This is a genomic window from Streptomyces sp. NEAU-174, from assembly GCF_052665095.1.
The window spans coordinates 739,134-796,804 of record NZ_JBQTCE010000002.1 but is presented as its reverse complement, the minus strand read 5'-3'; the positions used below and the strand labels follow the sequence as shown (position 1 = coordinate 796,804).

Here is a 57,671-nt window from a genome sequence, read left to right as displayed (position 1 = left end):
CGGCAAGGTCTTGACCAGAGGCGAAGTGGCTCCTACATTCCTCACACCCTCGAGGTAGATCGATTAACCACTCGTTAACCGCCTGGTTGGAGACCCCCGCAGTGCACTCACCGCTGACTCGGCGCGGCTTCCTCGCCGCCGGTTCCGGCCTCGCCGCCGCGACCGTCCTGCCCGGCCTTTCCGCCTGCTCCGCGCTCACCGGCGCGGACTCCGATCCCGATACGCTCGTCGTGCACAGCCAGCTGGGCACCACCGCCCCGGGATCCCCCACCTACCTCGCGGCCCTCGACCGGTTCCGCACGGAGCATCCGGGACTCAAGGTCAAGAACCTCATCAACGGCGACGACCTCGCGCAGGTCTACGAGACCTCGCGGCTGGCCCGCAAGGAGCCGGACGTCGTCATGGTCAACCTCTACGACAAGACGCTGGCGTGGACGGACGTCGGCGCCACGGTCGACGTCAAGGGCTATCTGGACGACTGGGGGCTGCGGGAGCGCGTGCTCCCGCAGGCGCTCGCCGAGTGGACCGACGCCAAGGGCAGGGTGCGCGCCTTCCCCTACTTCGCCACCAACTGGCCGATCGCCTACAACCGGGCCCTGCTGGACCGCGCGGGCGTGGACGCGATACCCACCACGGGCGACGAACTGATCGCCGCGGCCCGCAAGCTGCGCGCCAAGGGGATCGCGCCCGTGACCGTCGGTGGCAACGACTGGACCGGGCAGAAGCTGCTCGCCCAGATCATCCAGACCTTCCTCACCGAGGACGAGGCCCGGCACGCCTACACCACGGGGGACTTCGGCAGCAGAGGCGCCCGGGAGGGCATCGAGTACTTCGTGACCCTGCGCGACGCGGGCGTCTTCGCCGACAAGGCCCAGGGCCTCACCTCGGACTCGATGACCACGCAGTTCAACACGCAGGCCGCGGCGATCGAGTCGGCGATGTCCTCGGCGCTGGCCAAGGTGCCGCCGAAGGTGGCGCGGCACACCGAGGTCGGCGGATGGCCGCTGGCCGACGGCGCCGTGCACGAGAAGCCCACCATCCTGCGCACCTACACCCTGATCGGGTTCTGGATCAGCCCGAACGGCACCAAGAAGATCGACGCCGTCGAGAAGTTCCTGCGCTTCATGTACCGGCCCGACACCGTCGCCCGGTTCATCAAGGAGAGCGGCCGCGACATGGCGCTGCGCTCCGACACCGTAAGCACCGACTTCCCGCTGGTCGCCGCCGCGCAGCGGCTGGGCTCGACGGTGAGCCAGGCGCTGCTGCCCGATGTGTACGTCCCGCCCGCCGCGGCCCAGCCGCTGATCACCGCGACCAGCACCTCCTTCACCCGCGGCACCAGCGCCGCGAAGGTCCGCGCCGCGCTCGAGACCGCGTACCGCTCCGCGTGAACCGCCCGCCCGTTCGCTCATATCCCGAGCCCGACTCCACGGGAGCCACCTCATGACGACGCTGACGTCGCCCCCGGGCGGGGCCGCGATCCGCCACCCCGCACCGCCCGCCACCACAGGCCGTACCGGCACACCCAGACAGGGCGGCACGATCCTGGCCGTCCCGGCGCTGGTCTGGTACGCGGTCTTCATGATCGGCCCGGTGGTCGCCATCTTCGTGATCGCCGCCCTGCACTGGCCGGGCATGCTCCAGCCGGTGTCGTTCGCCGGGCTCGGCAACGTCCGCACGGTCCTGGACGACCCCGTCTTCTGGGACGCGGTGCGCAACACCGCCGTCCAGCTGGCGGTGGCACTGCCGATCATGATCGTGTGCGCCTACATGCTGGGCTACTACGTGGCGCAGAAGCCGCCCGGACACCGGGTGATCCGGTATCTGCTGTTCATCCCCGGCCTGATCTCCACCCCCGCCAAGGCCATGGTGTTCTACGCGGCGCTGTCCCCGGACGGACTGGCCAACGGCGCGCTCGAGTCGGTGGGGCTCGGTTCGCTCACCGACGCCTGGCTCGCCTCGCCGTCCACGGCCCTGGCCTGTCTGATCGCCCTGGACGTGTGGAGCGGGATCGGCTTCACCGCCGTCCTGTTCGCCGCCCGGCTCGACGGTGTCCCCGACGACCTCGGCGAGGCGGCCCAGCTGGACGGGGCCGGGCACTGGCGGACCATGTGGCGCATCCACTTCCCCGTGATCCGCGACTATGTCGGCGTCGTCACCATGCTCCAGTTCCTGTGGACCCTCTTCGGCTCCGCGCAGCATGTGCTGCTGCTCACCCAGGGCGGTCCCGGCAGCTCGTCCACGACGCTGTCGTTCCTCGTCTACCAGAAGGCGTTCATCGCCGCCGACCTCGGCTACAGCCAGACCGTCGGCGTCATCCTCTTCCTGGCCGGGCTCGTCGGGCTGCTCGCCATCCGCCGCGCGTTCCGCCAGAACTACTGACCTTGAGGCGGCTCATCATGAAACTCGGCAAGCGCTGGCTGCCCGCACACATCCTGGTGTGGACCTACGCGGTACTGCTGATCGTGCCGCTCTACTACTTCCTCGCCTCCGCGTTCAAGAGCAACGAGGAGATCTTCGCTCATCCCTTCGCACTGCCCGAGTCGCTCGGCTTCGGCAACTTCCGCACTGCCTACGACAGCGCCGACCTGGGCACGGCCGTCGTCAACTCCGCACTGGTGACGGTCCTCGCCCTGGCGCTGACCCTGCTGCTGGCGCTGCCCGCGGCGTTCGCGCTCGCCCGCTCCACGGGACGGCTGGCCTCGGCGATGGAGAAGGTCTTCTCGCTGGGCTTCCTGATCCCCACGTTCGCGGCGCTCTTCCCCACCTTCCTGCTCGCCGCCGCCACCGGGCTGTTCCACACCCGGCTGTTCATGGTCTTCTTCCTGCCCGCGACGGCGATGCCGCTGTCGGTGGTGATCCTGGTGCAGTTCATGCGGACCATCCCCAGGGAGATGGAGGAGGCCGCCCGGATGGACGGGGCGTCCACGTACACGGTGCTGCGCCACATCTACATACCGATGTGCCTGCCCGGCATCGCCACCGTGCTGCTGCTGAACTTCCTCACCTTCTGGAACGAGTACCTGTACTCGCTGGTCATCATCGGGCCCGACCCCGAGCAGCGCACCGTGCAGGTGGCCCTGCCCACCCTGAAGGCCATCACCGGCACCGACTACGGTGTCCTCACCGCCGGTACCGTCCTGACCCTGATCCCCGTATGGGTCGTCTACACGGTGCTCCAGAAGCGCATGCAGCAGGCACTCATCAACGGGGCGGTCAAGGCGTGAGCACGACCGCCGCGAAACCGGGACGGCGCCCCACCATCAAACAGGTGGCGGCCGCCGCCGGGGTGTCCACCGCCGCCGTGTCCCAGGCGTTCAACGACAAGGGCCGGCTGTCGGAGGCCACCCGGCAGCGCATCCTGGACACCGCGACGGAGCTCGGCTGGTCGCCCAGCGCGTCCGCCGCCGCCCTGCGCAGCGCACGCACCCGCACCCTCGCCCTCGTGGTCCGGCGCCCCACCGACGTACTCGGCGCGGACCCGCACTTCAGCGAGCTGATCACCGGTATCGAGGGCGAACTGGCGCCCCGCGGCTACGGTCTGCTGCTGCACCTGGTGGCCGGGGCCCAGGAGGAGAACGCCCTCTACAAGCGGCTCGCGGCCGAGGGCCGCGTCGACGGCGCCGTCCTGACCGACGCCCGCGCCGACGACCCGCGCCCCGCCCTGCTGGCCCGCCTCGGCCTGCCCGCCGTGCTGCTCGGTCCCCCCGACCGCGCCGCCGCCGTGCCACGCGTCGGCCTCGGCCACCAGGACGCCGCCGTCGAGGAGGTCGTCCGCCACCTGCTCGGGCTCGGACACCGGCGGATCGCCTATGTGGCGGGCCCCGCCGATCTGAAGCACACCCGGCTGCGCGGCGGTGTCTTCGAAACCGCCCTCCGGCAGGCGGGGCTGCGGCCCTACGCGGTCCTGCACACCGACTTCACCGAAGTGTCCGCCGTCGGCGCCACCCAGGCCCTGCTGGACGCCGCCGACCGCGCCACCGCGATCGTCTACGCCAACGACTCGATGGCGATGTGCGGCATCGGCGCCGCCCAGCGCGCCGGGCTGCGCGTCCCCGACGATCTGTCGGTCGTCGGCTACGACAACCTGCCGCTCGGCCGCTGGCTGCACCCCCGGCTGACCACGGTCGACCAGCAGGTGCAGCGGGTCGGCGCGGCCGCCGCCCGGCTGCTCCTCGCGCGCTGCGGCGAGAACGTCGAGGAGACGGCGCTCGACGACCGGCCGCGGCTGGTCGTCCGCGAGTCCACCGGACCCGCCCCCGGCTGACACCCCGACCCGACCCCGACCCCGACCCCGGCCCCGCGCCGGGCCACCCCCCACCCCGTACCACCGACATCCGAGAAGGACCATGCGACGCCACAGCGCCCAGCTCACCCACCACCCCGCCGTCCTGCCCTGGCTCGGCGCCAACTTCTGGTCCCGCACCGGCGGGCCCCTGATGTGGCGCGACTACGACCCGACGACGGTCCGCGCGGAACTGCGGGTGCTGCGCGAGCACGGCCTGACGATGACCCGGTCGTTCTTCTACTGGCCCGACTTCCACCCTGAGCCCCACCGCGTGGACGAGACGCTGTGCGAGCGCTTCCGCGACTTCCTCGACGCCCACATTGAGACGGGCATGGGCACGGTGCCCACCTTCATCGTCGGCCACATGTCGGGCGAGAACTGGGACCCCGCCTGGCGCGGTGGCCGCGACCTCTACGAGGACGTGTGGATGGTCGGCCGCCAGGCGTGGTTCGTGTCCCAGATGACCCGCCGCTTCAAGGACCACCCGGCGGTCACCGGCTGGCTCATCACCAATGAGATGCCCGGCTACGGCCGCGTCTACCAGGTGGATCCGCCCTCCTCCGAGGTGGTGACCGCCTGGGCGCAGGCCATGTGCAACGCCGTACGGGCGGCCGGCGGCACCCAGCCCGTCTCCCTCGGCGACGGCGCGTGGGGCATCGAGGTCACCGGCCGCGACAACGGCTTCTCGCTGCGCGACACCGCCGAGTACGTGGACTTCGTGGGCCCGCACGTCTACCGCTCGGACACCGACCGGCCCCGTCAGCACCTGCGCGCCGCCTTCGAGTGCGAACTGGCGTCGGTCACCGGACAGCCCGTCGTCCTGGAGGAGTTCGGGCTCTCCACGGACACCGTGTCCGACCGGAACGCGGCGGTCTACTACCGGCAGACCCTCCACAACTCGCTGCTCGGCGGCGCCACGGGCTGGATCGCCTGGAACAACACCGACTACGACGACCTGTGGGACCGCTCGCCGTACGACCACCACCCCTTCGAGATGCACTTCGGCATCACCGACCACACCGGCGCCCCCAAGGCCCCGCTGCTCGAACTCGCCGCGTTCGCCGAGGTGTTGCGGGCAGTGGACTTCGCACACTGCCGACGCGCCGACGCGGACGCGGCCCTGGTCGTGCCCGCCTTCCTGGAGCGCGGCTACCCCTACAGCAGGCCCGCCGACCGGCCGCTGATCTTCACATCGCTGCACCAGAGCTATGTGGCCACGCGCGCCGCGGACCTGCCGGTGGGCTTGACCCGGGAGGCCGACGGGCTGCCCGGCGACGCGGCCCTGTATCTGCTCCCCGCCACCCGCCAGCTCACCACGCGCACCCGGCGTGAGCTCGAACGCCGCGCCCACGCGGGCGCCACCGTCTACCTCTCGTTCTGCTCCGGCGAGCACCCGGGGACCCGCGGCCCGTGGTTCGACGACCTGGACGGGCTGTTCGGCGTCGAACTACAGCTCTCCTACGGCGTGGCCGAGCCCATCGAGGACGACGTCCTGGAGATGACGTTCACCGAGGACTTCGGCGGGCTGACGGCCGGGACCTCGCTGCGCTTCCCCGTGGCGGGCAACGAGGACAGCCGGGCGTATCTGCCGGTGGTGCCGCGTGACGCCCGGGTGGTGGCCGTCGATGCTCACGGGCGGCCCGCCCTCCTGATGCGCGACACCGGGCGCGGCCGCACCGTTCTGGCCACCTACCCCCTGGAGCACATGGCCGCCCGCACCGCCCGCGCCAACCCCGAGGAGACCCACCGGCTGTACGCGGCGCTCGCCGACGTGGCCGGGGTCCACCGCCCGGTGACGGTCGACAGCCCCCACGTCGGCGCGGACCTCCTCGTCCACGACGACGGGCGCCGCTTCGTATGGCTGGTCAGCCAGAGCCCCGAGGAGGTCACCGTCCGCCCCGACACCGGGGGAACGCTGCACGACCTGGTGTCCGGCGCGGCGACGGCGGACGTGACACTCGGCCCGTACGGTGTGCGCGTCCTGGAGCTGACATGACCGGCCGGCTCTACCGCGACCCGACCGCGCCCGTGGCGGAGCGGGTCCGCGATCTGCTGGGGCGCATGACGCTCACCGAGAAGGTCGGCCAGGTCAACCAGCGGATGTACGGCTGGCATGCCTACGAGCGCACCGACAGCGGCCACCGGCTCACCGACGCCTTCCGCGCCGAGGTCGCCGCGTACGACGGGATGGGCGCCCTGTACGGGCTCCAGCGGGCCGACGCCTGGTCCGGCGTCGGCTTCGCGGACGGCATCACGGCGGCGGACGGGGCGCGGGTCGCCGACGCCGTACAGCGGCACGTCGTGGAGAACACCCGTCTCGGCATACCCGTGCTGCTCGTCGAGGAGGTTCCGCACGGCCACCAGGCCCTGGACGGCACCGTGCTGCCGGTCAACCTCGCCGTGGGCGCCACCTGGGACCCCGGGCTCTACGAGGCCGCGGCGGCCGCCGTCGGCGCGCAGATGCGGGCACGCGGTGGCCACGTGGCGCTGGTCTCCGCCCTCGACCTGGTGCGCGACCCGCGCTGGGGCCGTGCGGAGGAGTGCTTCGGCGAGGACCCGTATCTGGCGGCCCGGCTCACCGAGGCGCTGGTGCGGGGGATGCGCACGGCGGACGTGGCCGTGGTGCTCAAGCACTTCGCCGGACAGGGGGCCACGGTCGGCGGACGCAACAGCGCGGCCACCGAACTGGGCGCCCGTGAGCTGCACGAGATCCATCTGGCGGCGGCCCGGGCCGGGATACGCGCCGGTGCGGCCGGGGTGATGGCGGCCTACAACGAATTCGACGGCCTGCCCTGCGTCGCCAGTCGGCCGCTGCTGACCGAACTCCTCAGGGACTGGCTGGAGTTGGACGGCATCGTGACGGCGGACGGTGGCGCCATCGACCGTCTGGTCCGGCTCACGGGCGACCCGGTGGCCGCGGGCGCCCTGGCCCTGAACGCCGGATGCGACCTCGGCCTCTGGGACGCCTGCTTCCCGCGGCTGGCCGAGGCGGTGGCCCAGGGGCTCGTCGCGGAGCGGACCCTGGACACCGCCGTGGCCCGGGTGCTGGCGCTGAAGTTCCGCCTGGGCCTCTTCGAGCGGCCCTACGCCCCTGCCGTGGACCGGCCCTCCGACCCCCATGAGCTGAGCGAGCGCATCGCCCGCGCGTCCATCACCCTGCTCGCCCACGACGGGGGAGTCCTGCCGCTGGCACCCTCAGCCCGCCGGATCGCCGTCCTCGGCCCGAACGCCGACTCCATCGCCCAGCAGATCGGCGACTACACCGCGCCACAGCGCCCCGGTTCCGACCACGTCACGGTCCTGGACGGCATCCGGTCGGCCGCCCCGCCGGACACCGAGGTCACTTACGCGCCCGGGTGCGAGCTGGTCGGCGGCGACCTCTCCGGGGTCCCCGAGGCGGTCGCGCTGGCTGCGGCGGCGGACATCGCGGTGCTCGTGCTGGGCGGATCCAGCGCCCGGTCCGGTGACACCACCTTCGACAGCAACGGCGCGGCCGTGGTGAGCTCCGCCAACCCCGCCGGTATGACCTGCGGCGAGGGTGTCGACCTGGCCGAACTGGGCCTGCCCGATGGGCAGTTGGCGCTGCTGGACGCGGTGGCCGCCACGGGTGTGCCGGTCGTCGTGGTCCTCGTCCAGGGCCGTCCGCACGCCCTGCCCGACCTCTCGGAGAAGGCCGCGGCGGTGCTGAGCGCCTGGTACCCGGGCCCGTGGGGCGGGCGGGCCGTCGCCGACGTACTGTTCGGCGCGGCCGGGCCCGAGGGGCGGCTGCCGGTGTCCATCCCCAGGTCGGCCGCGCAGCTGCCGGTGTTCTACAACGCCAAGGACCACCGGTACCGCGGCTATGTGGACCAGCCCGCCACCGCCCGCTACGCCTTCGGCCACGGCCTTTCGTACACCACGGTCGCGTACGCGCCACCACGGCTCTCCCGCGCCCGGGTGACCGCGGACGACCCGACGCTCAGCTGCCGGGTCACCGTGCGCAACACCGGTGAGCGGCCGGCGCGCGAGACGGTCCAGCTCTATGTGCGCCGGCTGTCGGGCGGCTCCTCGTGGCCCCGCGTACGCGAGCTCCGTGGCTTCGCCCGCCTCGACCTGCGGCCGGGGGAGGAGGCCGACGCCGTGTTCGCGATCGACGCCGACACCCTCGCCTCCGTCACCCGGGACCTGGGCCTCGCCGTGGAACCCGGTGAACTCCTGCTGGAGACCGGGCCCTCGTCCGGGGAAACGCAGGGGGCGCGGCTGGTGATCGAGCCACCGAGCTGATCGCACGCTGTCTGGACGGTGATGTGATGGGCCGTCAGTATGGTGCCCGGGCGCGCCGGGTCCGGCGGAGCCGCGTTCGGGCACCATCGCTACCCACGGGAGGCCTCATGCCGACCAGGAGAACACTCAGGTACCTGACGGGAATCGCCTCGATCCTCGCCCTGCTGGCCACGGCGCCGGGACCGGTCGCCACCGCCCAACCGCCCGCCGCGCAGGCGGCCCCCGCCACCTCCGCCACGGCCACCTCCGCCACGGCCACCTCCGCCCCCGCGGCCGACGCCTGGCAGCCGCCGCTGTCGACCCGCGGCCGGTACATCGTGGACGCCAAGGGTGACCGCTTCCGGCTCAAGTCGGCCAACTGGGACGGCGCGCAGGGCTCGTGGACGGGGAGCGGCAGTATTGACGACCCCGCCAACCACCACTCCGGGCAGAACTCCTCCGGTATCCCCCTCGGTCTGGACCGGGTGCCCCTGCCGACACTGCTCGCCGACTTCCACCGGCTGGGCATCAACAGCATCCGGCTGCCGTTCTCCAACGAGATGATCCACACCACGGCGGCCGTCCCGGACAGCGCCGTAGCCGCCAACACCCAACTGCGCGGAAGGACACCCCTCCAGATCTTCGACGCCGTGGTGTCCGCCCTCAGCCGGGACGGCTTCGCCGTCATCCTCAACAACCACACCAACACCACCCGCTGGTGCTGCGGCATCGACGGCAACGAGCGGTGGAACAGCGGCCAGTCCACGCAAGCATGGATCGACGACTGGGTCTTCATGGCCCGCCGTTACGCCGACGAACCACGTGTGGTGGGCGCCGACCTCTACAACGAGGTGCGCCGCGACGTCCTGGACGACCCCAACTGGGGCCTCGGCGACGCGCACGACTGGTACACCGCCGCGCAGCGCGCCGCCGACCGCATCCTCACCGAGGCCGACCCCGACCTCCTCATCGTGATCGAGGGCATCAACTGGACCGGGATTCCGGTGGACGGGCTGCCCCACGAGCGCCCCACCCTGGCCCCCGCGCGCACCCTCTCGCACACCCTCACCGGCGCCCACAAGCTGGTGTACTCGGCCCACTTCTACGGATACACCGGCCCGCGCCACAGCGGTGCCACCGGCGTCGGCGAGACACACGACCCCCGGTACCAGGACCTCAGCCGCGATGAGCTGTATCGAACCCTCACCGACCAGGCGTTCTTCATCGCCGAGGACAGCGGGAAGCACTACACGGCACCCGTGTGGATCAGCGAGTTCGGCATCGGATCGGCCGAGACGGGCACCGCGCCGCGCGCCTGGTTCACCCATATCACCGACTACTTCGCCGACCGTGACGCCGACTTCGCCTACTGGCCGCTCGTGGGCTGGGAAGGCCACGACGACTGGTCGCTGCTGCGCTACGACGCCACGGGCCGCAGATACGGAATCCTCGACCAGGGCGACTGGCGCGGCACGGCGTGGCGGCGGCTGATGACCGCGCCCGAACGCACCGGCCCCGTCGACCGCGTCCCGGCCTGGCGCATGCTCGTCACCGACCACGGCGACCATGTGCAGTCCCTGATCGAACGGGGCCGGGGCGACTGGGATCCGGGCGCCTACAAGGCGGCCTGCCCCGATGGGCTGCGGCTGATCGGCCTCAGCCACACCTCCGGGCGCGGGCTGTGCACCGACACCGGCGCCGACGACCCGCGCGCCCCCGGCACCGCCCATACGGTCGTCACGGACGAACGGTACGTGCCCGCCGGTGGCGACTGGGCCTCCGGCTACACCAAGTTCCAGTGCCCCTCGGACCAGTTCCTCATCGGCTACAGCCGCCGTGGCGGCCGGGTGTCCGCCGCGCTGTGCGCCCCGGCCCGGACCCCGTTGGGCACCACGGGACGTACGGTCTGGTTCGACCGCTCCGACAACCGGCCCGTCGACGCCGCGGGGGGCGACTTCGCCCACGGCGCCTACAAGGGCCAGTGCGCGGACGGCGAGTACGCCGCCGGTATCGCCTTCACCACGCGGGTGGGCGGCTCCGGCAGCCCGGACGCGCTGCTGTGCCGCCGCCTGTCCTGAGCTTGAGCTGTCGTCCGCACCCTTGCTGAAATCTGACGGTGCGTCATATCGTAAAGCGGTGCGCGCAGCCGTTGTCGCACGACACACGCTCAACGGATCAGGAGTTACGGGGTGGAGCCGCACACCACACCCGGGGCCGCGCCGAAAGTACGTGCCCGCGCGGTGACCCGCACCTTCGGGCACGGAACCCGGCAGGTGCACGCCCTCGGACCACTCGACATGGACATCCGGCACGGGGAGTTCTGCTGCATCGTCGGCCCGTCCGGATGCGGCAAGTCCACGTTCCTGCGCATCGTCGCCGGACTCGTCCGCCCCAGCGGTGGCGAGGTCGAGATTCGCGCGCGCCGCCGGCACCCGGCCGCGATGATCCCGCAGGACTACGGCATCTACGACTGGAAGACCGTGCTGGCCAACGTCCGCTTCGGCCTCGATGTGCGGCGGGTGCCGCGCAGGGCGGCCGACGCACGGGCCCGGGACTGGCTGGCCCGGCTCGGTCTCTCCGACTTCGCCGACGCCTACCCGGCCACCCTGTCGGGCGGGATGCGGCAGCGGGTGGCGATCGCCCGCGCGCTCGCGGTGGAGCCGGAGGTGCTGCTCCTGGACGAACCGTTCGCCGCGCTCGACGCCCAGTTGCGCACCATCCTCCAGGACGAGTTGCTCGCGGTGTGCCAGGCCACCCGCACGACCGCAGTGTTCGTCACCCACAGCCTGGAGGAGGCGATCGTGCTCGGGGACCGGGTGGTGGTGATGTCGGCCAGACCTGGCAGGGTGATCGCCGAACGGCACCCGCCGTTCGAACGCCCGCGCACCGGGGCGATGCGCCACGCTCCGCAGTTCGCCGCGTTGCGGTCCGAGCTGTGGGAACTCCTGCGCGACGAGGTACAGCGGGGCGGGGCCGGTGCCACCGCTCCGGCGGACCCGGTGGGGAAGCCCTCATGAAGGGCGAGAACACGGCGGCCTCGGTCCCGGCCGCGCGGCCCGGTGAACACCCCGGTGAACGCCCCGGTGAAGGCGAACGGGGCGGCGGGTCCGCCGAGACGACGCTGCTGGTGCGGCGCCCCGGCCCTGGGGAGCGCGATCCGGTCCGCGCCCACCGGCGCCGCCGTGCCATCGAACTCTCCCTCGCCCTCGCCGTGCCCGCCGCGCTGATCCTGCTGTGGCAGCTCGCCGCGGATCAGCGCTGGATCGACTCGCGTATCTACCCCGCGCCGTCCACGATCGCGGCGGACGGCTGGCAGCGCGCCGCCGACGGCAAACTGTGGCCGGACGTATGGGCCACGCTGAAGCGGGTGATCGCCGGTTACGCGCTCGGCACCGCCGCGGGCTATCTCTTCGGGCTGCTGATGGGCGCGCTGCGGATGGTCCGCGCGGCGCTGGAACCGTTGCTCGACGCCCTGTACGTCGTGCCCAAGCTCGCGCTGCTCCCCGTGTTCCTCAATATGTTCGGCCTCGGCGAGGGTCCCCAGATCGCGCTCGTCGCGACCACCGTCTTCTTCTTCGTGTGGATCTCCACGATGGCCGCCGTGATGGGCGTCGCCGAGGGCCACCGGGAGGCCGGGCAGGTATTCGGCGCCGGTCCCTGGCAGATGTTCCGCCATGTCCTGCTGCCCGCCTCACTGCCGCAGGTTCTCGTCGGCATGCGGGTCGCGGCCGGGGTGGCGGTCCTGGTCATCGTGGCCTCCGAGCAGATCGCCGCGAACGACGGCCTCGGCCACTTGATCTTCGACTCGCGGACGCTGTTCCAGAACGACGTGATGTTCGTCGGCATCGTCTGCGTGGCCGTGCTCGGCGTGGTCTTCTCCGAACTCGTCCGGTTCATCGGCCGCCGGCTCACCCCCTGGGCGCCGCGGGATCGCGGCCGGCCCCAGTCCTGACCCTCACCTCGGCTCCGACCCCCGGCCCCCGACCCTCGACCCCCGGCCCCCGGCTCCTGGAAGGCGGCACCCATGGCACGGACACCCTCCCTCGCCCGCGCCCTGCTCACCGGCGTGACCCTGCTGGGCGTCCTCGGCTCCCTCGCCGCCTGCGACGCGCAGACCTCGGAGTCGGCGGGTCCGGGCACGCGCGGCAAGCCCCGCCCGATCGCCCCGGTCGCGGGCTGCGCCAAGGGCTGGACCGACCCCTCCGACAGGTCCGCCGGCCGCGGGCCCGCCCGTTGCGCGCCCGGCGCGCCCGCGCCGAAGCCGCTGAAGAAGAAGACGAAGGTCGTCGTCTCCGCCTCCACGCTGACCGCCGAGTATCTGGCGCCCCTGCGGATCGGCGTGGCGAAGGGCGAGTTCAGCAAGGAGAACCTCGATGTCGAGGTGAAGCTGCTGCCCACCCCGGACGCGCTGCCACTGCTCGCCAAGGGCGATGTCGACGTCCAGTACGCGGCGCCGGAGGCCGCCGTGCTCAACGGCATCCGGCAGGGGTTCGACATTCGCTGGGTCGCCGGCAACTTCACGCCCGCGCCCGGCTCCAGGAGCGGATTCTGGGCCAGGCTGCGGCCGGGGGAGACGGCGGGCGGGGTCAGCCTCAAGGACCGTACGGTCGGCACCCTCATCGGCAAGGGCTCGGTCATCACGTACCCGATGGAGAAGGTGCTCTCCGCGCACAAGGCCGACATGGACAGCGTCCGCTTCCAGCAGCTCGGCCCGGCCGAGGTGCTCGCCTCGCTGAAGAACGGCGGAGTGGACGCGGCCTGGCTGCTCGACCCGGTGTGGCGCCAGGTGGACGGCGACGCGGGCTACGCCTTCCTCGGCGGTCAGCCGAGGGGCGAACCGCTCGGCGGGCTCCTGTTCGGCCCCGATCTGCTGACCGGGGACCCGGACGCGGGGGTGGCGTTCCTGCGCGCCTACATCCGCACCGTCAACACCTACTTCGCCGGGGACTACAAGAAGGACAAGGCGTTCCTCGACGACCTCGGCGACGTGCTCAAGACCGAGCCGGACACGCTGGCCGCCGTGCCGTCGCTGCGCATGGACTGGGAGATTCGCGCGGGCACCGTGGACCGCCTCCAGAAGGCGTACGCCACCGCCGGGGTGGTGGAGGGTGACCCGCTGCCCGAGGACAAGGTCGTGGACCGCTCGTTCTACGCGGAGGCGGTCGGCCACAAGCCCTAGGGTCCTTCTGACGGATCTCCGCGGCGTCGCGACGCCCGGCACGCTCCCCCAGCTACCGCTGGGAGGTGCCCCCTCTCGCCGCACCGCACGAAAACCCAAGTAGCTCCGCTACGAGGGCTTCCGCGCGGCACGCCGAGAGCACGCTCCCCCAGCTACCGCTGGGAGGTGCCCCCTGACGCCGCTCCTTCCTCCGCGGAGATCCGTCAGAAGGACCCTAGCGCGCCCACTCCCTGGACCATGGCTCCACTTCCTGGACCATGGAGCTCGGCCACGCTGTTCAGCCCGCCGAACGGCCGCTAGTGTTGCCTGCGCCGTAGCGGGCCGACTCTCGCTCCGTGCCGCGCGTCAGATGCCGTGTGGCTACCCCCCACACGGATCCCGCGGCCCGGCCGGAATGGCCCCGCTGTCGCACTAAGGACATCGAAATGCACTTTCCTGCCTCCGCGCCGTCCGAGCTGGAGTCCCTGGCGGTCGAACCGCTGATGACACGGGACTTCGAGATCCGGCCCGCCTCGGTCTACGCACGCCTGCGGGCCCGGTACGGGCCGGTGGCGCCCGTCGATCTGCACGGGGTGCCGGTCTGGCTGGTGCTCGGCTACCGCGAGGTGCGGGAGGTGCTGCGCGACGAGAGCGCGTGGAAGAAGGACATCCAGCACTGGCGGTGGCTGCGCGAGGGCCGGGTGCCGTCCGACTGGCCGCATCTGCCCGGCTACCAGGTCAGCCATCTGCTGGTCCAGGACGACCAGCGGCACAAGGCGACCCGCGCCGCCGTGGAGGAGGCACTCGCCCCCTTCCAGGACTCCGACGCGCCCCAGTCCTGGGAGCTGGCGAACGCGGTCTCCCGCCACGCCGACGAGCTCATCACCTTCTTCGCGGACGGCAGCGAGAGCGGATGGGTGGACCTGGGCGCGCAGTTCGCCCGGGCGCTGCCGCTGATGGCCGTCAACCGGTTGTTCGGCTTCCCGGTCGACCAGGGCGACGACGTGTTCATGGACTCGTGGCGCATGGTGGACGGCGGCCCGGACGCCGCGGCGGCCGTGGGCCGGCTGGTGGCCGCGACGACCGAACTCGCCGCGTACAAGCGGCAGCACCCGGGTGACGACCTGACCACGCGGCTGCTGGCCGTCGAGCCCCCGCTGACGGTGGAGCAGATCGGCCTGGAGCTGTACGCGATCATCGTCATCATGTCCGAGCTGGTCAGCCACGCCATCACCAACAGCGTGCTGGAGGTGCTGGCCGGGGAGGCCGGGACGCGGGCCGGACTGATGGCGGGGCCGGTCGAGGAGCTGGTCAACCGCGTGCACATCGCCTCGCCGCCGTGGGTCAACCTCACCTTCCGCTTCCCCGCGGCCGACACCGACCTGGGGGACTTCCGGCTCGCCGCGGGCGATGTGGTGGTGCCCTCGATCGCCGCCGCGCACGGCGACCCGATGTTCGCCACGCCCGGCAGCCAGGACGCGTCGGTGAGTTCGCGTGCCCATCTGGCCTGGGGCGCGGGGCCGCACCAGTGCCCGGGCCGGGGGCTCGCCGACATGATCGTCACCACGGCGGTGGGCAAGCTGTTCGAACGGTGCGACTTCGAACTGGGTCTGCCTGTGGACCAGTTGCCCTGGCGCTCGTCCACGTATGTACGCGGGATGAAGTCCTTCCCGGTCCGGTACCGGATGCGGACGCGGCAGGCCCCGACGCCCCCGACCGCCGAAGCCCCGGCACCGGCGCCGCTGCCGGAACCCGCCCCATCCGCCCCCACCGAACCGGAACGGCCGCGCTCCGCGCTCTGGCGCTTCCTGGCAAGCCTGCGCCGAGGCTAGGGCGTCCCCGGCGCCCCGCAACGCCTGCGGCGCGCCGCTCCCCTCCCCGCCCCTCCCCAAAACTGGGTCTCCGCCCCAGACCCCGAAACCGGGTCTCCGCCCCAGGCCCCCGGAGCGGGGCTCCGCACTGGGGCTTCGCCCCAGACCCCGTTTGCTCCAGGACCCCGTGCCGGGATTTTGCTCCAGACCCCGGAGCGGGGCGCTGCGCCAGGTCCCCGTGCGGGGGGCTGCCCCAGGAACCCTGTGCCAGGGCTCCGCTCCAGACCCCGGAGCGGGGCTTTGCTCCAGATCCCGTGCCGGGGCCTCGCCTCAGATCCCGGAGCGGGGCTTTGCTCTGGACCCTGTGCCGGGGCTCTGCCCCAGGCCCCGCGCCGGGGCTCCGCGCCAGGTCGGTCCCCCGTGCCGGGGCTCTGCGCCAGACCCCGGAGCGGGGCTTCGCTTCAGACCCCGTGCCGGGGCTTCGCTCCAGACCCCCGTGTCCGGACCCCGCCCAGACCCCGAAACTAGGGCTCCGCCCCAGACCCCGTGCCGGGGCTTCGCCCACGTCCCCGTGCCGGGGCTCCGGCCCAGATCCCGGAACGGGGCTTCGCCCCGGACCCCGTTTGCTCCAGGACCCCGTGCCGGGGTTTTGCCCCAGGCCCCGGAACGGGGCTCTGCGCCAGGAACCCTGTGCCGGGGCTCTGCGCCAGACCCCCGGGCCGGGCCCCAGCCGGGGCTCCGCTCCAGACCCTCGGAGCGGGGCTTCGCCTCAGGCCCCCGTGCCCGGACTCCGCCCAGACCCCCGGAGCGGGACTCCGCCCCAGACCCCATGCCGGGCTGCGCCAGGGCCCCGGGCCGGGGTTCCGCCCGCACTCCGGGGTCCAGGGGCGGAGCCCCTGGTAGTGGGAAGGGGCGGGGAGGGGAGAGATCCGCCGGGTGCCCCATAGGCGTTCGCGCCCGAGCTCGGCGCGTTAGCCCCTTGTGCTGGGTCGTCGGGCTGTAGTCCGCTGGCCCTCATGAGGAGCATGAGGGTCATGAGCGCCATGAGGAAGCCGAGCCTTGCTACGCTGGTTGCCGCCCTGGTGGCGGGCTCCCTCTGCGCGGGTGCACCGCGAACGCGGGCCGAGGTCGCCGATGGCGGCGGCGGCATTCCGTTGTCGGCGGCCGCTTCCCCAGCCGAACTCGGCTTCGATCTCGACACGGTGACCATCCCGGAACTCCAGGCGCGGATGGCGAACGGTTCGCTGACCTCCTCCGCCCTCACCACCGCCTATCTGCGGCGGATCAAGGCCATCGACCCCACGATCCACGCGGTGCTGCGCACCGACCCGACCGCCCTGCGGCAGGCGGCCGCCAGCGATGCCAGGCACCGGCGCGGCCAGACCCGGGGCCCGCTCGACGGCGTACCCGTCCTCCTCAAGGACAATGTGAACACCCGCGACCTGCCCACGACCGCCGGTTCGCTCGCGCTGGCCGGAAGCCCGCCGGACACGGACGCCGCCCTGGTGACACGGCTGCGCGACGCGGGCGCGGTGATCCTCGGCAAGACCAATCTGTCCGAGTGGGCCAACTTCCGTGCCGCGAAGCCGACTTCGGGATGGTCGGCCGTCGGCGGGCAGACCAACAACCCCTACGTACTGGACCGCAATCCCTGTGGCTCGTCCGCCGGTTCGGGCGCCGCGCTCGCCGCGTCGCTGGCGCAGGTGGCGATCGGCACCGAGACCGACGGCTCCATCGTGTGCCCGGCGGGGATGAACGGGGTGGTCGGCCACAAGCCCAGCATCGGCCGCGTCAGCCAGTCCGGAGTGGTCCCGATCTCCGCCGAGCAGGACACCGCGGGGCCGATGGCGCGCAATGTGATCGACACCGCGCTCACCTTCGCGGTGCTCAGCGGCACCACACGCCCCGGCGATCCCGCCGCCCTCCCAAAGGCGCCCGCGAAGACGCCCGCGAAGACGCCCGTGAAGACGCCCGCGAAGACGCCCGGTTTGCGCGGCAAGCGCATCGGACTGTGGCGGCTGCCCTCGCTCGGGCCCGAGGTGGACGCCGTGATGACCCGTACCGGGAAGCGACTGCGCACGGCGGGAGCCGAGGTCGTCGAGGTGACACCGCCGTACCAGGACCGGCTGGCCGAGCTGGAATTCCCCGCGCTGCTCAGCGAGTTCCACCGGGACATCGACGCCTACCTCGCCACCCGCGAGGGCCCGCGCGACCTCGCCGAGCTGATCGAATTCAACCGCGCCCACCCGGCGGAGCAGAGCTGCTTCGCGGGCCAGGAGCTGTTCGAGCGGGCACTTGCCGCACCGCCCACCACCGACCCCGAATACCGGGCCATGCGCGCCGAGTTGAAGGACCTCTCGCGGCGGTCCATCGACGAGACGATGGCCACCCACCACCTGGACGCCATCGCCTCGCCGACGAACCCGCCCGCCTGGACCACCGACTGCGCACGCGGCGACAACGATGTGATCCCGTCCTCGACCCCCGCGGCCGTGGCCGGATACCCGTCCCTCTCGGTGCCCGCCGGGTTCGTGGACGAGCTGCCCGTGGGCGTGCTCCTGATGGCCGGTGACCAGGAGGACACCGAGCTGCTGTCGCTGGGCGCCGCGGTGGAGCACCGGCTGCACGCCTGGCGAGCGCCGCGCTACCTGCCGTCAGCGGGAACCGACGCCTCCCGGTGAACGGTCTGAACGACCTCAACGGCCTGAACAGTCTGAACGGTCTGAACGGCCCCATCGGAACGTCTGCCGCAAAAGCCACAGGCACTCGCGCTAGTGTGCGCGCGTGAACCTTCATGTCGTCATAGGATTCGGGCCCGCGGGGGCGGCCACTGCTCGGCTGCTCGCCGAAAGGGGCCATACAGTACGCGTCATCACCAGGTCGGGCCGCAGCCCGGAACCCGGTATCGAGCACGTCGCGCTGGACGCGACGGACAGCGAGCGACTGACCGAGGCCGTGCGGGGCGCGGCCGCCCTCTACAGCTGTGGCGCACCGCCCTACCACCGCTGGGCCAGTGAATGGCCGCCCCTGGCCGCGTCGCTCCGCACGGCCGCCGAGGCCACCGGGGCGGTCCTGGTCATGCTGGGCAATCTCTACGGCTACGGCCCGGTGGACGGCCCCATGACCGAGGAACTGCCGCTCGCGGCCACCGGCACCAAGGGGCGGGTGCGCGCCACCGTGTGGGAGCAGGCGCGCGACCTCCATGAGCAGGGCCGTATCAAGGCGGTCGAGGTGCGGGCCTCGGACTTCTTCGGGCCCGGAGTGACCGACGGCGGGCACCTCGCCGCGCGGGTCGTGCCACCCGTGCTGCGCGGCAAGTCCGTCTCCTCGCTCGGGGACCCCGACACCCCGCACAGCTGGAGCTACATCCCCGACGTGGCCGCCGCCCTGGCCGAGGTGGCGGGCGAGGAGCGGGCCTGGGGACGCGCCTGGCACGTACCGACGGCGCCCGCGCTGTCCACCCGGGAGATGGTCGACCGCCTCGCCACCGAGGCGGGGACCGGGCCGGTCGCGGTGCGCAGGCTGCCGTCGGCCGTGCTGGGTCTCGCGTCGCTGTTCTCCCCGCTGCTCCGCGAGCTCAAGGAGGTCCGCTACCAGTTCGACCGGCCCTTCATCATGGACGCGAGCGCCTACGAAGCCGAGTTCGCGGTGCGCGCCACCCCCGTCGACGATCAGGTCAAGGCGACGGTGGAGTGGTGGCGCGAGCGACTGGCCACCGCCGGGCGACGGCCGTGACAGCGAAGGAATCCACCGTGGGCGCGAACGGAACGCGGCGCGATGACGTCGCGATCGTGGGAATGGCCTGCCGGTTCCCGGGGGCGCGGAACGTCAACCAGTACTGGCGGCTGCTCAATGAACCGCGGGCGCAGTTCGCCACCGTCCCGGACTCCAGATGGCGCACCGCCACCTTCCTCAGCGACAACTTACGTGACACATCGGCTACCTATACGGACACCATGGCGCTGCTGCCGGACGTGGGCCACTTCGACGCGGCGCACTACGGCATCCCGCCACGCCGGGCCAGATCGATGGATCCGCAAGGGCGGCTGCTGATCGACCTGACCCGTGAGGCCATCCAGGACGCCGGATGGGAGGCCGAGGGCTTCGACCGCGAGGAGACCTCGGTGATCACGGCGCTCACCGAGAGCGGCTATCGCGAGATCACCACCATGCGCATCCGGATGCGCCAGCTGACCGGCGGCGAGTTCGGGGCGCGGGCCACCGATCCCCGGTGGCCGGAGACGGTCCGCGCGGTGGACGGGCTGCACGGCTCGTCCGTCGCCGGACTCCTGCTCAACATGGGGCCGAACACCGTCAGTTCGGTCTTCGATCTGCACGGCGAGAGCTATGCGCTGGACTCGGCGTGCTCCGGTGGCCTCATGGCCGTGGCCAACGCCGTGTTCGCACTGCGCGCGGGCCGCTGCCGCATCGCCCTCGCGGGCGGCGCCCAGCTGATCCTCGCCCCCGACCTGCTGGTGGGGCTGTGCCGGATCGGCGCCATCTCGCGCACCGGCAGATGCCTGCCGTTCGGCGCGGAGGCCGATGGCTTCGTCCTGGGGGAGGGCGCCGGGGTCCTGGCGCTGCGCCCCCTGTCCGACGCGCTGGCCGCCGGCGACCGGGTCTACGCGGTGATACGGGGCGTGGGCACGGCCAACGACGGGACCGTACAGGGCGGAATGCACCCCCAGGCGGCCGGTCAGCTCAGGGCCCTGCGCCGGGCCTACCGCGACGCCGATCTGACCCCGGACGCGGTGGGCTACCTCGAGGCGCACGGCACCGGGACCACCGTGGGCGATCCGGTCGAGGTCGGTGTCCTGGGCGAACTGCGGGGCACGCGGGGCGCACCCGCCTTCCTCGGCGCGGTGAAGGCGGTGGTCGGACACGCGCTCAACGCCGCCGGGATGGCGGGGCTCGTCAAGACCGTGCTGGCCGTGCACCGGGGAGTGATACCGCCTCAGCCGGAGTTCGACCTCGCCGACCGCTCCGGGCTCGACGCCGCGCGGCTGATCGTCCCGACGAAGCCCACCGTATGGCCGGAGTCCGGGCAGCCGCGCCGCGCGGGGGTGAGCGCGTTCGGCTTCGGCGGCACCGGCGTCCATCTGGTGGTCGAGGAGTGCGCCACCGCACCGGCTCGCCCCGCACCGGACGAGGGGCCGCGACTGCTGGTGCTGAGCGCCCGCGACCGGGCCGGGCTGGTCCGTTACGCCCGGGAGCTGGCCGACACCCTCGACCAGGACCGGCCGCCGCTGGCCGGGGTGGCGGACACCCTGGCCCGCCGGGCTCCGCTCGCCGAACGCCTCGCCCTGGTGGCCGAGGACACCGCCGACGCCGTCACCAAGCTGACCGCCGCCGCCGACGCGGTGGCGGCCGGCCGCACCGGGCGGCTCGGGCCGGGGCAGCTGACCGGCACCGTGCCACCCGGGGCGGAGCCGGAGGCGGCCGTGCCGGGCTCGCTGTCCGCCGGTGAACGCCCGGCCGCGTCCGCTGGGGAACGCTCGGCCGCGTCCGCTGGGGAACGCTCGGCCGCGCTGGCCCGGCTCGCCGAGCGCGCGGTCACCGGCGCGGGGCTCCGCCCGGTGCTGGAGCACATACCTCCCTGCACCCTGCCACCGAGCCCGCTCGCCCCGCGCCACCACTGGGCGGTGGACGAGTCGGCACGCGCCCCGGCGGAGGCCCCGCCCGCCCCCGTGGCGGTGGGAGAGGGCCGGACCGGGCCGGTGGACGCGCGGGCCGGTGGCGGCTCCGCGGCGTCCATCGTGCTCGAAGAGCTCTCGCGGACCGGCGTCTTCCCGCTCGCCGATCTGACCGAGCGGATGGAGCTGGTGACCGACCTCGGCTTCGACTCCCTGATGCTCCAGGAGCTGGAGGTCAACATCGGCAAGCGGATACCGGGATTCCGCACCGAGGAGATCTTCGCCCCCGACCTCACCGTGGCACGGCTGGTCGGACTGGTCGATCCGCATCTCACCGGGGATCCCACCGGGGAGCCCGTCCTCGGTGGGCCACCGCCCCGGGAGACACGGGGGGACGGGGACGTGCACGTGGACGGGGACGAGAACGGCGACTGGGACGCGGCGACCGCGTGCCCCGATGACTTCCCCGAGGTGCGCCAGTTCGAGGAGCGCCTGAGCACGATCACCGGCAGCGGCGCGGGCTTCCCGTACTTCCGCGTCCACCAGGGCACCATCCGCGATACGACCATGATCGGCGACAGGCCGTATCTGTCCTTCGGCAGCTACAACTACCTGGGGCTCTCCGGCCATCCGGCGGTCAACGAGGCCGTGCACCAGGCGGTGGACCGGTACGGGACCTCGGTCTCGGCGAGCCGGGTGCTCTCCGGCGAACGGGAGCTGACCGTACGGCTGGAGCGGGCGCTGGCCGACTTCCTCGGCACCGCGGACTGCCTGGCGCTGGTGAGCGGCCACGCCACCAACGTCACCGCGATCGGGCACCTCGTCGGGGCGCGGGACCTGGTGGTGCACGACGCGCTCGCCCACGACAGCATCCTCCAGGGCTGCGCCCTGTCCGGCGCGGCGCGGCGCCCGTTCGCCCACAACGACATCGGCGCGCTGGAGGACACACTGCGGCGCAACCGGTCCCGGTTCAGACGGGTGCTGATCGTCGTGGAGGGCGCGTACAGCATGGACGGCGACCTGGTGGACCTGCCCGCCGTGATCGAGCTGAAGCGGGCTTACGGCGCCCTGCTGATGGTCGACGAGGCGCACAGCATCGGCACCGTGGGCGAACGCGGCCGTGGCGTCGGCGAGTTCTTCGGCGTCGACCGGGCCGATGTGGACCTGTGGATGGGCACCCTGTCCAAGACGTTCGCCAGCTGCGGGGGCTATCTCGGCGGCTCGGCCCGGATGGTGCGGTGGCTGCGGCACACGCTGCCGGGCTTCGTCTACAGCGTCGGCCTGACCCCGGCCAACGCGGCCGCGGCGCTGGCCGCCACCGAGCTGATCGTCGCCGAACCCCACCGGGTACGCGCCCTGCGGCGCAACGCGGAGCTCTTCCTCGGCCTGGCCGCCTCGGCCGGTCTGGCGACGGGCACCAGCGCCCACACCCCGATCGTGCCGTGTCTCCTCGGCGACTCGGCGCGAACCCTGCGCATCGCGGACCGGCTGTTCGACCGCGGTGTGATCGCCGATCCGATCTTCCACCCCGCCGTGGAGGAGGGGCTCGCCAGGCTGCGGTTCTTCGTCACCAGCGAGCACCGTGAGGACGACATCCGGCGCACCGTGGCGATCCTGGCCGAGGAGGTGGCGGCCACCGGGGGATGAGTGAGGCACCGTCGGATCAACCTCAGATCAGGGTGCGTTCGATCCGGCTGAGCATGGCGTCCTGCCCGGCTGCCCCGGCGGCTCCCGCCGTGGGCGCGCCATGCCGCTCCTCGGTGCCGCCCACCCGTTGGGAGAGCAGATAGGCGATGATCTCCGCTTCCTGCTCCTGGACGTCGTCGTAGGTCGCGCGCAGGAGCATGTCACGCACGAGGTCGGGGTCGAGGTTGGGGAAGAGGAGGCGGGCGCTCGCCTCGTCCAGCCAACCCGCCCCGCGATGGCAGCAGATGATGTGGCCCAGCTCGTGCAAGATGATGTGCTCCTGATGCGCGCTGGTCGTGTTGGCGTCATAGAAGATGAGGTCCTCGTCGCGGGCGGCGACCCACATGCCGCAGGGGTGCGTCGCCGGCATCGGCATCGGGACCAGCGTGATCGGACGGCCGCGGACCTCGCCGAGATGGCGGCAGAGATCGGCCACATCGGCCACCTCCGGGAGGTCGAGGTCGGCGATCCGCCGCGCACCGGCCTTCCGGAGCTTCTTGAGCTGACTGCGACGGTCGTGATCGGCCGACCGTCCCTTGCCCGCGCTCCTCACCCAGCCGCACCCCTCAATCCGAGTCCGAGGTGTCGGCGACCGGCGGCAGGCCCTGGAGCTGCCGGTACTGATCCATGATGGTCGTGATGGCCTCGAGGTTCTCCTTCTTCATCCCCGCCGCGCGCATCGCCACGGCGCGGACCCCGGCCTGGCGCAGCGCCTCGATGGCGGCGATCTCGCTGAGCACCGACTCGGCGACCTCGTCGTCGAAGAAGTAGGCCACCGACACGCCGAAGAAGCGTGCCAGGGCGGCCAGCAGATCCGGTGAGGGATTGGACCGCTTGCCCGTCCGCAACTGCGACAGATACACGCCCCCGACCTTCAGTTCGGGGTTGGCCCGCTTGAGCTCCTCCGCCACCTCGGCGTTGGTCCAGTGCTTGCCCTTGGGACGAACCGTCTTGAAGAGGTTGTCCAGACGCACTGCCAGCATGGGCCGGTCGTCAGTCTCGGACATGCGAATCTCCCTCCCTCACCTCCTCGCTTTGCCCCCGGCTAATCGTCAGTTTCGCAGATTAGCGGTCAGTTGACAATCGGGCGCAACTCCGCCACCGTGGACCTCGCCGATAGCTGCCAGCTAACTCCGCTCACGGGGGTGGCCGAGTTGGTTGCCAGCCCTGTCGGCCTGGTCCGGCCCGGTCTTCCGGGTCCGGACCCGGGCCGGACCGAGTGGGGCCACCCACTCGGCTCGGAAGAAGGAAAACGGGGGACACGGGGGAACACGGGGGAAGTCCCGCTCGGCCTGACGGGGGCAGACCGGGCGGGATCCACCCTCGGCGCGCAGGTGCCTACGGCCCCTCAGCGCGCTCGGTCCCTCGGCGCGCCGTGCCGGCCCTCAGCGCGCCTTGCCGAGCCGCCGGTAGGCGGAGGCCACCTTGGTGAGCCAGACGACCTCGGCCGTGAAGTTGTCCGTGTCGCGGTCCTCGAAGTCGCCGGTGTCCGCGTTGTCCTCGGGAATCGTGCCGGCGCGCTTGGCGTGCAGGGCCTGCCTGATCTGCGCCGCCTCGGCGAACGCCTGCCGGGACTCCTCGCTCCCCCTGGGGCCCGCCCCGCCGTCGCCGTTCCCGTCGCCGTTCGTGGTGCGGTCGATGTAGGGGCGCAACTCCCGCCATCCGTCCCGGATTTCGATGACCCTCCGGTGCAACCGGTAGTTGAGGTCGGAGACCGCGGCCCCGGGCGGCTCCAGGACGATGTCCGGCGAGGACTCGTACAGATCCCGCCACAGCGGATACAGCGCCCGGTAGGACCGGTAGCCGCGCGCCCACTCCAGCAGCCTGGTGGCCGACGGCCCCCAGGAGGAGATCGTCAGGGCCAGCGAGAGGGTGACGATGCCCAGCGCGCTGAAGACGGAGGCGGCCAGGGTCCAGGCGCCGATGTCGAGTCCGCACGCGGCCGTGAGGACGTTGACCACCCGGGCCAGGCAGTACAGGAAGAGGATCACCGCGGCGACGGAGAGCAGCCGCAGGGCCTGCCGCAGCGAGGTCTTGCTCGTCATCCGGGCGTAGGGCCCGCACTGGCGCAGGATGGTGACGCACGGAACCGCCTGGGAGACCATGAAGACCAGGAGGTAGGTGAGGACCAGCGGCTGGCCGCTGCCGGTGTTGAAGTCCTCGGCCGGCCGGCCGGGGCCGTCGGCGATCAGGAAGAGCGCCGTGAGGAGCGCGTTGAGGGCGATTCCGGTGATCAGCCAGTACCGGGCCTTGCGCCCCGACTCCTCGGCGTCGGCCGCCCAGCGCAGCAGGATGATCTGGGCGCTGACGCAGAAGGCGACCGCCGACAGGTGCATTACCAGGATCGCGAGGTTGCCGACGCCCAGGAAGCGCTCGCTCCCCATGGCGACGGCACCCATCGTGAAGGTGAGGCACTGCAACAGCAGGGTGACTAACAGCGTGCGGTAGGCGCTGTCCCGCCAGCCGCGTCTGACCTGGAACAGCCGGTAGACGAGGGCGGCGTACGACGACAGCGCCGCGATGACGAAGCAGAGAGTCTTGATGGTGTTCACGGCCCTTTCCCCCACAGGTGCCGCGGACGCGGCGAACGGTTCAGTCGGTGTTCTCGCCCAAGGGAACCACGAGTCCGATCCCCTCGGCCGCGACGGCGACGGCGTAGTCGAAGAACGCGGTCTCGTCCCGGACGCTGTCATGGGTGCGGCTGAAGACCTGGAACACCAGGAGCCCGATCAGGCTGCTCCACAGCACGATGCCGCGCTCGATGATGTCCGAGAACGGGGCCTCGGGCACCCCGCCGAACAGCTGCACCGCCTCCGGCAGCAGCAGCGGCGGCCCTGGCACCTCCCGCCGGGGCGCGGTGAGTTCACCGGCCTCAAGCGCCGACCGCACGATGCCGGCCAGCACCGCGGGGGTGCGCGAGGCGGGCGGGACGGTCTCCTGCGGGGCGTGGTAGTCCGGCACCGGCGAGCCGTAGACCAGCGTGAACTCGCCGGGGTTGGCGAAGGACCACCGGCGCAGCGCCCGCGTGACCGCGAGCAGCCGTGCGCCCGCCGACGCGCCCGCGTCCAGGGCGGCCCGGTCGGCCTCCTCCATCGCGGCGCCGGAGTCGTTGTAGGCGTCGATGAGCAGCGCGGTCAGCAGATCGTCCCGGTGCGGGAAGACGGCCTCCACCTCGCTGACGGAGAGGCCGCTCTCATGGGCGACGGCGGCCGGGGACAGCCCTCCGGCGCCCAGTTTCACCAGCAGTTGGCGTGCGGTGGTCCTGATTGCCGCCGACGCCCCGGAGTTGTCGTCGGCGGAATGTGTTAAGGAAACATCCATGGGCCAAACCGTACCGGTGCCACGGCAGTCCGCGCCTCGCCGACCCTGACCTGAACCCTGACCCCGGAGGGGTCTTCGCGGCTATGGTGAGCGGGATGTGAGCGGTTGTACGGGCTCGGCGGGGGACGCGCGCCGACGCCGCGAGGGAGGGGCTGCTGTGGACGGCGGCACGGTGGGGCTGCGGATCGCTTCGGCAGTGGTCGTGCCGGTGATCAAACGACTGCTGCTGCCGCCCGCGAGCGCGCCCGGCGCGGAGTACGGCGAACGGCCCGTACCGATCCGCCGGCTGCTCTCGTTCGCCAAGGAGCACCGCACCCTCACCGAGGACGATCTGCACAAGCTCGCCCGCGAGCTGGTCCGCCGCGCCGTGCGGGCCGCCGGGCCGCACGATCCGCCGATCGGCGCCGATGAGCACGACTCCGTGGGGCAGGCGCTGACCCGCACCCTGCACGCGCTCGGCGATCTCGACATGGACGACGTGCACGCCTTCGCGCTCGGCCCGGAGCGGCTGGCCGCCGAGCTGTCCCGGCGCGCGGGCCCCGACACCCGCAGGCTGCTCAGCGACGACGCGGCCCGCTTCCACGACCGGCTCCTGGAGACGGCCTGCGTCCACCTCATGCGCTTCTTCAGCCAGCGGCCCGGGTTCGCGGCCCGAGCCCAGATCGAGCAGAGCCGCGAGATCCGGGAGCAGAGCGAGAAATTGGACGCCATCCTGCGGCGGCTGCCCGACATCAGCCGCCAGGACGAACAGTTCGAGGAGGAGTACGCGGCCTACGTCGTCGAGTGCCACGGCAGGCTCACCATCTACGGCGTGGACCTGCGCGAACCGGACGGCCAGGACTGGCCGCTGGAGACCGCGTATCTGAGCCTCCAGGCCAGGCCCTACCGCGATGGCACCGACCGGGTGCCGGTGGTGAACGGCGAGCCCGGCGCCGACCGGGACACCGAGACCGAGCGGGCCCCGGGCCCGGCCGAGGCGGTCTTCGCCACCCAGGAGCGGGTGCTGCTGCGCGGGGTCGCCGGCACCGGCAAGACCACCCTCGTCCAGTGGCTCGCGCTCTCCACGGCGCAGCAGGAGCGGGTGCCGGGCGGGCTGTCCCAGCTGTTCGGGCGGGTCCCGTTCGTGCTGCCGCTGCGCACCCTGGCGCGCAAGGACTCCGAACTGCCGATGCCCGACGACTTCCTGCGCTGGATCGGCTGCCCGCTGGTGGGCACCGAGCCCGACGGCTGGGCCGCGCGGGTGCTGCGGCACGGGCGCGGAGTGCTCCTGATCGACGGGGCCGACGAGATCCCGAAGGACGACCGGACCCGCGTACGGGCCTGGCTGAGGAAGCTGCTCGCCGTCTTCCCCGGCAATCTGTGGCTGCTCACCTCCCGCCCCGCCGCCCTCGAACGGGGCTGGCTGGCCCGCGAGGGCTTCCAGGAGTTCACGCTCGCCGCGATGCGGCCCGCCGACATGAAGCAGTTCATCCGCCGCTGGCACACGGCCGCGGGGGCCTCGCAGGAGCTCGGCGACTCGCTCACACAGTCCCTGCGCAGCAGCCCCGAGCTGAGCCGCCTGGCGACCAACCCGCTGATGTGCGGCCTGATCTGCGCCCTGCACCGGGAGCGGCGCGGCTTCCTGCCCCAGGGCCGCGCCTCCCTGTACGAGGCGGCGCTTTCCATGCTCCTGGAGCGGCGCGACCTGGAGCGCGAGGTGTACGGGCGCAGCCGTAAGCCCGTCCTGGACCAGAAGTCGGCCACCGAGCCGCTCCAGAGGCTCGCGTACTGGCTGATCCGCAACGAGCGCACCCAGCTGGATCGCCCGGACGCGGTGAACGTGGTGCGGCGGCTTCAGCCGTCCGTGCCCCGTCTGGCGGAGGTGGGAACGGCGGAGGAGACCCTTCAGCACCTGCTGGAGCGCTCCGGTCTGCTGCGCGAACCCGCCCCGGGCGCGGTCAACTTCATTCACCGCACCTTCCAGGACTTCCTGGGCGCCAGGGCCGTGCTGGAGGAGCGCGATATGGGCATGCTGGTGAACAACGCACACCTGGACCAGTGGGAGGACGTGGTGCAGATGGCCGTCGCACAGGCTCGACACCAAGAGCGTGCCGACCTGCTGACCCGTTTGCGGGAGCGGGGCGACCGGGAGCAGGACGCGACGATCCAGGCGCGGTTACGGCTCCTCGCGCTCGCCTCCCTCGAACAGGCCACCCGCCTGGAGCCCACGGTCCGCGAGGCCATCGAGGACCGGGCCGCGCGGCTGCTTCCGCCGCGCAGTCTGCGGGAGGCCAGGTCACTCGCGCAGACCGGCCCGCTGCTGCTGGGCCTGCTGCCCGACGCCAAGGACCTGGAGGGCGACGAGGAGCTGGCCACGGTCCACGCGATCTGCCAGATCGGCGGGGACGCCGCCATCCCCAGGCTCCGCGAGTTCCTGGGCACCGGCCAGCCCGCGGTGCGCGCCCAGCTCCTCGCCCACTGGGACCGGTTCGACACCAAGGTGTACGCCGAGGAGATCGTACGGCCGCTCCTCGACACCGCGCCCGAGGAGATCGTCACGGTGCGCTCCCACGCCGAGCTGGAGGCCCTGCGCACCATGTCCGGCTATCAACGCGTCGGGCTGCACGGCGACTTCGCCCCCGAGGCGATCCGCGCCGCGCTCGATCCCCAGCATCTGCGCGAGCTGCGCCTGCGCAACACCCTCCAGCTGGAGGACCTCGATCTGCTCTCCGCCTATCCCGAGCTGGAGACCCTCGCCCTCCAGGGCTGCCGGAACGTGAAGGACCCCGCGCCGCTGACCCGGCTGCCCCGGCTGCGGCGGCTGGAGCTGCGGGACCTGCCGCAGTTCGAGCCGTTGCTGAAGCTGGCGGACTGCCCCCGGCTCGAAGGGCTTCTCATCGGGGCCGAGGTGCCCTGGCGCGGCCTGTCCGACCTGCCCCGCCCCGCCGAGCTGCGGCTGCTCTCACTGCCGTCGTCGGCGGCGCAGCTCGCGGGGATCGTGGAGTGCCGGGAGCTGGCGGAGCTGCGACTCCAGGACGCCAGCGAGCGGCTGACGCCGGACGAATGGGGCTCCCTCATCGCCGAGTTGCCCCAACTGCGCAAGCTGACGCTCTCGCCGCAACAGCTGAGCATGCTGCTGTTCGCGCCCCGCACCGAGATACCCCAGGTCACCCATCTGGATGTGTGGGCCAGGGCCGGTGTCGCGGTTCCGCTGCGGCGGATCGCCCGGCGGCTTCCGGGGCTTGAGGAGATCCATCTGTCGCAGGTGGCGGAGCTCGATCTGGCCTCCCTCGCCGGGCTGCGGCGGCTGCGCCGGGTGCGGCTGGTCTACCCGGGCGAGATCCGCGGCGCGGACTCGCTCCCCGAGAGCGTCGACCTCGACATCTATCCGCACCCCTGACCGGCACTCTCTCCGACGGTGCCGCGTTCACCTGGTGGGATGTTTACCAAAGGGGTAAATTCAGGATTGTAGGCGTAGTTGGTACGGATGTCAGCGGCTGATGTCTCGGGGGAGCGGTGCCGCCCGTCTCCGAGGTCACGGCTGCCGGGCAGCGGCGGACGACTGAGGCGGGTCGCAACGGGATGGGCGTATCGGAAGGGTCACCGCTCTATGGCCGGGACCCGGTGCTGCGCTCGCTCGTTCCCCGGCTGACCGGCCTGGCCTACGACGAGCGGTCCCGGACCGGCCGGGAGCACCAGGGCGATCTGCCCGTGGTGTTGCTCACGGGGTATCACGGCATGGGGCGCACCGCCGTCCTGGAAGAGCTGGCGGCGCGCTATCGGGACCGGCTGCCGCTGGCCCACGTCCGGGCCGTGGCCACCGAGTCCGCCACCTTCCCGCGCGCCCCGGCCGACGGCGGCACCCCCACCGCCGGCACCCTGGTGGAGATCCTCGCGGAGCTGGTGTGCGGGCTCGCCCCCGCGTTGCGCCGTCGCTTCCCCGTCCTGGTGCCCGGCCTGTTCGCCGTCTCCGGCTGGTACCACGGCAACGGCGAGCAGCGGGACGCCGCGTGTCTGCGGTTCGCCCGGCTGCTGCTCGCCTGCCGCCTCGCCGGCGGGGACGAGAACGCGCTGAGACACGCCTGGGCCACCGCCGTCGAAGGCCGTCTGGAGACCATCGACGCGGAGGCCGACGCGGAGTGGGGCCGGGACGCGGTCACCGCCGCCGTGGTGGCCGAGTACACCGACCGGCACCAGCCGGCCGCGGCACAGGAGTGGTACCGGGGGCGCTTCCCGCGGGGCGCGGACGGCCAGGATCCGCTGGTGCTGCTGGGGGAGTGGTTCCAGCGCGGCGGCGACTTCCGGCACGCGGCCGAGCAGAGCCTGATGGCCGCCTTCCTCCACGATGTCGCCTCCTCCTACGGCAGGCTCCAGCGGTGGAACCGCGAACCCTGGCCGCTCATCCTGCTCGACGACGCCCACTGCCCGTCCGGCCAGGACTTCCTCGACCTGCTCCTCGAACACCGGGCGCTGCCCGAGCGCCCCGACCACGAGGAGCTCGTCGTCGTGGCCACCCGCCTCGGCGGCCTACCCGAGGACGCCTCCGACGCCGTCCGCCGCGACCTGCCCGACCTGGTGAAGTCCTCCGGCTGGCGGCGCAGGGGCCTGTCCCCGTCCGCCGGGCTGCTCGCCGTCCCGCTCACCCCGCTGAGCCGGGACGACATCCTGCCCCTCCTGGTGCCCGGCCGGCCCGCCCGGCCGCTCCACCCCTATCTGGCCTCCGCCGTGCACTCCCTGACCGGCGGGCACCCCGCGGTGACCACCGTGCTGTGCGCGGCGGTCCTGGACGCCACCAAGCGGGGCCGCGGCGTGGACCCGCGCGACCTCCTCGAACTGAACGCGAAGGACGGCCGCCCGGTCACCGAGGCGCTCCTGGAGCGGCTGCTCCCTGACCGGCGCCAGCGCGACCGGCTGACCCTGCTCTCGCTCGCCCGCGACAGCACCGCGGCCGAGGCGCTGGCCGAGCATCTGCGGCTCCAGGGCCCGGACCAGCTGCCCGCCAACTCCGCCACCGACTACCTCGAAGAGCAGCAGTGGCAGCAGCTCACCCCGCCCGATCAGCCGCTGGTCACCGACGCGCTGCTGCGCACCCTGCTGGTGCACGAGGCGCGCCGCACCTCCTCGCGCGCCGAGGACGGCCGCAGCTGGCAGGACATCCACCGCTTCCTGCGGATGCACCACGCCCAGCGCGGTGAGAGCGGCGAGGCCGACGCGCTGCGGCACACCCTCGCGGCCGGAAACGCCGAAACGGTGGTGGCCATGCTGACGGAGGAGTTCCAGTCGGAGAAGGACGCCAATGCCGCCGCCCACTGGCTGCTGTGCCTCCAGTACGCGGCCACCGCGCCCACCCCACCGGCCGAGGAGTGGACCGACGAACGGATGCAGATCGCCCTCGGCGCGCACGACGGCCGGTACGCCGAGCTGCACGAGATCGAGCGCTGCGTCAACCGGCTGCTGCACGCCCTGTGGCATGTCTCCGAGCCGCACGCCGAGCCGGATCCCGATATGTGCAAGGCGGTCGGCGAGGAGCTGGCCTATCTCTCCCCGCGCCATCCGTCCTGGCACGCCGTCCTGGGCCAGGCGGCCCGCAACTGGCCCGCGGCGGCGCGGAAGAAGCGCCCCTTCCCTATCTCCGGTCAGTGAGGAAGCATGCTGCTCCGTCTGTTCCGCCGTCATCCTCGTGAGTGGGGGCCGCTCGAATGGCTGGCCGTCGTCGGAATCGGCGCCCTGGCCGCCGCCGCGATCACCATCGCCGTCACCATGGCGCAGGGCCCCGGCAGGTGCGGTGACGACCTGCGGGACATCGACGGGGACTGCGTGGGGGTCACCGAGGAGGCCTTCGAGGCGGACCCGGGCATCGAAAGCCTCATCGGGGCGGTGGCGGACGAGAACGCCCGGGTGAAGCGGGACTGGGAGGACCCGCCGAGCGGACCCAGGATCCCGTACGTACGGATCGCGCTGATGATGCCCTTCACCGCGGACGACCACAGCGCCATGACGGCGGACATGATCCGCCGCGGCATCGCGGGCGCCCTGGCCGCGCAGCGGCAGGCCAACCGCTTCGGCGGACCGCACTACCAGCTGCTGCTCGCCCCCGACGGCCGCAACCTCGACCAATGGGAGCCCGTCGTCGACCGTCTGGCCGAGCTGACCAAGGACACCCGGGCGCCGCTGGTCGGCGTGACGGGCATCCCCAGCAGCACACCGGAGACCCGTAAGGCGATCGCCGCGCTCAGCAGGCACAGCATCCCCACCGTCGGCCCGGTCATCACCGCGGCCAACATGAACTCCCCGTACTTCTTCAAGACCTCGCCCAACAACGACCAGTTCGCCCGCGCCCTCAAGCTCTACCTGGACCGGAAACCGGCCCGGCACAGAGGCTTCCTGGTCTGGGACAACCGCAGCGAGGACGTCTACTCCCAGAACCTGCGCAGCGTCTTCGAACGGCACTTCGGCGACGCGTACGACCTGACCAATCACAACTCGAACTTCACCGGCACCTCCGGAACCGACAAGGGCATCCCCCAGCGGTTCACCGACGCCGTCCAGAAGATCTGCAACGAGAAGTCCGACACCGTCTTCTTCGCGGGCCGCGACCAGGACCTGCCGGCCTTCATGGAGCGCATGGCGCAGGAGGGCAGCTGTGGGCGCACCACGACGCTGCGCATCCTGAAGGTCGGCATCGGCCTGGAGCCCACGCTCACCGGGGACGCGCCCCGCCGATGGCTGGACGAGGCACGCGCCACGATCGTCGACGCCTCCGCCGTCGACCCCGCCTGGTGGGCGGGGAAGGCCAAGCCCAAGAAGGCGCTCGGCCGCTTCCTCGACAGCTTCGAGGAGATCGGGGCCCAGCACAAGCTGGGCAAGAAGGCGCTCGACGACGGCTACGCCGTGATGTACCACGACGCCTTCACGCTGCTCGCGGGCGCCGTGGACCGCACCTTCGCCGAGATCAACGAGGGCGGCAAGAAGGCGCCGGAGGCGCTGAGCATCCCGACGAAGGACGATGTGTACAACACCCTCATCATCCCGAGCATCGCCGGTGACGGGTGCAGCTCCTGCCTGGTCGGCGCCGGAGGGACATACGGGTTCGAGGGCCCGGGCAAGAACGACCAATGGGCCGTGTGCAAGCCCGTGCCTGTGGTCGAGTTCCCGTCGAGCGCACGCTCCGGCGATCCGGGCGCGCCCGGCCTGTACCGCACCTACCGGAACGGATCCAAGAACGCCTGCCCCTCCTGACGCCGACCGCCGACCGCGCGCGGCGGTTCGCGGCGGTTCAGCCGGTCTTGCGCGCCACCCCGCCGTAGTAGCCGATCTCCCCGGGCCGGGTCGGCGGCGGGGCGTCCGGGCGCCAGAACGGGACCTCGGCCAGACCGGGCTCGACCAGGGTGAACCCGTCGAAGAACCGCTCGATCCGGTCCCGGGACCGCAGGCTCAAGGTGGCGGTGGCGGTCTCGTAGACGGCCGAGGCGGCGCTGCGGTCGGCGAAGTCGTCCGTGGCGTGGGAGAGCACCAGGAAGCTCCCGGCGGGCAGCGCGTCGCGCAGGGTGGCGACGACCCGCTCGGGCTGCTCCGCGTCGGTGAGGAAGTGCACGATGGCCACGAGGAGCAGCGCGACCGGCTGGTCGAAGTCGATGAGCTGACGGACCTCGGGGTGGTCCAGGACGGCCCGCGGGTCGCGCAGATCGGCGAGCGCGATGCTGGTCGCGGCCGAGCCGCGCAGCAGCACATTGGCGTACGTGTTGACGATCGGGTCGTTGTCGACGTACGCGACGCGCACGTCCGGCGCCGACTCGCGGGCGATCTCGTGCACATTGGGGGAGCTGGGCAGCCCGGTGCCGATGTCGAGGATCTGCCGGATTCCGCTGTCGACCACATGGCGCACGGCGCGGCGCAGGAAGTCGCGGTTGGCCCGTACGCCGCTCCACACCTCGGGCGCCGCGGCGGCGAGCCGGTCACCGGCCTCGCGGTCCACCTCGTAGTTGTTCTTGCCGCCCAGCAGGTAGTCGTAGATCCGGGCAGGATGCGGCCTGCTGGTATCGATCTCCTCGGCGCGGAAGCCGTTCTCCGTCAACGCAAGTCTCCTCTCGACGACCGTCACGGCCCCCGCCCGCGTTCGACTGGCGAACAGCTTGCCACACCAACGTCGGTGCCGGACGCCGGAGTTCTCCGCGCCCGGCCTTCCGGCGTCGGACGGCCGGTCAGCCCTCGGCGGCCGTTGCCGGCTCCGCCTTGGTCCCGGGGTCCGCGGTCGCCTCCGCCGCTGCCTCCGCTGCCGCCGCCGCGGCGGCGGCGCGGGCTTGGCCCTTGCGGCGCGACCGCCTGCCGTAGAGAGCCGTCCATGTGCCGAGGGAGCCCAGCACGGCGTAGATCAGCACCGGGCTCAGGACCACCATGGTGTCGGTTCTGAGGGTGTACGACAGCACGACCCGGACCGCGGACTCGACGCAGTAGGCCACGCCCCAGACGGTCGTCATCGTCATCATGGCCTTGCGGAAGCCGTCGACGTGCCACAGGCCGTTCCACCAGGCGGTGCTCGCCTCGGTGCCGTCGGTGGCGAACTTGCGCCCCAGGTAGAACATCAGGGGGCGCGGTGCCAGCAGCGTCGCCAGGCACAGCACACCGAACAGCCCGGTGACGCATGAGTCCTTGATCAGCAGTGCGCGGGCCGAGTGCGCGCCGACGGTCGACACCACGGCCGTGATCACGATGAACACCAGGGTGACAATGGCGAGTTCATCGAGACGGCGGCGCCAGGCGAGATGGACGGCGCCGTCGACCACCGGCCAGGCGCTGCTGATCAGCAGCGCGGCGAATTCGCTGTAGCCGTGGTCGCGCAGTGCGTTGTACGTGACGATCGGTGCGACGACATTGAGGCTGAGCGTGACGACCCAGCCGAGAATGGCGGCCTTCTTGGACCGGGCGGGCGCTTTGGGCCGCTCGCCGGTCTGCGGTGCCCCCGTATCCGGTGCGCTCTCGGCGCCTTGCGTGGTCGAGTCCTGAGTGAGCACGGTTCCCCTGTAAGTGTGCCTGGTGATGCTGTGCGTGGTGGTGCGAGAAAAGAGAAACGTAAATCAGGCATGTCGTAAGAGGACAGGGCTCGGACGCCAAATGTCGCCGGTGGTTTGAGAAGTCACAGTCCATTGCGCTGAGTGGCCCTGAGAAAAGCCCTTTGCGAACACCATCCGGTTAACGGCAGTTTCCGGTGTGTACGGTGTGCTGGAAAATCCGGCCGCTCCTGCTGATAGCAGGTCATTGCGGGGCTTCTCCTCACACCAGGCGTCCAGATGGCTCAACGGGCGACCGTCCCGACGAGCTCGGCGGTCGCGTCCCACAGCCGCCCGGCCATGGCCGGGTCGAGCCCGGCCTTGCCCGGACGGCGGATGGTCGGCGAGCCCCGGAAGCCGCCCGGGCCGTCCGGCCCGATGTAGGAGTTGCCGGGGACGTCCTGGGTGGCGGCGTAGAGCAGCGACAGTGCTCCGCGCTCCGGGTCGTTGGTGAGGAAGGTGAGCCGGTTGATGACGTTCGACCGGGAGTGGGACGCCAGCGCGGTGCGGGCGATCCCCGGGCTGGCGAGCACCGAGCGGACCGGGCTGCCCGCGGCGGTCAGCCGGCGCTGGAGCTCCAGCGAGAACAGGACGACGGCGAGCTTCGACGCCTGGTAGGCCCGCATCCCGTTGTGCTTGCGCGTCCGCCAGTCGAGGTCGGTCAGATCGATCCTGCTCTGCTTGTGCAGCTCGCTGGTGACGTGCACCACGCGGTCGGTGATGTGCTCGAGCAGCAGGGTGGTCAGCAGAAAGGGGCCGGTGTGGTTGGTGGTGGTCTGAAGGTCGAGGCCGTCGGCGGTGCGCGCGGCGGGGATGTCCATCACACCGGCGTTGTTGATCAGGATGTCGATGTCGCCGGACCAGGAGGCGCCGGACCAGGAGGCGGCGAAGGCGCGCACCGAGGTCAGATCGGACACGTCGAGCGGCCGGATGTCGAAGGTGCCTGGCAGGTCGGCGACGGCCCGGCGGGCCTTGTCGGTGTCGCGTACCCCCAGCACCACGCGGGCACCGGCCCGAGCCAGTTCACGCGCCGTGATCAGGCCGAGGCCACGGCCGGCGCCGGTGATCACCACCGTACGACCGGTCATCTCCGGGAGGTCGTTCGCTGTCCAACTGGCCGTCGTGCAACGGGTCATGGTCCTGGCTCCGCGGTTCGAGGTTGCGAGGTTGCGAGGTTCGGGGTTCGGGATTCGGGGTTTGGGGCGACCGGTGATCGCGACGACAGTGAACTCGCCGCACCACGGGCACCGGAAGGACATGCGGAACCACTGAATGGCAGGTCGTGGTTGAGCCGCGCCGCATGGTCAACGATGGGGACCATGGACCATACGTTTGACCGCTCGTCCCTGGGTGCCTTCCTGCGCACCCGGCGTACGGCGCTGCAACCGGAGGACGTCGGACTGCGCCGCGGCCAACGCCGACGCGCCCCGGGCCTGCGACGCGAGGAGGTGGCGGAGCTGTGCACCATGTCCGCCGACTACTTCGCCCGGCTGGAGCGGGGCGACGGGCCGCAGCCTTCGGAGCAGATGATCGCGGCCATCGCGCGCGGCCTGCGGCTGACCCCGGATGAACGCGATCATCTGTTCCTCCTCGCCGGGTATCGCACCGCCCGCCGCGACCTGCGGCTTCAGCATGTGAGCCCCGGGCTGATGCGGGTCATGGACGGCTTGGCCGGCACCACCGCTCAGGTCATGGGCCCGTTGGGCGAGACACTGGTGCAGACGCCGTCCGCGGTGGCACTGCTCGGCGACCAGACCCAGTACACCGGCAATGCCCGCAGCGCGACCTACCGTTGGTTCACCGATCCGGCCGCCCGTGAGCGGTACCACCCCGAGGAGCACGACCACAACAGCCGGACCAACGCCGCCCTGCTGCGCGCGTCCGCCACCCGGGACGGCCCCGGCTCCCCCGCGGCGGACCTGGTGGACGCCCTGCTGAGCGCCAGTGACGAGTTCGCCCGGTTGTGGGAGCGCCACGAGGTGGGCCTGCGGTGGAGCGAGACCAAGCGATTCGTCCATCCCCAGGTGGGACAGCTCGACCTCTACTGCCAACTCCTGCTCGAGCCTGACCAGGGCCAGTCGCTTCTCATCTTCACCGCCACGCCGGGCACGGAGAGCCGCGAGAAACTCGACCTGCTCACCGTGCTGGGCACCGACCAGTTCACCGGCGGTGGCCCGAGCCTGCTCGGCAGTCTGGTTGGAGCGGATGGCAGTCCACACCGAACCGCCGGCGGCGGGTGGTGACGGGCGCTCGGTTAACGCCTCGGAGCGGCGGTTCTCGGCCAGCTTTGGTCCGTACCTGTAAGTGATCTCTTCCGGAGACGAACCTGTGGGCGTCAACGTCCTTGATCCCCCGTCACGGAAGGATCTGCCTCATGTGGTACCGACGGATCAGACGGACCGCGGCGCGTGGTGCCAGAGCGCGCGGCGCCGGAGCGCGCGGCGTCCGCGCCCTCACGGCCGGATGCGTCCTCGCCGCCCTCGGGTTGGCGGCGGGCCCCGCTCCCGGCGCCCTCGCCGCCCCCGCGGAGCGCGTCCCAACCGCCGTGGCCGCCCCGGCTCCTGACGCCACGGCCCAGACCGTCACCCACACCGTCACCCTGGTCACCGGCGAGCGCGTGACGCTCGGCGCGGACGGGAGCGTCGTGGTGGCGCCACGGCCGGGAGCGGAGGCGGACTATGTCACCCGCCGCTTGGACAACGATGTCTTCGTCATTCCGCTGACCGCGCTGCCGTATCTGGGCCGCACCCTGGACCCCGCGCTGTTCAACGTCTCCGCCCTCGCCGAGGCCGGGGTGACCACCACCCCGGTACGGGTCGAGGCCAAGGGCGGCGCCACGGCGCCGCGTTCGGGTCCCGCCTTCGGCGCGGCGCTGGCGAAGCAGGTCGGCGCCGAGGCGGCGGAGGGCTCGGTCGGTGACCGCCCGCTGTTCGGTGGCGTCACCTCCGTCGTACCGGCGGTCGCCACGGCCGGTGGACGGGCCGCCGCACGTCCGGCCGCGGGGGCGGACCACGCGCGGGCCGACCACGCGCGGGCCGACCACTCGGTGGCGGACCAAACCGTGAAGGTCACCGTGCTCGGTATGGACGGCAAGCCCCTCCCGGGCACCACGCCGTTCGCCCTGGCCAACGTCGATGACGCCACCCGCTACAGCGAGCCGTCCCTCGATGCTGTCGACGGCGAGGCGAAGGCCGAGGTGCCCGCGGGCCGCTACAGCGCCATGGTCTCCGCCCCGACCTTCGACGGCGCGGGCGAGTCGACCGGCGTCCGCATGGCCACCGCCGAGTTCACCGTCCCCGACGGCGCCGCCGGGACCGATGTCGTGCTCGACCTGCGCAAGGCCACCGAGCGGGTCACCTTCTCGACCCCGCGCCCGGCCGAGGAGCACCAGCTGATCCTCCACTACCTGCGCGACGACACCAAGGGTGAGGTGGCGGTCAACGGCGGCGTCGGCGTCTCCAGCGGCGCGCCCGTCTACGTACAGCCCTCCAGCCGCCCCGTCACCACCGGCGATCTGCGCTTCAACGTCTACACCCACCGCAAGGCGCCCGCGGACGCGGCCACGCCCTACTCCTACGACCTCAAGCTGGCCAACCCCGCCGGTGTGATCGCGAAGAACCAGCACTACAAGGTGAGCGGACGCCAACTGGCCACCGTGCGGACCAACTACCACAGCGATACGCCGGGCCGCGCCCAGGAGGTCGCACGCCTGATGTATCTGCCGTACGAATCGAGCGGCGAGGCGCTGTCCGAGCCGTTCAAGACGCCGGCGCGGCGGATCGAGTACGTGGGCGGCTCGGCGGGCGCCTCCTACCACGACTGGCTCAAGGCCGGGGAGCGGCGCTTCGTGTCCGAGAAGCAGACCCTGCGGCCCGGCCGGACCACTACGGTCGACTGGCTGCGCGGCCCGCTCGCCCCGGGCTTCACCGAGCCCGCGCGGGGCGCCGCGGAGGACGAGGCGTGGTACTGCGCGGCGTGCCGCAAGGGCGACGCCCTCACCTTCTCCCCGGCCACGGTCATGGACTCCGCCGGCCACCACGCCCTCGCGTTCCCGTCCGACATCACCTCCTCGCACTTCGCGGTGGTCTCCGGCGACACGACCCTGTACGAGGGCGACGGCGTCTCCGGTGGCGTCCTGACCGTGCCGCCGGGGAAGGCCCCGTACACGGTGGTGTACGACCAGACCAGGACGAACGGCGAGTTCCACCAGTCGCTGACCACGCACACCGAGTGGACCTTCTCCTCGGGCCACTCGGGTGCCCAGACCGTGCCGGACAACTGGACCTGTGTCTCGGAGGCGGGCGAGTACGACGGGCCCGCCGAGTGCTCGGCGCTGCCGGTCGTCGTCCCGCACTACCGGCTCGACGCGGCGCTGGACGGCACCAGCCCGGCCGGTGACGACCACCTCGTCGTCGGCTTCGGGCACGCACCGGGCGCGGCGGCCGCGCCCGCGGTCACCAGGGCGAAGGTCGAGGTGTCCTTCGACGGCGGCGAGCGGTGGACGGCGGCGGCCGTCGCGGCGCTCGGCAAGGGCCGGTTCCGCGCGGACTGGACCACACCGGCCCCGGCGGCGGGCCGGGACGCCTCGCTACGCGTCACCGGGACGGACGCGGCGGGCAACAGCGTGACGCAGACGGTGAAGACCGCCTTCACGGTGACCCCGACCCACGCCTAGGACGCCTGCGGCGGGCGTTCCCCTCCCCACCCCTCCCCAAAACCGGGGCTCCGCCCCGGACCCCGGATGGGGGCTCCGCCCCGGGCCTGACCCCGGATCCGGGGCTCCGCCCCTTCCCGCAGCATCCATGCGGCTCCGCCGCGTGGTGGGGCTCCGCCCCAGGTCTCGGGGTCCAGGGGCGGAGCCCCTGGTTGTGGGAAGGGGCGGGGAGGGGAAAGGCCCGCCGGGCGGTCAGTCCACGTCGTCCTTTGCCCACCGCCCGGTCACCGTGCCGATGGCCGCCACCGCGCGCCGCATCCGTGGGTCGCTCGCGCGCACCGAGCGCGCGAACTCGATGTGCAGGAACGGCACATGGTCGGTGGCGGCCCTGCGGCCCTGGACATTGTCGCGCCCCTCCAGGGGGCAGCTGCGGACCCAGGCGCGGCAGACGGAGAAGTGCCGTGCGGTCAGTGCGGTCGCGAGGCGGCGGGCGTCCGGGCGGCCTGCCCGGCCCTTGCCGGTGGAGGCGACGACGTCCCGGCCCGGCGCGGAGTCGTCGGCGAAGCCGTGGATCTGGACGCCCGGCAGACCGCGCCGGGCGAGCTCGTCGCAGACCGCGTCGAAGACCGAGTCCGTGCGGTGGGCGGCGTCGGCGGCATCGTCGTCCCCGGCCCTGCGGTGGGCGCCCGCGAGCACCAGGACGCCGCCGGGGGAGTCCAGGAGTACGCGCGCGCCGAGCCGTTCGGTGTCCGCGTCGGAGACCGGGTGCGGCACCTGGACCGACCAGCGGACGGGCGCGGAGAGGTCCACATAGACCCGGGCCCAGCCGCGCGGGTCGGGGCCGTCCGCGGTGCGGTCGGACAGCTCGGCGTAGCGGCGGCCGGTGCCGGTGTCGGTGTCGGTGTCGGTGAGCGTACGGAGCCGGAAGCCGACGTCGGCGAGGAGCGGGCGGGCGCGGTCCGGGTGTCCGTCGAGGACCAGGCCCACCGCGTCCGCGACGTCCCGGCGTTCGGCGCGGCGCGGCTCCCGGTAGTCGGCGTCGGGGGCGAGCCCGGCCGTGAAGTCGGTGATCCTGCGCTCCAGCGGGACCTTGAGGGCCCGCACGCCGTCCGACGCGCGGCTGTTGTCGTCTCCACCCCACCAGGCGATCGTATTCGTGCTCAATCCCGCCACGAGCAGGCCGAACGCAACCGTGACGGCCGCCACGATGATCGCCCTCGCTCGTACCTTCGCCATGACCGCCTCATCGTAACCGCCCGCTTTACAAGGGCATATCGGGATGAGACGGGCGAAGGATGACGTCCCAGTGAACGACCGGCAAAGAATGCAAGAGCGCGTTTGCCCAGTCTTGGTCAGGACCAAACAGGTTTTCTCGTTTTTTCTTTAAGATGTGCAACCCTTTGATCCGTCTGGCTGTCTGACGGTCCGGATCGCACTCGAGTGCGCTCTGTGTGGTGTGAGTTGCATGAGAGGAGCCCATCCGTGGCCGCTTCGCGTTCGAAGCGGCGGCACAAGGTCCGCCGAAGGGCCGACATGTCGCTTGTGGGAGGTATTCGTCCCCCCATAGCCGTGCTGTCGGTTCTGCTTCTCTCCCTCGCGGGGATCACCGCCCTCACCCTGGGCAAACCGGACAACGCCCTGGTCCCCAAGGCGGTCCTGACCTCGCAGCAGTACGTCGCCGAGGACGGCGCCATCGCCCTGCGGGCGTCGCTCGACGAGTCGGTCACCGACCTCATCGGCACCGCGACCCTCTTCAACGAGGGCAAGCCGGTCTCCGCCGACACCGTCCTGGACAAGGTCGGCGAGGTCTACCAGAAGTGGCGTGGCACCGCCGTCATCGAGATCAAGTCGGGCAAGATGCTCGCCGCCCGCGGCGAGAACGTGCCGCTGACCGCGATCGATCTCAGCAAGCTCTCCCGCGGTGACGGGCTGGCCCCGCGCATGGTCCGCCTGGAGAACGGCCAGACCCGGCTGATCATCCCCGCCCTGCTGTCCTGGAAGGGCCGGCCGCAGCAACTGCTCGTCGCCTCGAGCACCCTCAGCTTCCCCGGCGTCGACCTCGGCCCGGGCCGCGCCATCGGCGTCGTCGACTCCACCGGCCGGCTGCTCTCCAGCCACGGCGCCCTGGACGGCGAGCGGGCCAGGAAGCAGCTCGCCTCCTTCGCCGAGACCGCCGCGCGCAAGGGCCGGCAGCACCCCATCAAGGCCAAGGAGCCCGGCGCGGGCGGCTACACCGGCGTCAGCGGCCACCTCACCGGGGGCGCCGCCGAGGACGTCCGCACCGTCGGTGGCTACGCCACGCTCACCCCGCCCCAGCCCGGTGAGCCCACCACCGCCAGCAGCCTCGGGCTGACCGTCGTCACCGAGGTCGACGTCTCCGCCAAGGTCTCCCAGATCACCCGCCCCGCCTTCGGCGTGGCCGCCGCCGGCGCCCTGCTGCTCATCGGCGGGCTCGCGGTGATGGTGCTGCTGGGCACCGTGCAGCGCCCGCTGATCCGGCTGTTCCTGGAGAGCCGCCGCCTCACCCGCGGCGACCTCGCCCGACCGGTGAGCGTGCCCAGGGCCGGCGAGGCGGCCCGGGTGGGCGCCGCCCTCGAGCGGCTGCGCCGCCAGCTCCAGGGCGAGCCCGCCGACGCCCCGGGCCCGGCCGTGCGCAAGGGCCTGGGCGCCCGCGCCCTGCTCGCCGTCTGCGCCGTCCTGCTGCTCGTCTGGTCGGTCCCGCTGATGCTGGTGCTCAACCGCGCCGACTCCTCCGTCAAGGTCCCGGTCCAGCTCGTCCACGACCAGAAGTCCCGCACCGTCACCCTCAGCGACCGGGTACGCCGCGCGCTCAACGAGGGCCACGCCGACCTCTCCGCGGTCGCCGCCCTGATCGGGGACCGCACCACGCCCGAGGACATGAAGAAGGTCCTGGAGCGCACCATGCAGGACCACGACCGCTACCAGTCGATATACGTCCTCGGCGCCGACGGCGAGATCCTCGCGCGGGCCGGTGACGGCCCCCACCACGAGGACGGAAAGGGCCCCTCGAAGCAGGCCATCGAGGTGACCGGCGAGGGCGGCAAGAAGCCCGTGGTCACCGCGACCGCCAAGGCGCCCAGCCGGGGCGGCGCCGCCGTCGTCGGCGAGTTCCGCATTGAGTTCGTCAACGCGCTGCTGGGCCGTCAGGGCATGGGCGAGGTCCGCGTCGTGGACGCCAAGGGCCGGGTCATCGGCGGCGACTCCGGCTACATCGCCTTCGAGAAGGCGCCCTCGCACATGAGCTCGCTGCTCGCCGCCAAGCAGGCCGGCGCCACCGTCCAGCGCGGCGGCACGGTACGGGTCGCGGCCGTCGCGCCGTTCAGCGGCGGCGGCGCGGCCAAGTCGCTCCAGTGGAGCCTGGCCAGCTGGCAGCCCGCCTCGGGCCTGGCGATCCCCGAGTACAGCCTCCAGAACCGGACCGTGCTGGCCGGGCTGCTGGGGCTGACCGCCGCGGCCGCCTGCCTGGGCTGGCTGCACATCGTCGTCGTACGGCCCCTGCGCGCCCTGGCCGGACAGGCCGAGGCGCTCGCCGCGGGCGACCGCAAGACCGTGCTGTTCCCACGCCACCACGACGAGGTCGGCGCCGTGGTCCGCAGCCTGGAGCTGATCCGGCAGCAGCTCCAGGGGCAGCCCCGCAAACGGGACGGCGGCAGCCGGACCCCCGCCGGCGTCGGAAGGAACTGAGGCCCCACCGTGCTCTTCCTCTACACCGTGCTCGTGGTGTGCGAGGCCGTTCTGCTGATCGCCGGCATCGTCGAACAGCGGCGGCACCAGACCAACCTCGACGTGATCCCCACCCGGGTCCTGGTCAACGGCATCCGCGGCAAGTCCTCCATCACCCGGCTGTGCGCGGGCGCCCTGCGTGGCGGCGGGCTGACCACCGTGGCCAAGACCACCGGTACGGCGGCCCGTTTCATCCACCCGGACGCCACCGAGGAGCCCGTCTACCGCAAGTTCGGCATCGCCAACGTGGTCGAGCAGATCGGCATCGTGCGCCGCGCCGCCGCCTACAACCCGGACGCGCTCGTCATCGAGTGCATGGCGGTCATGCCGGCGCTCCAGGAGATCAACCAGTCCAAGCTGATCCGCTCCACCATCGGCGTGCTGTGCAACGTCCGTGAGGACCACCTGGCCGAGATGGGCCCCACGCTGGACGACGTGGCGCGCTCGCTGTGCCGGTCCATGCCGGAGAACGGCATCTGCGTCACCGCCGAGCAGGACCGGTTCGACATCCTCCAGGAGGAGGCGGACGCCCGGAACTGCCAATTGATCTACGCCGACCCCAAGACGGTCAGCGACGAGGAGCTGCGCGGCTTCAGCTGGTTCACCTTCAAGGAGAACGTGGCCATCGCGCTCACCGTCGCGGAGCTGGTGGGCGTCGACCGCGCGACCGCCCTCCAGGGCATGTACGACGCCCCGCCGGACCCCGGCGTCCTCTCCGTCGAGCGCTACGCCACCGAGGACGGCAAGAAGCTGCGCTTCGCCAACGTCTTCGCGGCCAACGACCCCGAGTCGACGCTGATGAACATCAACCAGCTGCTCGACCTCGGCGCCATCCACCGCCCGCTCAATGTGGTCATCAACTGCCGCCCCGACCGGGTCGAGCGCAACGGCCAGATGGGCGAGATCATCCCCGACCTCGACCCCGAGCAGGTCTTCGTCATCGGCCACCCGGCCAAGTCCGCCATCGACGCCATCCCGGCCCAGTACCGGGACCGCGCGGTCGACCTCGGCGGCGACCGCCGGGATCCCGAGGAGTTCATGGCCGAGCTGCTCGGCCGCCTCGGCCCCGACTCCTCCCTGGTCGCCATCGGCAACATCCACGGCCAGGGCGAGATCCTCCTGGAGCACCTCGCCGAGCTGCCGCCCGACGAGAGCGCCGATGACACCCCGGCGGCACCGGCGGAGTCGGCGCCCGGCGAGCGCCATGTCGAGTACGTGGACACGGTCCAGCTGTACGCGCCCCGCCTGGACCCGTACCAGGGCTACCCGGAGGCGTACGAGACCCGGTACGCCCCGGTGCACGTACCCGCTCAGCGCACCCCCGAGCGGCCGTACCCGCGGACGGCACCCGACCAGGGCTCCCGGGAGCCCTGGCCCGCCGTCGTACCGGCTCCGGACGCCCCGCGGCACCCCGACGCCCCGCAGCCCCGCGGCCTGTTCGAGCCGCGCGTCCCGCCCGCCCCGCCCGCCGACGACTCCCAGCAGTGGCAGAACCCAGGAGAGCAGCACCGTTGATCCCCTCCGTCCTCACCCCTGAGATCGCCGCCATCGGCATCGCGATCGGGCTGCTCTTCTCGCTGGTCTGCTACCTGACCACCAACCTCTCGCCCGGCGGCATGATCACCCCGGGCTGGCTGGCGCTGACCCTCGTCGAGGATCTCCAGCGGGCCGCGATGGTCGTCGGCGTCACGGTGCTCACCTATGTGGGCACGCTGCTGATGCAGAAGTACGTGATCCTCTACGGTAAGCGGCTCTTCGCCGCGGTCGTGCTGCTCGGCGTGACCCTCCAGGCGACCGTGATGATCATCCTGTCGATCGAGTTCCCGCTGATGTACGCGAACCAGACCCTCGGCTTCATCGTCCCGGGCCTGATCGCCTACCAGCTGGTCCGCCAGCCGCGGGGGGCCACCCTGCTGTCCACCGGGTCGGTGACGCTGATGGCCTATGTCGTCCTCACCGCCGGAATCCTCCTCGGCGTCATGCCGTCCGCCTGACCCACCACCGGAGCCGATCCCATGCCACCGAAGAAGAAACGCCCCGTACTGCACGCCGTCACCGTGCTCGCGCTGCTCGGCGCCAGCGGCTATCTGACCGTGGAGCTCAGGAAGGACGAGCAGGACAAGACGCCCGCTACCCAGGCCGTCGTCGACGAGCCGAACCTGGAGAACGGCACCGGCCAGCAGAGCGGCAAGCAGACCTGGGAGCGGCTGAAGAACCCCGCCCGCACCATCCTGCGCGGCGACAACGGCCAGATTCTCGCCACCTTCACCGACCACGCCCGCACCGCCACCCTGCGCGGCCCCTCCCGCACCTTCAGCGAGCCCGCCAACACCAAGTCCAAGGTGATCACCGAGGACTGGGTGCGGCTGATGCCGGAGCCGTGGGCCGAGGGCGCCGAGAAGGAGCAGTGGTTCAAGGACTGGTTCAAGGAGAACTACGGCAGCAAGAAGGAGGACCTCTTCGCGATCGCCTTCCAGTACGTGACCGGTGCGCCGGTCAAGAAGGACGCCCAGGGCATCCCGTACGCGGGCGACGCGGTCTTCGGGCCGTTCAAACCGGACGGCGTGGACCGTCTCGAGCAGAACGACTTCTACGACTACCTGGGCATTTCCTACACCTTCCGCAACGGCACCACGTTGGCCGCGCGCAAGGAGCGCTACCGGGCACTGGACTGCTCCGGCTTCATCCGCATGGTCATGGGCTACCGGGCCCGCTACCCCCTGATGGCGAGCAACACCCTCGGCGACGGCCTGCCGCGCACCGCCAACGGCATGGCACGCTCCAAGGTCGGCGTCGATGTGATCAAGATCCAGGGCCCTGGCCCCTGGTACACCCGGCCCACCAACATCGATGTCCTCCAACCCGGTGACCTGCTGTTCTTCAAGATGGATCACCGCACCGGCGACCATATGGACCATGTCGCCCTCTACCTGGGCCTGGACACCGACGGCCACCGCGTGTTCGTCTCCAGCCGCAAGGAGCAGAACGGCCCCACCATCGGCGACAACGGCGGTGTCTCCCGCATCGACGGCAACGGCTTCTACGCCGGGCTCTTCCGCAGCGCCAAGCGCCTCTGAGGGGCTAGTGGGAAAATCGGGCTGAATCAGGGCAAAAATTTTACGCGCGGCGCTAGACTTTAACGGCTCGTTTCCTTGTAGCGTTCGCGTTAGTGCGGGTAGGTTCTGCGGCATGACCGCATCCCAGACTCCGACCACTGCCGAGGAGCTGCGCGGTGCCGGCCTGCGGGTGACGGCCGCCCGGGTCGCCTTGCTGGAGACCGTCCGGGACGGTGATCACCTCGGGGTCGAGGCGATCGCCTCCGGGGTGCGCGACCGTGTCGGCCACATCTCCCTCCAGGCCGTGTACGAGGCCCTTCACGCGATGACCGCGGCGGGCCTCGTACGCCGCATCGAACCGGCCGGCAACCCGGCCCGGTTCGAAGGACGCGTCGGGGACAACCACCACCACGTCGTATGCCGGGCGTGTGGTGCCGTCGCCGATGTCGACTGCGCCGCTGGTGAGGCACCCTGCCTGACCGCGTCCGATGACCACGGCTTCGCCGTCGACGAGGCCGAGGTCATCTACTGGGGCCAGTGCCCCGACTGTTCCACCGCCACTAGTTCCTGAGCACCATGATCCGCCCTAGCGTGGAAGGATTTCCATGTCCGAGAACCATGAGGCAATCGTCGTAGACCCGAAGACAGAGGAAGCGGGAGGCTGCCCGGTCGCGCACGGGCGCGCTCCCCACCCCACGCAGGGCGGCGGCAACCGTCAGTGGTGGCCGGACCGGCTCAATCTGAAGATCCTCGCCAAGAACCCCCCGGCGGCGAACCCGCTGGGTGAGGAGTTCGACTACGCCGAGGCGTTCCAGGCCCTCGACCTCGCGGCGGTGAAGCGGGACATCGCCGAGGTGCTGACCACCTCGCAGGACTGGTGGCCGGCCGACTTCGGCAACTACGGCCCGCTGATGATCCGTATGGCCTGGCACAGCGCCGGCACCTACCGCATCAGCGACGGCCGCGGCGGCGCCGGTGCCGGTCAGCAGCGCTTCGCCCCGCTCAACAGCTGGCCGGACAACGCCAGCCTCGACAAGGCCCGCCGGCTCCTGTGGCCGGTCAAGAAGAAGTACGGCCAGTCCATCTCCTGGGCCGACCTCATGGTCCTCACCGGCAATGTCGCCTTGGAGACGATGGGCTTTGAAACCTTCGGCTTCGGCGGCGGCCGTGCCGACGTCTGGGAGGCCGAGGAGGACGTCTACTGGGGCCCGGAGACCACCTGGCTCGGCGATGAGCGCTACACCGGCGACCGCGAGCTGGAGAACCCGCTCGGCGCGGTCCAGATGGGTCTGATCTACGTCAACCCGGAGGGCCCCAACGGCAACCCGGACCCGATCGCCGCGGCCCGCGACATCCGTGAGACCTTCCGCCGGATGGCGATGAACGACGAGGAGACCGTCGCCCTCATCGCCGGTGGCCACACCTTCGGCAAGACCCACGGCGCGGGCCCCGCGGACGCCGTCGGCCCGGACCCGGAGGCCGCTCCGATGGAGCAGCTGGGCCTCGGCTGGAAGAGCACCCACGGCACCGGCGCGGGCAAGGACGCCATCACCAGTGGCCTCGAGGTCACCTGGACCACCACCCCCACCCAGTGGAGCAACGGGTTCTTCAAGAACCTCTTCGAGTACGAGTACGAGCTCACCAAGAGCCCGGCCGGCGCCAACCAGTGGGTGGCCAAGGACGCCCCGGAGATCGTCCCGGACGCCTTCGACCCGAACAAGAAGCGGCGCCCGACGATGCTCACCACGGACCTCTCGCTGAAGCTGGACCCGATCTACGGGCCGATCTCCCGCCGGTTCTACGAGAACCCGCAGGAGTTCGCGGACGCCTTCGCCCGCGCCTGGTACAAGCTGACCCACCGCGACATGGGCCCGAAGTCGCTGTACCTCGGCCCGGAGGTCCCGGAGGAGACCCTGCTGTGGCAGGACCCGCTGCCCGAGGCCGAGGGTGAGGCCATCGACGCCGCCGACGTCACGGCGCTCAAGGCCAAGATCCTCGACTCCGGTCTGACCGTCTCGCAGCTGGTCGGCACCGCGTGGGCGTCCGCCGCCTCCTTCCGCGGCAGCGACAAGCGCGGTGGCGCCAACGGCGCCCGGATCCGCCTGGAGCCGCAGCGCGGCTGGGAGGTCAACAACCCGGACGAGCTCGCGCAGGTCCTGCACACCCTGGAGGCCATCCAGGGCGAGTTCAACTCCGGAGCCAAGAAGGTCTCCCTGGCCGACCTGATCGTCCTCGGTGGCTCCGCCGCCGTGGAGAAGGCCGCCAAGGACGCCGGTGTCGACGTCGAGGTGGCCTTCGCCCCGGGCCGTGTCGACGCGGGCGACGAGCACACCGACGCCGAGTCGTTCGCCGCGCTGGAGCCGACGTACGACGGGTTCCGCAACTACGTCGGCAAGGGCAACCGCCTCCCCGCCGAGTACCTGCTGCTGGACCGGGCGAACCTGCTCACCCTGAGCGCCCCCGAGATGACCGTCCTGGTCGGCGGGTTGCGCGTGCTGGGCGCGAACCACAACGGGTCCAAGCACGGCGTCTTCACCGAGACCCCGGGCAAGCTCACCAACGACTTCTTCGTCAACCTGCTCGACCTGGGCACGACCTGGAAGTCCACGTCCGAGGACCAGACCACGTTCGAGGGCCGTGACGCCTCGGGCGCGGTCAAGTGGACCGGCACCCGTGCCGACCTCGTCTTCGGCTCCAACTCCGAGCTGCGCGCCCTCGCGGAGGTCTACGCGAGCGACGACGCCAAGGAGAAGTTCGTGCACGACTTCGTCGCGGCGTGGGTCAAGGTCATGAACCTGGACCGGTTCGACCTCGTCTGATCCGCTCCGAGCACCCCGTCCAGGCCGGTCCGTACGGACCGGCCTGGACGTCTTTTGGCCCAAAGGCCCGCCCCGGCAGGGCCGATGGACACGCTTTGCCATCTCTTTACAACGCGCCGCGCCGCTGCCTCGTCTCTCCGCTCGATCCGTAACCCAGCCCGCCGAACGGCCGGGCGGACCGACGAAAGAGAGCGACTCCATGCGCCGCACTGTCCTCAGCGCGATGACACTCGCGTGCACCGCCGTACTGGCGACCACCGTGCCCGCGTTCGCCGACGACGCGACCACCCCCGCCCCCCGCCGCACCGCCGCGGCCTCCGCAAGCCCGGTCCCGAGCCAGGCACCGGCCCGCACGCCCTCCTCCGCCGCCCCGGCCCCGAGGGAGGAACCGGCCCAGAAGCGGGACCGCGGCCAGGTCGCCGTCGTGCCGAAGGGCGCGCCGAACACCGGAGTGACGGCCGAGTCCTCCGGGCCGTCCGGGACCGAGGGCGCGCTGATCGGCGGGGGCGCCGCCGCGGTGCTCGCCGCGGGCGGCGCGGCGGTCCTGGTCGTCCGGCGCCGGCGGGCGACCGGGGCATGACCCCGTTCTCCAGGCGCGCCTTCGCCACCGCGGCGATGGTCTCGCTGCTCGCGGGCTGCGGCGGCCACCCGGCCCGGCGGACCACGGCCGCACCGCACTCCGGGAGGAGGCCGCCGCCGACCCCCGTGCGGGCGGCGCGGCCCCTTGGGCGTTCGGTCCCGGTCGGGCTGCGGATCCCGGCCATCGGCGTCGACACCCCGGTCATCCGGCTGGGGCTGGCGCCGGACGGAAGCGTGGCGGTCCCGCCGGTCACGGCCCACGACCGCGCGGGCTGGTACCGGCACTCGCCGACACCGGGGCAGCTCGGCCCGTCGGTCGTCCTCGGCCATGTCACGGTCGGCGCCTACGGCGACGGGGTCTTCCGTCACCTGGCGCGGCTGCGCCGGGGCGACCGGATCGAGGCGCGCCTGGAGAACGGCACGGCGGCACGGTTCGCCGTCAGCGCCGTACGGACCGTCGCCAAGGCGGACTTCCCGGCGGACGAGGTCTACGGGAACGTGGACCGCCCGGAGTTGCGGCTGATCACTTGTGGCGGCCCGCGCTCCGGCGACGGCTACCTCGACAACGTGATCGTCTTCGCCACGCTGACATCCGCTTCGCCACGCTGACGTCGGCAGGACCCTGACCCACCCCCGGATCCCGGGCCCACGGAACCCACACCGGCGGCCCGGGATCCTTCTCCACGAATGCCATCACGACCATGGAGTGCGTTGAAACGGTCCCGTGACAGGGCGGCGTCCGAGCTGTTCGCCGCCCTCTACCCGCGCCTGGCCGGCTGGTGCCGCCGTCTCGTCGACGACGACGAGACGGCCCATGAGATCGCTTCCGAGGCGTTCACCCGGCTCTGGGCCCGCTGGACGTCCGTGGAGGAGCCCCGTGGCTTCCTCTACGTCACCGCGGCCAATCTCGTCCGGGACCACTGGCGCAAGGTGGAGCGCGAGCGCAGGGCCATGCGCCGTGCCACCACGGAAGCCGCCGTCCGCCCGCACACCGAACAGTCCGACCCGTCGGTGCGCCTGCTCGTGCAGTCGCTGCCGGAACGGCTGCGCGTCCCGATCCTGCTGCACTACTACGCTGACATGCCGATCCGGGAGGTGTCCGTACTGACCGGGCGCAAGGAAGGAACCGTCAAGGCCGACCTCCACGCGGCCCGGGAACTGCTCCGCGTCCACCTGAGGAGAAGCCTTGACCCCACGCTTTGAGGACGGCCCGGGGCACAACGGCCCGGAGCCGGAGCACATCGGCCCCGAACGGGACCCCGACGACCCCCTCGCGGTGATCCTGCGGCCCCCCTCCGACTACCTCGGCCCGCCGCCCGGGCGGTACGAGGCGATCCGCCGTGCCGCGACCCGCCGCAAGCTGCTCCGCACCGCGGCCGGGGTCGGGGCGTCCTGCGCCGTGGCCGCCCTCATCGCGCTGCCGCTCCGCGCGGCGTCGCCCGAGCCACCCGCGCGCCCGACGGTCCCGCTCGCCCCGCCCCCCGCGACCGGCCGTACGACGCCCCCGCTCCCGTCGGCCTCCGGCGACCCCTCGGCGTCGCCCATCCCCTCGGCGCCGTCCGAGTCCGCCGGTCAGCGCCCCGGCCGCGGGCCCGGGAGCGAGACGTCAAGACCCCGGGACGGCGCGAAGGTGCCCACCCGCGGCCGGTCGGCGGCGCCGAGCTCCTCGGAGCGGGTCGTGCCGTCGGGGGTCCGGAGGGACACCGAGACCACCCCGGGAACGGCCCGTCGGCCGTAGGCGGCCCCGGCCGCCCACGGCCCTGCCGCTTAAGCCTTCGAACCGATGCCGGTCAGCGACCGCACCTCCATCTCCGCCTGCTTCTTGGGGTCCGCGGGCTCCTTGCTGAAGACCGTGCCGAGGAAGCCGCAGAGGAAGGAGAGCGGAATGGACACCAGGCCGGGGTTGGTGAGCGGGAACCAGTGGAAGTCCACACCCTTGATGATGGACGTGGAACTGCCCGAGATGGCCGGGGAGAAGATGATGAGCACCAGGCCGGACACCAGCCCGCCGTAGATGCTCCACAGCGTCCCGGTCGTGTTGAAACGCTTCCAGAACAGCGTGTAGAGGATCGTCGGCAGATTGGCGGACGCGGCGAGCGCCAGGGCCAGCGACACCAGGAACGCGACGTTCTGGCCGTTGGTCAGGATGCCGCCGAGGATGGCCAGGAAGCCGATCACGAGCGCCGTCAGACGGGCGACCCGGATCTCGGACCGCGGATCGGCCTTTCCGCTCCGGATCACATTGGCGTACACGTCATGGGCGAACGAGGCCGAGGCGGCCAGGGTCAGCCCGGCCACCACCGCCAGGATCGTCGCGAAGGCCACCGCGGAGACGATGCCCAGGAGCATCGCACCGCCGATCTCGAAGGCGAGCAGGGGAGCGGCGGAGTTCTCGCCGCCGGGCGCGTTCACGATCTTGTCCGAACCGACCAGCGCGGTCGCGCCGTACCCGACGAGCAGGATCGACAGATAGAAGATGAACATCGACCAGGAGCACCACACCACCGAGCGCCGGGCCTCCTTGGCGTCCGGCACGGTGTAGAAGCGCATCAGCACGTGCGGCAGGCTGGAGATGCCGAGGACCAGCGCCAGGGAGAGCGAGACGAAGTCGAGCTGGTCCATCGCATTGCTGCCGTACCAGCCGCCCGGGTTGAGCAGGTCGCCGCCCAGCGGGCTGTTCTGGGACGCCTGGTCGAGGATCGCCGAGAGGCTGAACCCGAACTTGCCGAGCAGGAACACGCTCATGAAGGTCACGCAGATCAGCAGCAGGCCCGCCTTGATGATCTGCACCCAGGTGGTGCCCTTCATGCCGCCCACCAGGACGTAGAAGACCATCACGAGGCCGACGCCGGTGATGATGAGGGCCTGCCCGCCCTTGCTGTGCACATTAAGCAGCAGGGCGATCAGACCACCCGCGCCGGCCATCTGGGCGAGCATGTAGAAGAAGGTGATCACCAGGGTGGCGTTGGCCGCCGCGGCGCGCACCGGGCGCTGCTTCATGCGGTAGGCCATCACATCGCCGACCGTGAACCGCCCGGTGTTGCGGAGCCGTTCACCGACCAGCAGCAGGGCGACCAGCCAGGCCACCAGCCACCCCACGGAGTAGAGGAACCCGTCGTAGCCGTGGACGGCGATCGCTCCCGAGATGCCGAGGAAGGAGGCGGCGGAGAGGAAGTCGCCGGAGAGGGCGATGCCGTTCTGGACGCCGCTGAAGGCGCTGCCCGCGGCGTAGTAGTCGGAGGTGGTCGAATTTCTGTTGGTGGCCTTGTAGACGATGAACAGCGTGATGACGACGAAAGCGAAGAAGACGCTCAGGTTGATCATCGGGCTGCCGGTCGTGCGGGCTGCGATCTGCACTGTCATTCCTTGCCGACTCCCGCCAGCTCGTGGATCGTGTCCACCTGGGGATCAAGTTTCTTGCGCGCGAAGCGCCGGTATGTCAGGACGATCACCATGGTCGTCACGAACTGAAGCAGACCGAAAACGGTGCCGGTGTTGACCGCGCCGAACAGCTTGCGGCTCATGAAGTCGTGGTCGTAGGCCGAGAAGAGAACGAAGGTCATATACCAGCACAAGAAGAACGCGCTCATCGGGAAGATGAACCAGAGCAGTCTTTTGCGCAGGAGTTTGAACTCCGGGCTCTGCTGGATCGCCTCGAAGTCGGGCTCCCCGATGTCGTCACCGCGATCGGCGAACCCCGTTCCGGTGGCCCGCTCGGATGGCGAGGAAGCGGGCGGTCGCACCGATTTATTCATGGTTTTCTCCGGGGTTTTTCTGACGAAAACGTCGGTTCGGGGGTGCCCGCGCTCGGGCGTCAGGGGAGGGCAACCGGCGGGCCCTTGACGCGGCAAGTGTAGTAAGGCGCCGGACGCAGTCAACGTGGCACCCTGCTCCTCACCGGGGCAGATTGGCACATGTCAGGGTGTGCATCCGGCTTCGGTGCCATCTCGAATATGGTGGGAGAGGTCGCTGAACCAGTACTTTGTCTCACCTTCCCGTGTTGTCCATTTTGACGTGGTGTCAGGTTGACAACGGGTGTCCAGGGTTGCGCCTTGAGGACATTTCGGCACCCGGCGTTGTGTCCCAAGTGTCGCCACTGGTAGAACCTCACCGGGTAGAACGTCCCATCGTGCGCGAGCATGAGTGCGGTGAGCATGTCGTCTGGGCAGCGCGTCTGCCATGGGCATATGACGGCAGCTCCCGGCTCGCCACTCCCTCCCCCGAGGTGTTTGGATGGGTCAAGGAATGCAGTCTGCGGGGGTGTTCCCAAGAAGCCGGAGGTAGGTTGATCTGTGGGTTTCCTCGACCGCTCTCGCATCGTCGCAGGCCCGGGCTGGAATCGTTGGCTGATTCCGCCGGCAGCGCTTGCGATCCACTTCTCCATCGGCCAGGCGTATGCCTGGAGTGTCTTTAAGATACCCCTGGAAGATTCCCTAGACATCTCGGGAACGGCTAGCGCCCTTCCGTTCCAGATCGGCATTCTGGTACTCGGGCTCTCCGCCGCGTTCGGGGGAACGCTGGTAGAGCGAAAAGGGCCGCGCTGGGCCATGTTCGTGGCGCTCGTGGCCTTCTCGACCGGCTTCCTCATCGCCGCGCTCGGCGTCGCCACCCGCAATTACTGGCTGGTCGTTCTCGGCTACGGCGGCATCGGCGGAGTCGGCCTCGGTATCGGGTACATCGCACCCGTGTCCACCTTGATGAAGTGGTTCCCGGACCGGCCGGGCATGGCCACCGGTACGGCGATCATGGGTTTCGGCGGTGGCGCGCTGATCGCCTCTCCCTGGTCGACGGAGATGCTCAAGGCGTTCGGCAGTGACACCAGCGGCATCGCCAAGACGTTCCTGGTGCACGGCCTGGCCTACGCCGTGTTCATGTCGCTGGGCGTGGTGCTGGTGAGGGTGCCGCCCGAGGGCTGGCGGCCGGCCGGCTGGACACCCCGCGTCGACGCGGGCAAGCGGCTTGTCACCACCGCGAACGTATCGGCCAGGAACGCGGTGCGGACGCCGCAGTTCTGGCTGCTCTGGGTCGTGCTGTGCATGAACGTTACTGCGGGTATCGGGATCCTGGAGAAGGCCGCCCCGATGATCCAGGACTTCTTCCACGACACCGAGAGTCCGGTGAGCGCGAGCGCCGCCACCGGGTTTGTCGCGCTGCTGTCCCTGGCCAACATGGCCGGTCGCTTCGTATGGTCCTCGGTCTCCGACGTGGTCGGCCGGAAGAACATCTACCGGCTGTACCTGGGCGCCGGAGCCCTGCTCTACCTCACCATCATGCTCGAGAAGGACAGCAGCACCGCGCTGTTCGTCGCCTCGACGATGGTGATCCTGTCGTTCTACGGCGGCGGCTTCGCCACCGTTCCGGCCTATCTCAAGGACCTGTTCGGCACCTACCAGGTCGGCGCGATCCACGGCCGGCTGCTGACCGCGTGGTCGGTCGCCGGAGTCGCCGGACCTCTCATCGTGGATTCCATCGCGGATTCCGCGCATGAGGACGGGCGTTCCGGCCCGGCTCTCTACACCTTCTCGTTCTCGCTGATGATGGGTCTGCTCGTCATCGGCTTCATCGCGAACGAGCTGGTACGTCCGGTGAATCCGAAGTTCCATGAGCCGGAGCCGGCGGTCCGGGAGGAGTCGGCACCCCCGGAGGAAACCCCCGATCCCATTCCGGCAGAGAGGCGGTAGACCGGTGACTGACGCAGACGTCCCTTCGTCGAACGCGACCAAGGCGGGTTCCCCCGTGGTGATGGTCGTGGCATGGCTGTGGGTGACGGTGCCGTTTCTGTACGGCCTCTATCAACTGGCGGAGAAAAGCAGCAAGTTGTTCGAGTAAAGGCAGGCGCGCCGGCTCATCGCCGAAGCGATGGGGCGGCGCGCCGCCGGGCGTTCGACTTTCCCCATCCGGGGAAATCCCAGGAGAAACGGCATCGTGATACATCCCTGTGGGCAAGCCGGTCCGAGCGCGGAGCACGCCTCATGACCCCGGGCAGGCATGCGGCCGCGCGTGACCGCTCGGCGTCGTGGTGGGCCGGCGTCGTGGAGTGGCGCAACTGGCGGCTGCCGGTGAAGCTGGGCGCCGTTCTGGTGGTGCCCGCTCTGCTCGCCGTGGTCTTGGGCGTCGTGCAGATCCAGCGCGACGTCGAGCGCGCCAACACGTACGCGGACGTGCAGCGGCTGGTCAAGCTGCGCGCCGGGCTGAGGCCGTTGATCGGCGATCTACAGACGGAGCGCACCCTGTCGGCCGAGCGGCTGGGCGGCGGTGGAGCCGCCGATCCGGCCATGCTCCGGCAGCAGACCCGGCGCGTGGACCGCGCTCAGGCCGCCGTCATCCGCACCACGCAGCGCACCCACGGTCTGAAGGGGGCCTCGGCCAACCGCTACCGCGACGCGTCCAAGCTCCTGGACGGACTGCCCGACCTGCGCCAGCGGGTGACCTCCAAGGACCTGGGCTCATGGACCGCCGTGACCGAGTACAGCAAGGTCATCAACAGCCTGCTCGACCTGGACCAGGCGCTGGGCAGCGGATTCGGTGACGCCCAGCTGTCCGGACCGGCCAGCGCGCTGTACGACCTGGAGATGGTCCAGGAGCAGGTCCACCTCCAGCATGTGATCGTCATGGCGGCGCCCGAGCCCGGCAGGCTGGAGGACCCCAAACTCATCAGGGCGCTCCAGGAGTCCGACATCCGCATGCGGGACAAGCTGAGCGACTTCCGCGCCGTGGCCACCGCGGCGGACCAGCGCGCCTACGACCGCACGGTCACCGGCCCGGAGGTCGAACGGCGCGCCAAGCTGCTGGACGCCGTGCTGTCCCAGGCGGGCTCGCCGAACGCCGGGCAGAACTCCGCCGACGCCCCGCCGTTCTCCGACCGCACCTGGCACCGCAGTTCGGAGGCGCACGGAAGCCTCATCAACACGGTGGAGAAGCGGCTGGCCGAACGGCTCCGCGCGACCTCCGCCAAGCTCCAGGACGAGACCAGCGACCGGGCCGGTGCGGAGTCGGTACTGCTCTTCGCCGTGCTCCTGCTCGCCTTCGCCATCGGCATCGCCATCGCCCGCCATCTGCTGCGGTCGCTGACCGTGCTGCGCTCCACCGCGCTCGACGTGGCCGAGCACCGGCTCCCGGAGGCGGTGTCCAGCATCCGCGAGGGCGAGGCGTCCAGCACCTCGATCAGCGCCGTACCGGTCCACACCACCGAGGAGTTCGGGCAGCTCGCGAGGGCGTTCGACGCGGTGCACGGCCAGGCCGTGCGGCTGGCCGCCGAACAGGCCGCGCTCCGCGGCGACCTGCGCGACACCCTGGTCAACCTCTCCCGGCGCAGCCAGAGCCTGGTGGACCGGCTGCTGCGCCTGATGGAACAGCTCGAATCGCATGAAGAGGACCCGGACCAGCTGGCCAACCTCTTCAAGCTGGACCACCTGGCCACCCGAATGCGCCGCAACAACGAGAACCTGATGGTCCTGTGCGGCAGCACCCCCGTCCGCCCCTCCGAGCAGCGGGTGCAGCTGGACAGTGTGCTGCGCGCCGCGGTCTCCGAGATCGAGCACTACCGCCGGGTGGTGGTGGAGCCCGTTCCCACCGCAGAGGTGATCGGGTACGCTGCCGGTGACCTGGCGCGAATGATCGCTGAGCTGCTGGACAACGCCACCGCGTTCTCCCC

Annotated in this window: 42 protein-coding genes (1 of these 42 only partly in view); 32 read left to right on the top strand and 10 right to left on the bottom strand. The window is 71.5% G+C overall.

The genetic code is table 11. The annotated features are described in order from the left end of the window. Positions 1–101 precede the first annotated feature (101 nt). The 14 genes from ACT2CW_RS08275 to ACT2CW_RS08210 all read left to right on the top strand — a co-directional run bounded on the left by ACT2CW_RS08275 (position 102) and on the right by ACT2CW_RS08210 (position 22,779). Positions 102–1,391, top strand: a complete 1,290-nt coding sequence (locus tag ACT2CW_RS08275; RefSeq protein ID WP_445516084.1) for an ABC transporter substrate-binding protein — start codon at positions 102–104, stop codon at positions 1,389–1,391. A gap of 52 nt (positions 1,392–1,443) precedes the next feature. Further along, entirely contained in the window at positions 1,444–2,382 is a 939-nt protein-coding gene (locus ACT2CW_RS08270; protein ID WP_164431800.1) for a carbohydrate ABC transporter permease, read from the top strand. Positions 2,383–2,399: 17 nt separating this feature from the next. Then, complete coding sequence (locus tag ACT2CW_RS08265) at positions 2,400–3,227, top strand: carbohydrate ABC transporter permease (protein ID WP_164431802.1); 828 nt, start codon at positions 2,400–2,402, stop codon at positions 3,225–3,227. After that, positions 3,224–4,267, top strand: a complete 1,044-nt coding sequence (locus ACT2CW_RS08260) for a LacI family DNA-binding transcriptional regulator (RefSeq protein WP_445516083.1) — start codon at positions 3,224–3,226, stop codon at positions 4,265–4,267. The genes ACT2CW_RS08265 and ACT2CW_RS08260 overlap by 4 nt, the downstream gene beginning before the upstream one ends. 82 nt (positions 4,268–4,349) lie before the next feature. After that, positions 4,350–6,284 carry a cellulase family glycosylhydrolase gene (locus ACT2CW_RS08255; protein WP_445516082.1) on the top strand — a complete coding sequence of 645 codons (1,935 nt, stop codon included), beginning with the start codon at positions 4,350–4,352 and terminating at the stop codon, positions 6,282–6,284. Then, positions 6,281–8,551, top strand: a complete 2,271-nt coding sequence (locus tag ACT2CW_RS08250) for a glycoside hydrolase family 3 N-terminal domain-containing protein (RefSeq protein WP_445516081.1) — start codon at positions 6,281–6,283, stop codon at positions 8,549–8,551. Before ACT2CW_RS08255 ends, ACT2CW_RS08250 begins: the two co-directional genes overlap by 4 nt. Before the next feature lie 107 nt (positions 8,552–8,658). Next, positions 8,659–10,608: a glycoside hydrolase family 5 protein gene (locus ACT2CW_RS08245; protein WP_445516080.1), complete on the top strand. Its 1,950-nt coding sequence runs from the start codon at positions 8,659–8,661 to the stop codon at positions 10,606–10,608. Positions 10,609–10,719: 111 nt separating this feature from the next. After that, positions 10,720–11,547, top strand: a complete 828-nt coding sequence (locus ACT2CW_RS08240) for an ABC transporter ATP-binding protein (protein ID WP_445516079.1) — start codon at positions 10,720–10,722, stop codon at positions 11,545–11,547. Further along, positions 11,544–12,482 carry an ABC transporter permease gene (locus tag ACT2CW_RS08235; RefSeq protein WP_445516078.1) on the top strand — a complete coding sequence of 313 codons (939 nt, stop codon included), beginning with the start codon at positions 11,544–11,546 and terminating at the stop codon, positions 12,480–12,482. The genes ACT2CW_RS08240 and ACT2CW_RS08235 overlap by 4 nt, the downstream gene beginning before the upstream one ends. A gap of 72 nt (positions 12,483–12,554) precedes the next feature. After that, positions 12,555–13,709, top strand: coding sequence for an ABC transporter substrate-binding protein (locus tag ACT2CW_RS08230; protein WP_445516077.1), 1,155 nt, complete (start codon positions 12,555–12,557; stop codon positions 13,707–13,709). Positions 13,710–14,134: 425 nt separating this feature from the next. Further along, positions 14,135–15,520 (top strand): cytochrome P450, encoded by a 1,386-nt coding sequence (locus ACT2CW_RS08225; protein WP_445516076.1) that lies wholly within the window; start codon positions 14,135–14,137, stop codon positions 15,518–15,520. Between the two features lie 1,022 nt (positions 15,521–16,542). Next, positions 16,543–18,180: an amidase gene (locus tag ACT2CW_RS08220; protein ID WP_445516234.1), complete on the top strand. Its 1,638-nt coding sequence runs from the start codon at positions 16,543–16,545 to the stop codon at positions 18,178–18,180. A 103-nt stretch (positions 18,181–18,283) separates the two neighbouring features. Then, positions 18,284–19,234, top strand: a complete 951-nt coding sequence (locus tag ACT2CW_RS08215; RefSeq protein ID WP_445516075.1) for an NAD-dependent epimerase/dehydratase family protein — start codon at positions 18,284–18,286, stop codon at positions 19,232–19,234. 62 nt (positions 19,235–19,296) lie between these two features. Further along, the gene (locus ACT2CW_RS08210; protein ID WP_445516233.1) at positions 19,297–22,779 is read left to right on the top strand and encodes an aminotransferase class I/II-fold pyridoxal phosphate-dependent enzyme; all 3,483 of its coding nucleotides are present in this window, start codon (positions 19,297–19,299) and stop codon (positions 22,777–22,779) included. A gap of 22 nt (positions 22,780–22,801) precedes the next feature. Here the strand turns inward: ACT2CW_RS08210 and ACT2CW_RS08205 are convergent, their stop codons facing one another. From ACT2CW_RS08205 to ACT2CW_RS08190, 4 genes are all read right to left on the bottom strand, one after another. Continuing rightward, positions 22,802–23,371, bottom strand: a complete 570-nt coding sequence (locus tag ACT2CW_RS08205; protein ID WP_445516074.1) for a toxin — start codon at positions 23,369–23,371, stop codon at positions 22,802–22,804. A 13-nt stretch (positions 23,372–23,384) separates the two neighbouring features. Then, a complete protein-coding gene (locus ACT2CW_RS08200; RefSeq protein ID WP_164431822.1) occupies positions 23,385–23,825 on the bottom strand; it encodes a helix-turn-helix domain-containing protein in 441 nt (146 codons plus the stop codon). 378 nt (positions 23,826–24,203) lie between these two features. Beyond that, positions 24,204–25,370: an MAB_1171c family putative transporter gene (locus tag ACT2CW_RS08195; protein ID WP_164431825.1), complete on the bottom strand. Its 1,167-nt coding sequence runs from the start codon at positions 25,368–25,370 to the stop codon at positions 24,204–24,206. 40 nt (positions 25,371–25,410) lie between these two features. Then, positions 25,411–26,139, bottom strand: coding sequence for a WHG domain-containing protein (locus ACT2CW_RS08190; protein ID WP_445516073.1), 729 nt, complete (start codon positions 26,137–26,139; stop codon positions 25,411–25,413). A gap of 157 nt (positions 26,140–26,296) precedes the next feature. Between ACT2CW_RS08190 and ACT2CW_RS08185 the strand changes: the two genes are divergently transcribed. The 3 genes from ACT2CW_RS08185 to ACT2CW_RS08175 all read left to right on the top strand — a co-directional run bounded on the left by ACT2CW_RS08185 (position 26,297) and on the right by ACT2CW_RS08175 (position 33,357). Next, positions 26,297–29,518, top strand: coding sequence for an NACHT domain-containing protein (locus tag ACT2CW_RS08185; protein WP_445516072.1), 3,222 nt, complete (start codon positions 26,297–26,299; stop codon positions 29,516–29,518). Between the two features lie 182 nt (positions 29,519–29,700). Further along, entirely contained in the window at positions 29,701–31,761 is a 2,061-nt protein-coding gene (locus ACT2CW_RS08180) for an ATP-binding protein (RefSeq protein ID WP_445516071.1), read from the top strand. A 6-nt stretch (positions 31,762–31,767) separates the two neighbouring features. Next, positions 31,768–33,357 (top strand): ABC transporter substrate-binding protein, encoded by a 1,590-nt coding sequence (locus ACT2CW_RS08175; protein ID WP_445516070.1) that lies wholly within the window; start codon positions 31,768–31,770, stop codon positions 33,355–33,357. 37 nt (positions 33,358–33,394) lie between these two features. Here ACT2CW_RS08175 and ACT2CW_RS08170 read toward each other — a convergent pair whose 3' ends face one another. The 3 genes from ACT2CW_RS08170 to ACT2CW_RS08160 all read right to left on the bottom strand — a co-directional run bounded on the left by ACT2CW_RS08170 (position 33,395) and on the right by ACT2CW_RS08160 (position 36,301). Then, positions 33,395–34,192 (bottom strand): SAM-dependent methyltransferase, encoded by a 798-nt coding sequence (locus ACT2CW_RS08170; protein ID WP_445516069.1) that lies wholly within the window; start codon positions 34,190–34,192, stop codon positions 33,395–33,397. 127 nt (positions 34,193–34,319) lie between these two features. Continuing rightward, entirely contained in the window at positions 34,320–35,129 is an 810-nt protein-coding gene (locus ACT2CW_RS08165) for a VC0807 family protein (RefSeq protein WP_445516068.1), read from the bottom strand. Positions 35,130–35,410: 281 nt separating this feature from the next. Next, entirely contained in the window at positions 35,411–36,301 is an 891-nt protein-coding gene (locus ACT2CW_RS08160) for an SDR family NAD(P)-dependent oxidoreductase (RefSeq protein WP_445516067.1), read from the bottom strand. 183 nt (positions 36,302–36,484) lie between these two features. Here ACT2CW_RS08160 and ACT2CW_RS08155 point away from each other — a divergent pair, with 183 nt between their 5' ends. Then, the gene (locus ACT2CW_RS08155; RefSeq protein ID WP_445516066.1) at positions 36,485–37,408 is read left to right on the top strand and encodes a helix-turn-helix transcriptional regulator; all 924 of its coding nucleotides are present in this window, start codon (positions 36,485–36,487) and stop codon (positions 37,406–37,408) included. A 131-nt stretch (positions 37,409–37,539) separates the two neighbouring features. Further along, complete coding sequence (locus ACT2CW_RS08150; RefSeq protein ID WP_445516065.1) at positions 37,540–39,840, top strand: hypothetical protein; 2,301 nt, start codon at positions 37,540–37,542, stop codon at positions 39,838–39,840. 231 nt (positions 39,841–40,071) lie between these two features. Here the strand turns inward: ACT2CW_RS08150 and ACT2CW_RS08145 are convergent, their stop codons facing one another. Continuing rightward, positions 40,072–41,055 carry a hypothetical protein gene (locus ACT2CW_RS08145; protein WP_445516064.1) on the bottom strand — a complete coding sequence of 328 codons (984 nt, stop codon included), beginning with the start codon at positions 41,053–41,055 and terminating at the stop codon, positions 40,072–40,074. A 297-nt stretch (positions 41,056–41,352) separates the two neighbouring features. On the opposite strand from ACT2CW_RS08145, the gene ACT2CW_RS08140 reads away from it, so the two are divergent. The 10 genes from ACT2CW_RS08140 to ACT2CW_RS08095 all read left to right on the top strand — a co-directional run bounded on the left by ACT2CW_RS08140 (position 41,353) and on the right by ACT2CW_RS08095 (position 51,755). Further along, a complete protein-coding gene (locus ACT2CW_RS08140; RefSeq protein ID WP_445516063.1) occupies positions 41,353–43,524 on the top strand; it encodes a HAMP domain-containing protein in 2,172 nt (723 codons plus the stop codon). Positions 43,525–43,533: 9 nt separating this feature from the next. After that, on the top strand, positions 43,534–45,078 hold the full coding sequence (gene pgsB, locus ACT2CW_RS08135; protein WP_445516062.1) for a poly-gamma-glutamate synthase PgsB: 1,545 nt from the start codon (positions 43,534–43,536) through the stop codon (positions 45,076–45,078). Then, positions 45,075–45,557 carry a poly-gamma-glutamate biosynthesis protein PgsC/CapC gene (locus ACT2CW_RS08130; RefSeq protein WP_020866790.1) on the top strand — a complete coding sequence of 161 codons (483 nt, stop codon included), beginning with the start codon at positions 45,075–45,077 and terminating at the stop codon, positions 45,555–45,557. The genes pgsB and ACT2CW_RS08130 overlap by 4 nt, the downstream gene beginning before the upstream one ends. A 21-nt stretch (positions 45,558–45,578) precedes the next feature. Then, a complete protein-coding gene (locus tag ACT2CW_RS08125; RefSeq protein WP_164431849.1) occupies positions 45,579–46,640 on the top strand; it encodes an NlpC/P60 family protein in 1,062 nt (353 codons plus the stop codon). A 112-nt stretch (positions 46,641–46,752) separates the two neighbouring features. Further along, positions 46,753–47,190, top strand: a complete 438-nt coding sequence (locus ACT2CW_RS08120; protein WP_164431851.1) for a Fur family transcriptional regulator — start codon at positions 46,753–46,755, stop codon at positions 47,188–47,190. 34 nt (positions 47,191–47,224) lie between these two features. Continuing rightward, positions 47,225–49,438 carry a catalase/peroxidase HPI gene (katG, locus tag ACT2CW_RS08115; protein WP_445516061.1) on the top strand — a complete coding sequence of 738 codons (2,214 nt, stop codon included), beginning with the start codon at positions 47,225–47,227 and terminating at the stop codon, positions 49,436–49,438. Between the two features lie 199 nt (positions 49,439–49,637). Continuing rightward, a complete protein-coding gene (locus tag ACT2CW_RS08110; RefSeq protein WP_445516060.1) occupies positions 49,638–50,018 on the top strand; it encodes a sortase-dependent protein in 381 nt (126 codons plus the stop codon). Next, complete coding sequence (locus ACT2CW_RS08105) at positions 50,015–50,626, top strand: class F sortase (protein ID WP_445516059.1); 612 nt, start codon at positions 50,015–50,017, stop codon at positions 50,624–50,626. Before ACT2CW_RS08110 ends, ACT2CW_RS08105 begins: the two co-directional genes overlap by 4 nt. Before the next feature lie 102 nt (positions 50,627–50,728). After that, the gene (locus ACT2CW_RS08100; RefSeq protein ID WP_020866784.1) at positions 50,729–51,220 is read left to right on the top strand and encodes an RNA polymerase sigma factor; all 492 of its coding nucleotides are present in this window, start codon (positions 50,729–50,731) and stop codon (positions 51,218–51,220) included. After that, the gene (locus ACT2CW_RS08095; RefSeq protein WP_445516058.1) at positions 51,204–51,755 is read left to right on the top strand and encodes a hypothetical protein; all 552 of its coding nucleotides are present in this window, start codon (positions 51,204–51,206) and stop codon (positions 51,753–51,755) included. The genes ACT2CW_RS08100 and ACT2CW_RS08095 overlap by 17 nt, the downstream gene beginning before the upstream one ends. Positions 51,756–51,784: 29 nt before the next feature. On the opposite strand, the gene ACT2CW_RS08090 is transcribed toward ACT2CW_RS08095, so the two are convergent. Together ACT2CW_RS08090 and ACT2CW_RS08085 are read right to left on the bottom strand one after the other, a co-directional pair. Then, positions 51,785–53,380, bottom strand: coding sequence for a solute symporter family protein (locus tag ACT2CW_RS08090; RefSeq protein WP_445516057.1), 1,596 nt, complete (start codon positions 53,378–53,380; stop codon positions 51,785–51,787). Continuing rightward, positions 53,377–53,772 (bottom strand): DUF485 domain-containing protein, encoded by a 396-nt coding sequence (locus tag ACT2CW_RS08085; protein WP_445516056.1) that lies wholly within the window; start codon positions 53,770–53,772, stop codon positions 53,377–53,379. Before ACT2CW_RS08085 ends, ACT2CW_RS08090 begins: the two co-directional genes overlap by 4 nt. Positions 53,773–54,309: 537 nt before the next feature. Between ACT2CW_RS08085 and ACT2CW_RS08080 the strand changes: the two genes are divergently transcribed. The 3 genes from ACT2CW_RS08080 to ACT2CW_RS08070 form a co-directional block, all read left to right on the top strand. Next, entirely contained in the window at positions 54,310–55,698 is a 1,389-nt protein-coding gene (locus ACT2CW_RS08080) for an L-lactate MFS transporter (protein WP_445516055.1), read from the top strand. 4 nt (positions 55,699–55,702) lie between these two features. Continuing rightward, a complete protein-coding gene (locus tag ACT2CW_RS08075; protein ID WP_171072770.1) occupies positions 55,703–55,846 on the top strand; it encodes an MFS transporter small subunit in 144 nt (47 codons plus the stop codon). Between the two features lie 143 nt (positions 55,847–55,989). Continuing rightward, on the top strand, positions 55,990–57,671 hold the 5' portion of the coding sequence (locus ACT2CW_RS08070) for a nitrate- and nitrite sensing domain-containing protein (RefSeq protein ID WP_445516054.1). Its footprint extends 1,159 nt past the window's final position; the window shows 1,682 of its 2,841 coding nt (coding positions 1–1,682); it begins with the start codon at positions 55,990–55,992; the stop codon falls past the right edge of the window.

Excerpts from the sequence above, each read along its gene's own strand:
- ACT2CW_RS08180 (WP_445516071.1), top strand. The coding sequence starts at position 29,701 with ATGGGCGTATCGGAAGGGTCACCGCTCTATGGCCGGGACCCGGTGCTG.
- ACT2CW_RS08125 (WP_164431849.1), top strand. The coding sequence starts at position 45,579 with ATGCCACCGAAGAAGAAACGCCCCGTACTGCACGCCGTCACCGTGCTC.
- ACT2CW_RS08245 (WP_445516080.1), top strand. The coding sequence starts at position 8,659 with ATGCCGACCAGGAGAACACTCAGGTACCTGACGGGAATCGCCTCGATC.
- ACT2CW_RS08220 (WP_445516234.1), top strand. The coding sequence starts at position 16,543 with ATGAGGAAGCCGAGCCTTGCTACGCTGGTTGCCGCCCTGGTGGCGGGC.
- ACT2CW_RS08210 (WP_445516233.1), top strand. The coding sequence starts at position 19,297 with ATGGCCTGCCGGTTCCCGGGGGCGCGGAACGTCAACCAGTACTGGCGG.
- ACT2CW_RS08255 (WP_445516082.1), top strand. The coding sequence starts at position 4,350 with ATGCGACGCCACAGCGCCCAGCTCACCCACCACCCCGCCGTCCTGCCC.
- katG (WP_445516061.1), top strand. The coding sequence starts at position 47,225 with ATGTCCGAGAACCATGAGGCAATCGTCGTAGACCCGAAGACAGAGGAA.
- ACT2CW_RS08160 (WP_445516067.1), bottom strand. The coding sequence starts at position 36,301 with ATGACCCGTTGCACGACGGCCAGTTGGACAGCGAACGACCTCCCGGAG.
- ACT2CW_RS08175 (WP_445516070.1), top strand. The coding sequence starts at position 31,768 with ATGCTGCTCCGTCTGTTCCGCCGTCATCCTCGTGAGTGGGGGCCGCTC.
- ACT2CW_RS08230 (WP_445516077.1), top strand. The coding sequence starts at position 12,555 with ATGGCACGGACACCCTCCCTCGCCCGCGCCCTGCTCACCGGCGTGACC.
- ACT2CW_RS08105 (WP_445516059.1), top strand. The coding sequence starts at position 50,015 with ATGACCCCGTTCTCCAGGCGCGCCTTCGCCACCGCGGCGATGGTCTCG.
- ACT2CW_RS08120 (WP_164431851.1), top strand. The coding sequence starts at position 46,753 with ATGACCGCATCCCAGACTCCGACCACTGCCGAGGAGCTGCGCGGTGCC.
- ACT2CW_RS08200 (WP_164431822.1), bottom strand. The coding sequence starts at position 23,825 with ATGTCCGAGACTGACGACCGGCCCATGCTGGCAGTGCGTCTGGACAAC.
- ACT2CW_RS08265 (WP_164431802.1), top strand. The coding sequence starts at position 2,400 with ATGAAACTCGGCAAGCGCTGGCTGCCCGCACACATCCTGGTGTGGACC.
- ACT2CW_RS08085 (WP_445516056.1), bottom strand. The coding sequence starts at position 53,772 with ATGAATAAATCGGTGCGACCGCCCGCTTCCTCGCCATCCGAGCGGGCC.
- ACT2CW_RS08090 (WP_445516057.1), bottom strand. The coding sequence starts at position 53,380 with ATGACAGTGCAGATCGCAGCCCGCACGACCGGCAGCCCGATGATCAAC.
- ACT2CW_RS08145 (WP_445516064.1), bottom strand. The coding sequence starts at position 41,055 with ATGGCGAAGGTACGAGCGAGGGCGATCATCGTGGCGGCCGTCACGGTT.
- ACT2CW_RS08110 (WP_445516060.1), top strand. The coding sequence starts at position 49,638 with ATGCGCCGCACTGTCCTCAGCGCGATGACACTCGCGTGCACCGCCGTA.
- ACT2CW_RS08250 (WP_445516081.1), top strand. The coding sequence starts at position 6,281 with ATGACCGGCCGGCTCTACCGCGACCCGACCGCGCCCGTGGCGGAGCGG.
- ACT2CW_RS08270 (WP_164431800.1), top strand. The coding sequence starts at position 1,444 with ATGACGACGCTGACGTCGCCCCCGGGCGGGGCCGCGATCCGCCACCCC.
- ACT2CW_RS08150 (WP_445516065.1), top strand. The coding sequence starts at position 37,540 with ATGTGGTACCGACGGATCAGACGGACCGCGGCGCGTGGTGCCAGAGCG.
- ACT2CW_RS08235 (WP_445516078.1), top strand. The coding sequence starts at position 11,544 with ATGAAGGGCGAGAACACGGCGGCCTCGGTCCCGGCCGCGCGGCCCGGT.
- ACT2CW_RS08225 (WP_445516076.1), top strand. The coding sequence starts at position 14,135 with ATGCACTTTCCTGCCTCCGCGCCGTCCGAGCTGGAGTCCCTGGCGGTC.
- ACT2CW_RS08155 (WP_445516066.1), top strand. The coding sequence starts at position 36,485 with ATGGACCATACGTTTGACCGCTCGTCCCTGGGTGCCTTCCTGCGCACC.
- ACT2CW_RS08190 (WP_445516073.1), bottom strand. The coding sequence starts at position 26,139 with ATGGATGTTTCCTTAACACATTCCGCCGACGACAACTCCGGGGCGTCG.
- ACT2CW_RS08140 (WP_445516063.1), top strand. The coding sequence starts at position 41,353 with ATGTCGCTTGTGGGAGGTATTCGTCCCCCCATAGCCGTGCTGTCGGTT.